Raw genomic sequence first — 54,804 nt, 5'->3', positions numbered from 1 at the left:
CGACTCCATCCCCGACGACGGACACCGGTACGAGCTCATCGACGGCTCGCTCATCGTGACGCCGGCCCCGTCTCCGGAGCACCAGGACGCCGTCCTCGAGCTCACGGTCCTTCTCCGAGCGTCGTGCCCACCGGAGATGAAGGTCTTCGTCTCCCCGCTCGACGTCGTCCTCGCCGAGGACTCGGTGGTGCGACCCGACGTCGTCGTCGCTCATCGCGCCGACGTGGACGGCCGTGTCCTGAACGCGCCACCACTGCTCGCCATCGAGGTGATCTCTCCCAGCACCCGCAGCATCGATCTGCTGCTCAAAAAGTCCCGGTACGAGTTCGCGGGTGCGGCGTCGTACTGGGTGATCGACCCGGAGCCGTACGAGCGGTCGCTGATCTGCTGGGACCTCGTCGACGGCGAGTACGTCGAGGTGGCGCGGGCGGTCGGCGACGAGACCGTCGACCTCACCCGTCCGTTCCCCGTCTCGCTGTCGCCGGCCAGCGTGCTGAGCTGACCCGGCTGACGGTCCGACCTCGCCTACGACGTGAGTGCGGCGGGGTCGGTCACCGGACGCTCGCAGACGAACCCGCGGCACACGTACGCAGCAGGACGTCCGTCGACGAGGTCCTTGGCCTCGAACAGCGGCAGCGGTGTCCCGACCGGAGCGGCGACGACCACCGCGCCGGGCGACGGGAGCGCCAGCGCGGCGCGGTGTAGCGCCGCGGCACCGTCGCCCTCCCCGACCACGGCGATCTCGAGCGGCCCCGCGAGCAGCGCCTCGGCGACGGCGAGCGTCCATCCGGCGAATCGCGGCGACCCGGTGGCCAGCGCGGACGCCGAGCGCACCGCCTCCTCGGCCGCGGACCGATAGCGGCCCTCCCCCGTGATCGCCCCCGCCGACACGAACGCGGCAGCGACCGCCGACGTCCCCGAAGGCGTGGCGTTGTCGGCGAGGTCGCGGGGCCGTACGACCAAGGCCTGCGCATCATCGGCGGTGTCGTAGAAGCCCCTCCCCTCGGCCGGGTCAGCGTCAGGTGCGACCCGGAAGTGCGCGAGCACGACGTCGAGCAGCGCGCGCGCCCGCGTGAGCCACACCGCGTCACCGGTCACCCCGAGGACCGCGAGGTATGCCTCGGCGACACAGCCGTAGTCCTCGAGGACCCCCGCGTTGGCCGACGGGACGCCGTCGCGCGAGGTCCGGACGAGGCGGCCGTCGTCGCCCGTGTGCAAGGTCGCGAGCAGCGTCGCCGCGACGACGGCCGCGTCGGCGTACTCCGGCTCGCCGAGCAGCACCCCCGCCTCGGCGAGGGCGGTGACGGCGAGCCCGTTCCATGCGGCGACGACCTTGTCGTCACGAGCAGGCGCTGTCCGCTCGGCGCGGCGGGCGGTCGCGAGCCGCCCCCGGACATCGGCCCAGCGCGCGAGGTCGTCAGGGTCCTCACGCAGCTGTGCCGTCGACGTCCCGTGCTCGAAGGTCCCGTCCGCCGTGATGCTCAGCAGCTGCGCGGCCCAGGCGCCGTCCGCCTCGCCGACCACGTCGACGAGCTGCGCCGGGGTCCAGACGTAGAACGCCCCTTCGACGCCGTCGGTGTCGGCGTCCAGCGCGGATGCGAACCCGCCCTCGGCCGTCGCGAGGTCGGTGAGGAGGAAGTCAGCTGTCTCCCGCACCACGCGCAGCGCCAGGTCCGAACCGGTCTGGCGCCACAGGTGGAGAGAGACGCGCAGCAGGAGCGCGTTGTCGTACAGCATCTTCTCGAAGTGCGGCACCACCCAACCGGCGTCGACCGAGTAACGCGCGAACCCGCCGCCGAGCTGGTCGTACATCCCGCCGCGCGCCATCGCCTCGACCGTGTGCTCGACCATCGCGAGCGCGTCTGCGGAGCCTGTGCGGGCCGCGTAGCGCAGCAGAAGCTCCAGGCACATCGACGGCGGGAACTTCGGCGCGCCCCCGAAGCCGCCGTTCGCCGCGTCGTACTGGGCGGCGAGACCACGGACGGCGGTGTCCAGGGCGTCGGCGTCGAGCGCGGGCCCGGTGGCATCCTCGAGCGCGCCGAGGTGCCCGACGACGTCGGCACTGATCCGGTCGACGTCGCCGCGCCGTGTCTGCCACACGTCGGCGACGGCCTCGAGCACCTGCCGGAACGCCGGCATCCCGTGCCTCGGCTCGGGTGGGAAGTAGGTGCCGGCGAAGAACGGGTCGCCGGTCGGCGTGAGCACGACCGTCATCGGCCACCCGCCCTGGCCGGTCATCGCGGTGGTCGCCCGCATGTAGACCGCATCGACGTCGGGACGCTCCTCGCGGTCGACCTTGACCGGAACGAAGTGCGCGTTGAGATACGCCGCCGTGTCCACGTCCTCGAACGACTCGTGCGCCATCACGTGACACCAGTGGCACGCGGCGTATCCGACGCTCAGCAGCACCGGGACGTCGCGCTCGGCGGCGAGCGCCAACGCCTCCTCGCCCCACTCGTGCCAGTCGACGGGGTTGTCGGCGTGCTGCAGGAGGTACGGAGACGTGGCGCGGCTGAGTCGGTTGGCCATGCCTCCACCGTAGGACCAGCCCGCTCCTGCACCCCACCCCGGCGAAACGGAGAGAAAAGCCTCCATTTCGGTCATCACACCCATCTCGGATAAATCGTTACGCTCACAGGGAGCGTGTGGCAGTTCGGCCACGCGGTCTCCGCAACCAGAGGAGAACGACATGGCACTCGACACGCTGATCGTCTTCGGCGCCAGCTATGACAACGAGGACGACGCCGTTGCCGACTACGACGCGGTGAAGGCGCTGTACAAAGACGCCGACCTGCTGGACACCTACGACGCGGCGGTGATCTCCAAGCACGAGGACGGCAAGGTCAAGATCGTCAAGAAGCACGAGCAGCCGACTCGCCACGGAGCGTGGGGCGGCCTCGGCATCGGCCTGGTGGGCGGCGCGCTGGTCGCGCTCTTCCCGGCGATCACGATCGGCGGCGCTCTCATCGTCGGGGGCGTGGGCGGAGGCGCTCTCGGCGCGCTCGCCGGCCACGTGACGCGAGGGATGAGCCGCCACGACCTGAAGGAGCTCGGCGAGCTGCTGGACGACGGTCAGAGTGGTCTGGTCGTGGTCGCGGCGACCGACATGGAGTCACGGGTCGAAGGGACCCTGCGTCGCGCCGCCAAGGTCACCAAGAAAGAGCTGCGCGCCGACGAGAAGGCACTCGAGGCAGAGATCGACGAGGCCTCAAAGTCCTGACGATCAGTCCGCGAACGCGAGCCCGCGCGCGCTGAGCTCCTCACCGAGGATGCGCACGGCCTTCGGTCCGACGCCATGGATCGCCAGGAGGTCCTTCGGCGTGACGTCGGTGAGCTGCGCGTACGTGGTGTAGCCGTGCCGCGCCAGCTCACGCCGGGCGGTGCGACCGAGCGCCGTCGGGTACTCGGTCGGGACGGGCGAGTCCTCGGGTGGCATGGATCCTCCTGCGGTCGAAGAACGAGAAGCGTAGCCGGGTCGCGGTCCTGACCGGGCGGGGTGACACCATGCCCGGATGACGAACGTGAAGGGCAAGGGCAAGGGCAAGGGCAAGCAGGCCGGCCGTGAGGTCCGCGACAGCAAGGCGCTCGAGGTCGGGGCGCGCGTGGGGCTCGTCGCGTACGGCATCGTCCATCTCCTGGTCGCGTGGATCGCGCTGCAGGTCGCGTGGGGCGGCACCCAGGAGGATGCGAGCCAATCGGGTGCGCTGGCGATGGTCTCCGAGAGCGGGCCCGGCAAGGCGCTGCTCTGGGTGACCGCTGTCGGCTTCGTGGCCCTGGTGCTGTGGCAGCTGGCGGACGCCGTGTGGGGGTTCCGCGACAAGGACGGCGCCAAGCGCACGTTCAAGCGGGTCTCGGCGGCGGGCAAGGCCGTCCTGTACGGCGCTCTCGCCGTGCTCGCGGCCCGCCAGGCGTCCGGTACGTCGGGTGGCGGCGGCTCGGGTGGCTCGGGCGGCAGCGAGGAGACGCTGACTGCTCGCGTCATGGGAGCACCCGGCGGTCCCTGGATCGTGGCGCTCGTCGGGCTCGCGACGCTCGCTCTCGCCGGCTACCAGGGCTATCGCGGTGTGACGCGGTCGTTCGAGCACGACCTCGACCCGTCGGCGTCGAGCGGGACGAGCGGGTCGGCGATCGTCCGGCTCGGCCAGGTCGGCTACGTCGCCAAGGGGATCGCGCTCGCGATCATCGGGGTGCTCTTCATCCTCGCCGCGATCGACCACGACCCGGACCGTGCAGGTGGCCTCGACGACGCGCTCCGGACCCTGCGCGAGCAGCCGTTCGGGCCGTACCTGCTGACCCTTGTCGCCTTGGGGCTCGCGGCCTTCGGCGCGTACTGCTTCGGCTGGGCGCGCCACGTCAAGCGCCGCTGACCCTAGGCTGCGGGCATGGACTCCAGCGACTGGGACCGCCGCTACGCAGAGCAGCCCCGCCCGTTCGGCGCCGTCCCCAACGCGACGCTCGTCGCTGAGCTCGTCGCGCTGTCGCCAGGGCGAGCCGTGGACCTCGCATGCGGGGACGGCCGGCACGCCGCTTGGCTCGCCACCCGCGGCTGGCAGGTGGAGGCCATCGACTTCTCGCCGGTCGCGATCGCGGACGCCGAGCGTGAGTGGGACGCGACGGGTGACACGGTGCGCTGGCTGGTCGGTGACGCCCTCACGTGGGAGCCGAAAGAACGCGTCGACCTCGTGCTGATCGCCTACCTCCAGACCGATCAGCTGCCGCTGGTGCTCGAGCGTGCACGCACGTGGCTGCGTCCGGCCGGCAGGGTCGTCTACCTCGGCCATGCGCGGGACAACCTCGCGTACGGCGTCGGCGGTCCGCGCTCTCCCGAGGTCCTGCCGACCGTGGCGTCCCTGGCGACCGCGCTCGACGGCATGGAGATGCTGTCGCTGCGTCACGTCGTGCGCGCGACGCCCGCCGGCGACGCATACGACGTCCTCGCGGTCGCGCGCGAGCTGCCCGCCTAGGTCGGACGCTGGACGAGCGCGACCAGCCTGGCCGGCGCCTGGATGCAGTAGGCGTCGACGAGGAGCTCGGAGAGCTCGTCCCAGTCGGTGTCGTCGTCGAGCAGCATCCCCACGACGTTGTCGCCCCACTCCCCGCGGAAGTACGGCGGACCCAGCCGCTCGAACGCCATCAGCTCGCCCGCATCGGCGCGGAAGGTGATGCGGAACAGCCCGTCCTCGCCGCCGAACACATGGGCCACCGTCGCCGAGCCCACGCGCCAGCGCACGCCGACCCACGCGTCCTCCTCGTCGCACGACGGGAGGACGAGGAGGACGGCACGGAGCCGGTCGAGCATCTCGAGAGGAACATCAGGTCTCGCCACGGCACCAGCCTCGCTCACGGCACTGACACGCGCCCGAGCGCGCCGGGCGCACGACCGCAGGGGTCCAGCTAGATTGAGCGCGTGCACGACACTGCGGCCCGCACCGGCGGGATGAGCGTCCGGGTCTGGTTCGGCGTCCTGGCAGTGCTGGGGACATGGGCGACGGTCGGGCAGGCCGTCACCGTCGTCACCGAGGGACGCAGCCTCGTCAACTTCTTCTCGTACTTCACGATCGAGTCGAACATCCTCGTCCTCGTCGCCGCCGTCGTCATCGCCCTGCGGGGCAAGATCGCCGGCTGGTGGCAGCCGGTCTACCTCGCGGGCCTCGTCGGCATCGTCATCACGGGCGCCGTCTACCACCTGCTGCTCGCGGGCCAGCAGACGCTGCACGGGGTCGAGGCGTGGTACGACCTCGTGCTCCACACCCTGGTGCCGGTCGGCTCGGTGGTCGGGTTCTTCCTGCTGAGGCCCCGCCTCGAGCGGCGTGCGTGGTGGTTCCTGGCCTGGCCGGTCGCATGGGTCGTCTACACGCTGGTACGCGGCGCCGTCTCGGACCCGCGCTTCGTCGGGCCGGAGGGCGAGCCACCGCTCCCCGTCCCGTACGACTTCCTCGACGCGGCTGCCGTCGGGTGGGGCCAGGTGGCCGTGACGCTCTCGCTCATCGCGGTGCTCGCGGTCGTGATCGCCGCGGCGGCGATGGCGGTCGGACGCCGGCTCGGGCGCTGAGCCCGTCGCTCAGGCGTCGTCGTTCGGCGGCTGCGCCGACCGACGGGGCCGCTCGGTGGCCTTCTCGTCGAAGTCGACCTTCTTCATCTGATGCGCCATGCTGCGCATCAGGAAGAAGAGCCCCACGCACAGCCCGAGGATGATCAGGAGCGCGACCCAGCCTGCGGGCTTGAAGTTGATCTGCTCGGCGGCGGCGAGCACGGCAGTGGACATATCACCAGCGTACGCCCGCCTCGCCGCCGCCCGGTCAGCGCAGTCCGGCGAACAGGTCGTCCTCGGGGGTCGTGGTCTCGACGAACGAGCGCACCAGCTGGTAGTCCTCGGTGGGCCAGGCCTCGGCGCGCACCTCCAGCGGAACGGCGAACCAGTGCCCGTCGGGGTCGATCTGGGTCGCGTGGGCGCGCAGGGCGTCGTCGGCGACGCCGAAGTAGTCGGCGCACGGCACCCGCGTGGTGAGCATGGCCTCCTCCTCGGCGGGGTCGACCTTCCAGTCCTTCATGCGCTCCGCGTAGATCGGCTCGAGACCGTGCCGTACCAGCGCGCTATCGACGGCCTCGGCACGCACACGCGTGAAGCCGCGGTGGTAATAGAGCTTCTGGGGCTGCCACGGCTCGCCGAGCTCCGGGTACGCGTCCGGATCACCGGCCTTCTCGAACGCGTAGACGCTGACCTTGTGGCACATGATGTGGTCGGGGTGAGGGTAGCCGCCGTTCTCGTCGTACGTGGTGACGACGTGCGGGCGGAACGAGCGCATCAGCGCGATCAGCGGCTTCGCGGCCTCCTCGACCGGGACCAGCGCGAAGCAGCCCTCGGGCAGCGGCGGCGGCGGATCGCCCTCGGGCCAGCCCGAGTCGACGAACCCGAGCCAGTCCTGCTTGATCCCGAGGATCTCGCGGGCGCGGTCCATCTCCTCGCGACGGATCTCACCGATCAGCTCGGGGTTGTCGATGATCCCGGGGTGGTCGAAGCTCGGGTTGAGGATCGACCCGCGCTCACCCCCCGTACAAGTCGCGACGTGGACGTCGACCCCCTCTGCGACGTACTTCGCCGTCGATGCGGCGCCTTTGCTCGACTCGTCGTCGGGATGCGCGTGCACGTGCATCAGGCGCAGCTTCTCCGCCACAGCAGGACTCCTCCGGTCGATCGCGTGGTCCACTCGGTCACAATGGTGTCATGCCCACCACCCAGCCCGACCTGACCGCCAGCCGGTACGGACGTCGCAGCAAGGGTCTGAGTCGCCGGACGTGGACGGTGATCGCCGTCGTCGGCGTCACGCTCGGCGTGATCGCGGCATGGTTCGTCGCGCAGTACCAGACCGAGGACAGCTTCCAGGCCGACGTGGTGGCCTTCGACGTGCTCTCCGACCACGAGACGTCGGTGACCCTCCGGGTGTTCCACTCCTCGGGCAAGCCGGCCGAGTGCGACGTCGCCGCCCAGGCGCAGGACAAGTCGTACGTCGGCGAGAAGACGATCACGATCCCCCGTACCACGACCGGCAACACCGCCACCACCGACGTGGTCAGCACGGAGCGGCGTGCCGTCACCGTCGTCATCCAGGAGTGCCGCCTCACCTCCTGAGGCACGTCACGCCTTGGCCCAGGGCCGCAGAATTGCTAGGCTCGTGGTTTCCGGCCCCAGGCGTGATGTCTGGGGTTTGTTACATCCGAGGAGCTATCCCCATGACGACGAGCAACGAAGAGAACACGATCTGGCTGACCCAGGAGGCGTACGACCGTCTGCGGGCCGAGCTGGACCATCTTCGCGGACCTGCTCGTGCGGAGATCGCCACCAAGATCGCCGAGGCGCGCGACGAGGGCGACCTCCGTGAGAACGGGGGCTACCACGCCGCTCGCGAGGAGCAGGGCAAGTCCGAGGCCCGCATCCGCCAGCTCGAGGACATGCTGCGCCGCGCCGAGGTGGGCGAGCAGCCCGCCGACGACGGGCTGGTCGAGCCCGGGATGGTCGTGACCATCATGTTCGCCGGCGACGACGACACCGAGACTTTCTTGCTCGGCTCGCGCGAGATGCTCGGCCTGGACGCGTCGGTCGACATCGAGGTCTACTCCCCGCAGTCGCCGCTGGGCGCCGCGATCAACGGCAAGAAGGCCGGTGACACCGCCACGTACGCCGCACCCAACGGGCGCGACGTGACCGTCAAGATCGTCGACGCCAAGCCGTACGTCGCCTGACAAGGCGCTGTTGGTCGAGCCAACGCCGCCGTTGGTCGAGCCTGTCGAGACCTGTGCCCGTCGCCCTCCGGGGCGGCGGGCGCTGGCATGTCCGGGACGTCACGTGTAGGTGATGACGTACCCGTGGTCGCGCAGCATCTGCTCCACCGCGAACCGGTGCTCCGGACCGCGTGTCTCCACGCTCAGCGTCACCTCGACCTCGTCGATGGCGAGGGTCGAGCCGGTGCGCTCATGGACGACGTCGAGGACGCTGACCTGCATCTCGGCGAGGATCCTCAGGAGCTCGTCGAGGGAACCCGGGCGGTCGGAGATCCGGACCCGGAAAGACAGGAAGCGGCCGGCTGCCGCCAGGCCGTGGCGGACGACGTTCATGAGGAGCAGCGGATCGATGTTGCCGCCGCTGAGGACGCTGACGACGGGACCGGGGTCGTCGGCGAAGACGTCGGGATGCTCCAGCAGCGCGGCGACGCCGGCGGCACCTGCCGGCTCCACGACGAGCTTGGCGCGCTCAAGGAGCATGAGGAGCGCCTGGCTGAGCGACTCCTCGGTGACGGTGACGACGCGGTCCACGTAGCGGGCGATCTCCTCGTACGGGACGTCGCCGGGCCGCGACACCGCGATGCCGTCGGCCATCGTGCGCTGTGCGTCCACGGACATCGGTCGGCCCGCGCGCAACGACTGCGGGTATGGCGCGACCCGCTCGGACTGCACCCCGATGACCCGGATGCTCGGGTTGATCGCCCGTGCGGCGAGCGCGACCCCCGCGACGAGCCCACCCCCACCCACCGGGATGACAATCGTCGTGGCGTCGGGGACCTGCTCGAGGACCTCGAGTCCCAGCGTCCCCTGTCCAGCGACGATGTCGGGATGGTCGAACGGGTGGATGAGCACGGCACCGACGCGCTCGGCATAGGCGTGCGCCGCCACGAGCGCGGACTCGACCGACGTGCCGGCGAGCTCGATCCTCGCCCCGTACTCGCGGGTCGCCGCAAGCTTGGGCAACGGCGCGCCTTCGGGCATGAAGACGGTCGCGGTGGTCCCGAGCAGCGAGGCGGCGAGGGCGACACCTTGCGCATGGTTGCCGGCGCTGGCCGCGACGACGCCGTGTACCCGCTCCTCGGCGGAGAGCCGTGCGATGCGGACGTAGGCACCGCGGATCTTGAACGACCCGGCGCGTTGGAGGTTCTCGCACTTGAGCACCACCTGTCGACCGATCAGCGCACTGAGCGCACGCGAAGGCTCGACGGGGGTGCGGACAGCGACGCCGGCGAGCAGCTTCTCGGCAGCGCGCACGTCGTCCAGGGTGACCGGCATGCCACCAGCCTAAGCATGAAAGCCGCAGCGAGGTGGCCCGCACTCGACCTAGCGTCGAGAGGATGGTGAGGGGGACACCACGATGACACGAGCAGGACCGACAACCACCGAGAGACTTCACCGAGGGACGGGCGCTGCCGCCGCCGTCGTTCTCGCCGCCGGGGCGCTGACCGCCGCGAGTGCGACGCCCGCCGCCGCCGACGACCTCGACCACAGCCCGCTCCGCACGCTGGCGGGCGCGCGTACGGGCCTGAGCGAGGCGATGGGGGTCGCCAGGGACGGCGCAGGCAACCTGTACGTCGCGAACCAGGTCGGCTGGGTCACCGTCTACGGCCCGAACGGCAACGGCGACGTGGCCCCGACACGGAGGATCCAGGGCTCCGCGACGGGGCTCGGGGCGCCGTGCGGGGTGACGGTCGACGCGGCGGGGCAGATCTACGTGAGCGATCGTGGCGCCAGCCCCGCGATCAGGGTCTTTGCCCCTGATGCCAACGGCAACGTCACCCCGGCCCGTACGATCACGTCGCCCGCGCTGACACAGCCGTGCGACCTCGAGCTCGGGCCTGGCGGCACGCTGTACGTCGCCAACGAGCACGCCCCGGACGCCGTCCTCGTGTTCGCCGCGAGCGCGAACGACAAGACCACTCCCACCCGTGTGATCCAGGGAAATCTCACCAAGCTCGACAGTCCTGTCGGCCTCGCGTTCGACGCGCGGGGCGACCTGCTCGTGGCGAACTTCTCGGGCGACAGCGTGACGGCGTACGCCGCGACCGCCAACGGCAACGCGGCGCCTCGGCGGACGCTGACCGGGGCGACGACGCGACTGGACGGCCCCTCGGACCTCGAGGTCGACCGGCGCGGATTCGTCTACGTCGCGAACCAGCTCAGCCCCGCGGTGCAGGTCTTCGCAGCCGGGGCCGACGCGAGCACGGCGCCTGCGCGGTCGCTCCAGGGTGCGAACACCGGCCTCGGAACCGCGCCGCCGCGGGGACTAGCCGTCGCGAGCGACCACTCGATCGCCGTCGGCCAGTGGGTCGCGAACAAGGTGTCGGTCTATCGCGCGGTGATCGCGCCGCCCGCGGCACCCAAGCCGCCCGCCACACCGAAGCCACGGATCACCGTGCCGGGCAAGGTCCGCGCGCTCACCGTCACTGGCGCCCGCAAGGCGAAGAAGCGCACGATCCGGTGGAAGGCCCCGGCGTCGAACGGTGGTGCCGCGATCACGCGCTACCGGCTCGTCATCAAGAAGGGCAGCCGCACGCTGGTGACGAAGGCTCCGGGCGCGGGCAAGCGCTCGTACACCGTCAAGCGCTCCAAGCTGCGCAACGGCAAGAACAAGGTGTCCGTCCGCGCAGTGAACGCCAAGGGGTCGAGTGCCTGGGCGCACAAGACGTTCGTCGTACGGAAGTAGCTAGTCGGGCGTCGGTGGCGCGAGACCAGCCTCTCGCGCCTCGCGGGCTGCCTCCGCACGCTCGGCGAGGTGGCGCACGATCGCGTTGACACAGGCGACGATCGGCACGGCGAGGAGCGCGCCGACGATCCCGGCGACGGTGACGCCGGCGGCGATCGCGAGGATGATCGCCAGCGGGTGGAGCTGGACGAGGTGGCCCATCAAGAAGGGCTGCAGGATGTGCGCCTCGATCTGCTGCACGGCGACGACGCCGGCGAGCATGAACAGCGCCACCCACGGGCCCTGAGCCACCAGCGCGACGAGGACGGCGACGAGCCCCGAGACAAAAGCGCCGACGATCGGGATGAACGCGCCGAGGAACACCAGCGTCGCGATCGCCAGCACCAGCGGCACCCCCAGCAGCCACGCGACGAGCGCGATGCCGACGGCGTCGACGAGCGCGACCAGCACGGTCGCGCGGACGAACGCGGTGAGCGACCACCAGGCGACCCGGCCGGAGCGGTCGGCGTGCTCGCGGGCGTTGCGCGGGAAGAGCCGGACGACCCAGTCCCAGATGCGCCCACCCTGGTAGAGGAAGAAGTACGTCGCGAAGAGCACGATGAAGAACCCAGCGAGCACGTGCGTCACGGTGGTTCCGAGCTGGGTGACCCGGTCGACGATCCCCGTCCCGCTGCTCCCCCACTCCTCGATGGTCTTGGTGGCCCGGTCGATCCAGGAGTTGAGCTGCGCGTCGCTGAGCCCGAGTGGACCGGTGCGGGCCCAGTCCTGGATCTCCTGCAGCCCGTCGACGACCTTCGTCCGCAGGTCGTCGAACTGCGTGGAGACCTGCTGACCGACGAGGGTGAGCATGCCGACGACGGCGCCGATCCCGAAGATCATCACCATCAACGTCGCGAGCGCCCGAGGAAGGTGCAGGGCCTCGATCCGGTCGACGAACGGACGGACCAGGGCAGAGACGAGGATCGCGATGGCGATCGGCACGGTGAGGCTGGAGAAGTAGCCCAGCAGCCACATCACGCCCAGACCCGCCGCGGCGATGACGATGAGCCGCCACCCCCAGGAAGCCGCCAGCGAGATCCCGTACGGGACGTTGGGCGGGGTCCCGTCCCCCGGGGAGGGCGGCGCCGGGGCGGCGTACGGGCTGAGGGTCGGGACGGGATCTCCGAGGACGCCGGTGCGTTCGTCGAGGAGCGTGAGGTCGCGGCGTGCGGTCGCGCGCATGCGCTCGACGAGCTCGTCCAGACGCTGGCGTCGCGACCTCGCGCGCTCCGCTGCCTCCTCGGTCACTCCCTCGTCAGGCGCGGCGTCGCCGGGAGCCGCGTCCTCGGGAGCCGCGCCCTCGGGCGCCCCGTCCTCGCTCATCGGCCGAGCCGCTCGAATGCGCGCTCGAGGTCGGCGACCAGGTCGTCGGCACTCTCGATGCCGACGCTGACGCGGACGAGGTCGGCCGGCACCTCGAGCGGAGAGCCTGCCGCAGAAGCGTGGGTCATGCGGCCGGGATGCTCGATCAGCGACTCGACACCGCCGAGCGATTCAGCGAGCGTGAAGAGCTCGGTGTGCTCGACGACGTCGAGGGCTGCCCGCTCACCGGCGGCCATCTGGAAGGACACCATCCCGCCGAACCGCTTCATCTGACGTGCGGCGACGGCGTGACCCGGGTGCTCCGCGAGGCCCGGGTAGATCACGTGCGAGACCTCCGGACGGCTCTGCAGGAAGGCGACGATCCGCTCGGCGTTGTCGCTGTGACGCTCCATCCGCAGCGCGAGGGTCTTGAGCCCCCGCAGCACGAGCCACGAGTCGAACGGGCCCGCAACGGCGCCCATGGAGTTCTGGTGGAAGGCGATCGGCTCCGCGAGCGTCTCGTCGCGGGCGATCAGGGCGCCGCCGACGACGTCGGAGTGGCCGCCCGCGTACTTGGTCGTCGAGTGCACCACGAGGTCGGCGCCGTGGGCGAGAGGCTGCTGCAGGTACGAGGAGGCGAAGGTGTTGTCGACGACCAGCAGCGCGCCGGCCTCGTGCGCGACCTCGGCGAGCGCCTCGATGTCGGCGATCCCGAGCAGCGGGTTGGTCGGCGTCTCGACCCACACGATGCGTGTCTCGCCGGGCGTGACCGCCGCACGGACCGCCTCGACGTCGGCGATCGGCACCGGGTCGTACCGCAGGCCCCAGCGCGACTCGACCTTGTCGAACAGCCGGTACGTCCCGCCGTATGCGTCATCGGGGATCACCACGTGGTCGCCGGGTTTGGTGAGCGCCCGCAGGAGGGTGTCCTCGGCGGCGAGCCCGCTCGCGAACGCGAACCCGCGGGCGCCTCCCTCGAGCGAGGCGAGGCACTCCTCGAGCGCCGTCCTCGTAGGGTTCGCGCTCCGCGAGTACTCATAGCCTTCGCGGAGCCCGCCGACCCCGTCCTGCTTGTAGGTGCTGGTCGCGTAGATGGCCGGCACGACCGCCCCAGTGCGGGGGTCAGGCTCCTGACCTGCGTGGATCGCACGCGTCTCGAATCCGAAGTCACTCACACCCGCGAGCGTAACGGTCGCGCCCTCAGCCTGCCTTCACGGAGGCGGGCCGACGCGCGGCAACCGCCAGATCAGGGAAGTCGGAGAACACACCGTCAAGCCCGAGCCGGTAGAACGTCCGCAGCTCAGCGTCGAGGTCGCCGTGCGCGTTCGGGTCGGTGCCGTCGCGGTGATCGGCGGGAAGGAACTGGTTCTCCGCGCGGAACGTCCACGCATAGACGTCGAGCCCCGCCCGATGCGCGTCGCGGACAACGGTCGTCGGGGTAGTCAGCGCCCCGGTCGCGTCGCGCGGGATGAGGACGGTCTTCTCCGCGCTGAGGACGTCGGCGTACCCTGCCATCGCCTTGAGACCTGCTGGGGTCACCATGTCCACGTACGTCGTCGGGTCACCACTGACGACGTGGTCGTACGGACGCCCGCTCGGGTTGACGTTCTGGGCGAGCGGGACGCGCACCCGCTTGGCGAGGGTCATGAGGTTCGCGGTCTCGAACGACTGGACGGTGACCGGCGACCAGCGGTGGTCGAGCCCACGGCGCTTCAGCGTGCGGACGAGCGGATCCTCGAGGTTCTTGCCGATCGACTGGAAGTACGTGGGGTGCTTGGTCTCAGGTGCGACGCCGATGACCCGTCCGCGGCGGATGCTCTCGCGCTTCGCCAGGTCGAGAACCTCTTCGAAGGTTGGCACCTCGAAGCGGCCGTCGTACGCGGTGTTGCCGGGGCGCACGAGCGGGAGGCGCTCCTTGGCCCTCAGGGTCTTGAGCTCGGCCAGCGTGAGGTCCTCGGTGAACCACCCCGTCACCGCGCGTCCGTCGATCGTCTTGGTCGTCCGGCGGTCGGCGAACTCCGGGTGCTGGGCGACGTCGGTGGTGCCGCCGATCTCGTTCTCGTGGCGGGCGACGAGGACCTTGTCCTGGGTGATGACGAGGTCCGGCTCGATCACGTCCGCGCCCTGGCGGATCGCCAGCGCGTAGGCAGCGAGCGTGTGCTCCGGGCGATAGCCGGAGGCGCCGCGGTGCGCGATGACGATCGGGTCGGCGGGTCTGTGGCGCGCCGAGTTCGAGGTGGCGTGTCCGTCGGCGGACGCCGCGGGTGCGGCGGACACGAACAACGGCCCCGCCACCGCAGCGGTGAGGGCGGTGATGAGGATGCTGCGCAAAGGGTTCATATGACGATCGCAGCGGTGGCAGGTGGCCGGAGGCCGTCAGCCGGAAGTGGGGCATGTGAACGGTGCGCGAACCTCCGTGGGCGGACCACGTGGAGCCCCGCCGCTCGAGCGTGTCGAGACCCCCGTCCCCTCACCGCTGCCCGGCGAACTGCTGGTCCAGGTCGAGGCGTGCGGGGTGTGCCGGACGGATCTGCACGTCACCGAAGGCGACCTTCCGGTCCATCGTGACCATGTCGTCCCGGGTCACGAGGTCGTCGGCCGGTGGTCGCGGACGGTACCCGTACCCGCTCGACCGCGCGCTCGAGGCCCTTCGGGATCTGAAGGCCGGACGGTTCGACGGCGCGGCGGTGCTCGTGCCGTAGCGCGACGACTCAGGTGCGCGAGACCTCGAGGAGTCGTCTCAGGTGGTTCTCGAGCACCGACGGAGGAGCGGCGCCTGGCGGGGGCGATGAGACGTACTGGTGGCCGGTCGGTGTCGTCCACGTGCGGACGCCGTCGTGATCGGTGTCGACGCGCCACCGGCGGGTCTGCTTGAGGAGGTTGTCCGAGCGGCAGAGCCCTTGGGCGTTGGCTCGCGTCGTCGCGCCCCCCGCGGCGTACGGGGTGACGTGGTCGATCTCGCGGGTGCGGCACTCGCACCACGGGCGGGCGCAGTAGTCGGCCGCGCGCACCATCCGCGCGACCACCTCGGGGAAGCGGCGCCGCCGCGGGTCGACGTCGGTGATCTGGTGGCCGTCGTCAGCGGTGAAGAACCGGCGTACCCACGAGCGCCCCGACGTCGCCAACCCCCGCGCCAGCTCGCCCGGGACCGGCCCATAGCCCTGCAGCACCGCCGAAGCGTCGTCGGCGCCGAACAGCGTCTCGGGCCGCATCAGGACACCGACCTCGACGTCCACCGCGGCGCCGCCCGACGTCACGCCATTGCCGCTGAGCGCCTCGAGCGCCAGATCGCACGCAAGCTGCGCGATCGTCCGCGGGTCGCCGTCGCTGCGACGAGCGGAGGCCCCGGCGTCGAGCAGGTGCCACACCCCCCACCAGCTGCTCGGCGGGCGCGTAGATCGACAGCGTCGCCATCGCATCCAGCTCGGGCCGCAGGTGCACGTGGCGCTCCTCGCGAGCCCGTACCGTGCGCTCGTACGCCGCGTGCGGCTCGTGGTCGAGGACCAGCCGGCGCGCAGCGGCCGCGGCACGCTTGGGCCCCAGCTCGCGCAGCTGCGGCGCGAGCTCACGGTCGACCTCCGCACGCGTCGACGGATCGAGAGAGACCGTCTCGCGACACACGGCCGCGACCACCGCCTGGTTGACCTCGCCGTCACGCAGGAGCGCGTGCGCCTCGGGGTGGTCCTCGAGGTCACGGGCGAGCCGGTAGGTGGTCTCGCCGGCGGTCGCCGACGCCTGACGCGCCATCGCGATCTCGGCGAACAACGACCGGCACAGGTCGTGCTCGGTCATCGACGAGCCGACCACCTCACGCCGGCGACGATCGAGCGCCGTCATGGCGTCGGCCTGCATGCCCTGGCCGATGCGGACGACCGCCTCGCACAACGCCACAGCCACGATCTCCCCCGCACCTGCCGCGACGACCTCGTCATCGAGCCCGTCCAACGTCGAGGCAGCATCGCTCACCGCCTCTCCCACCCGCTCAAGGAGAGCCGCGAGCAAACCGTGCGTCGCGCTATCGCTCATGAGTTCGATTATACTGTGGTGCGGGTGTGGCGCGCCACGACTTTCCCCAGCTTTCGCCGGGAACACCGACAGGGGCGCCATGGTTGTACGTGGCGGACCCGAGGAGGAATCTGATGTTCTCGTTCAAGACGCACCTCATCTCCGCCGACCAGGCACTGCCCGGTCGCGAGACCCGCCCCTTCACCGTCGGTGACCAGCACCTCGTGCTGGGCACCCCGATCGTCACCGATCCACCCGAGGGCTTCGAGGTCGCGGTGTTCGGGCTGGGCTGCTTCTGGGGTGAGGAGCAGACGTTCTGGCAGGTGCCCGGCGTGTGGTCGACGTCGGTCGGCTACGCAGGCGGCTTCACCCAGAACCCCACGTACGAGGAGGTGTGCAGCGGGCGCACCGGCCATGCCGAGGTGGTCCGCGTGATCTACGACCCCGCCAAGGTCTCGTACGACGACCTGCTCAAGGTCTTCTGGGAGAACCACGACCCGACCCAGGGCATGCGCCAGGGCAACGACCGTGGCACCCAGTACCGGTCGGTGATCTTCACGACGACGCCGCAGCAGCAGGAGCAGGCCGAGGCGTCGCGCGCCGCATACCAGAAGCGCATGAGCGCCCGCGGCTACGGCGAGATCACCACGGCGATCGCTCCGCTCGGCGACTACTGGTACGCCGAGGACTACCACCAGCAGTACCTCGTGAAGAACCCGTTCGGCTACTGCCCGAACCACTCCACGGGCGTCTCGTACGCGACGAGCTGACACCCCGCTGCTGAACGCCTAACGCTCGGGGCCTCGCACGCCACGGTCATCCAGGCTCCGGAGGAACCTCCGGATCTCGTGGGTGACGGCGTCCGGGGCCTCGACCATGCTCACGTGCCCGACCCCCGGCAGCACGACCAGCTGCGAGCCGGGGATCCCTGCATGCAGGGCGTCCGCAACGGCGCGTGGAGCTCGGACGTCCTGCTCCCCGTGCAGCAGCAGCGTCGGGACGTCGACCCGCGGCAGCACGTCACGCAGGTCCGCCTCGGCCGATGCCAGCGACATCGCCCTGAACCCGTCAGGGCTGAACGCCCGCACGCTCGCGGTGAACTCCGCGACGGCGTCCGGAGGCGCGGATCGGGAGAACATCGACCCCGTCATCGCGTCAGCGAAGTCCTCCGGAGAACGCTCCGCGAGCTCCAGACACGTGCGCAGCCTCGCCTCGACCTCCTCCGCCGGCAGCGATCCCGTCCATCCTGCGTACCCACCGGCCATCACGAGCGACCGCACGATGCCTGGGTGGCGCTGGAAGGCCGACAGCTCGAGGATCGCGCCGAACGAGATCCCGCCGAGATGCGCTCGCTCGATGCCGAGCACCCGGAGGAACGCGGCCAGGCAGTCGGCGTAGTCGGTGATGCGGAACCACTCCGGCGGGTCCGACGACCGGCCCGCGCCGGGGGCGTCCCAGAGGATCACCGTGCACTCGTCGGCGAGGGCGTCGGCCTGCCTGCCCCAGGTCGAGCGGCCGTCGCCGACGAACCCCTGCGTCAGGACCAGCTCCGGCCCACGACCCACCCTCTCGTAGGCGATCCGTAGTCCCTCGACCTCGACCTGCGCCATGACTGCCCACCCCAACACTGCTCTCCGTACCCCTCCAGAGTCGCACGAGGCACACTGGAGCCATGCGGATCACGCCCGTACGGACGGTCGTCGCCGCGCTCGCCCTGACGGCGACCGCGGCCTGCACCGCGGAGCGTACGGACAACGAGGCGGACCAGTCCCCCGCGACGTCGGCGGGCACCTCGTCACCGACCACGCCGCCCGCGACCAGCCCGCCGACCACGGCCTCCCCGACGCCGACCGCAACCAGTCCCGTCTCCCTCCCCGCCCTGATGGCCAAGGAGTACGACGGCCGTGCCCTGCGCCTGCGCCGCGTGCTCGCCCGCACAGACGCGTACGTCCGCCACGCCGTCACCTACCGCAGCGGCGACCTGCGGATCTCCGGCATCCTCAACGTCCCTCGCGGCAAGGGCCCGTTCCCGGTGGCGATCCTGGCCCACGGCTACATCGACCCCGCGATCTACACGACCGGGCGCGGGATGATGCGCGAGCAGGACTACCTGGCGCGTGAAGGATTCGCGGTGCTGCACGTGGACTACCGCAACCACGCCGGCTCCGACGACGACCCGGAGGCCGAGCGCGACCTGCGGCTGGGCTACACCGAGGACGTGATCAACGCCGTCCTCGCCGTGCGTCGCTCCGACGACCCGCGCCTCGACGGCGACCGCGTCGGGCTCGTCGGGCGGTCGATGGGCGGCGGCGTCGTCCAGAACGTGCTCGTGACGCAGCCCGGGCTGGTCGACGGGGGCGTCGTGTTCGCGTCGGTCAGCAGCAGCACGGTCGACAACTACGAGCGGTGGATCGAGAACGACCGGCCCGAGGTCGCCCAGTCGATCGTCCGCGCCCACGGGTCGCCCGAGGACAACCCGGAGCTCTGGGCGCAGGCCTCACCTCGGACGTACGTCGGCCGCGCGACCGAGCCGCTGCTCATGCTCCACGGCACCGTCGACGACACCTGCCCCCCGCGATGGGCCCGGCGGACGGCGGCGGCGTTCGAGGAGGCGGGCAAGGACGTCCGGCTCGTCTGGTACGAGGGTGAGGGCCACACGTTCGGTCCGCAGTGGCCCGCGTCGATGCGCGAGACCGTACGGTTCCTGCGGCGCCAGCTGTGAGCGCTCAGCCGGCCATCGAGGCGTAGCGCTTCGCCGCGCGCGCCTTGGCCTTCTCGGCCTCGACCTCGCGGTCCTTGGGAGGCGCGTTGGCAACCAGGTCGTCGAGCAGGTGCTGGGTGAGATGGGCGATCTCGTGCACGGCACGGTCGAACGCCTCGGCGTTGGCCTGGGACGGCTTGGTCATCCCGCTGACCTTGCGCACGTACTGGAGGGCTGCCGCCTCGATCTCTTCGTCGGTCGCGTGCGGCTCAAAGTTGTGAAGGGTCCTGATGTTGCGGCACATGCCTTCACGCTACGCCCTCCGGCGGGTCGTTTCAGGGGCTAGAGTCGGCGCCCATGACACAGACGCCGGGTACGCGGTCGTGGTGGGGCTGGGGCATGCAGGAGGAGGCGCTCGACGCCCGCGAGACCGAGGCGCTGGTCCGGCGGATCGCGCGCCTTCTCCCTGACGCCGACCCCACCCCGCACCTCGCGCCCACGCTCACGGCCGACGACCTGCCGGCGATCAGGGTCGAGCCACCTGCCTCGCTCAGCGCCTTGTGCAGCACCGACACGGTCGACCGCGCGGCGCACACCCACGGCAAGGCGTTCCGTGACGTCGTGCGCAACCTGCGCGGCGACCTCGCCCACGCGCCCGACCTCGTTGTACGCCCACACACCGAGCGCGACGTCGTCGACGTGCTCGACTGGGCCTCGTCCGCGAACGTCGCGGTCATTCCGTACGGCGGCGGCACCTCGGTCGTCGGCGGCGTCGAGCCGCGTCTCGACGGCGACTACGCCGGAGCGGTGTCGCTCGACGTGACCGCGATGGACCAGGTCCTCGAGGTCGACCGCACCAGTCGCGCGGCGCGGATCCAGGCGGGCGTCCTCGGACCGCATCTCGAGGACCAGCTGCGCCCGTACGGCCTCACGCTGAGGCACTTCCCGCAGTCGTTCGCGTTCTCGACGCTGGGCGGCTGGCTCGCGACGAGGGCGGGCGGGCACTTCGCCACGCTCGCCACCCACATCGACGACCTGACGGAGTCGATGCGTGTCGTCTCCCCGTACGGGGTGGGCGAGTCGCGTCGCCTCCCCGGCTCGGGCGCCGGCCCGTCCCCCGACCGGATGTTCCTCGGGTCGGAGGGGACGCTCGGCGTGATCACCGAGGCCTGGATGCGGCTCCAGGACCGGCCTCGCTGGCGCGCCGGAGCGTCGGTGCACTTCACGGACTGGGACGGTGCCGTCGACGCGACACGTGCCGTTGCCCAGTCCGGGCTCCACCCGGCGAATTGCCGTCTCCTCGATGCCGGCGAGGCGTTCCTCAACGCCGGTGCAGCGGTCGGCGGCGGCGTGCTCGTGCTCGGCTTCGAGTCGGCCGACCATCCTGTCGACGCCGCCCTCGCACGGGCGGTCGAGCTGTGCCTCGACCACGGCGGGACGCTGCCCGAGGATGCGGACCGCGGCGCCGACACGGCGCGGGACGCCGCGGCGTCCACGTGGCGCTCGTCGTTCCTCCGCATGCCGTACCAGCGCGACGCCCTGGCCCAGCGCTCGGTCATCGCCGAGACGTTCGAAACGGCGACGACGTGGGACCGCTTCCCCGCGCTGCACGCCGCGATCACGGCCGCGGCGACCGAGGCGATCCGCGAGGTCTGCGGCATCGGTGTCGTCACCTGCCGGTTCACCCACGTCTATCCCGACGGCCCGGCTCCGTACTACGGCGTCTACGCACCCGGCCGCTGGGCGAGCATCGTCGAGCAGTGGGACGCCATCAAGACCGCGGTGTCTGAGGCGATCCTTGACAACGGCGGCACGATCACGCACCACCACGCGGTCGGTCGCGACCACAGGCCGTACGCCGCGCAGCAGCGCCCTGCGCCGTTCGCCGCCGCGCTCACCGCCGCCAAGGACACCCTCGATCCGGCCGGGATCCTCAACCCGGGCGTGCTGCTCTGAGCCGTGCCCGCGTCAGCGCTTCGACCACGCGAGCAGATCATCGAGCGGCCAGGTGTCGACGACGCGCTCGGCCGTGACGCCGGCGGCCTCGGCCCGCGCGCACGCCAACCCCTGCCACGCCAGCTGCCCCGGCGCATGGGCGTCGGTGTCGATCGAGAACAGGCATCCGCGTTCGAGTGCCACCTCGATCAGCCGGCTCGGGGGGTCACGGCGCTCGGGTCGGCTGTTGATCTCGACCGCCGTGTCGAACTGCTTGCACGCCTCGAAGACCATCTCCGCGTGGAACGCCGACTCAGGCCGCGTTCCTCGGCCGCCCTCGACCAGCCGCCCGGTGACATGGCCGAGCACGTCCGTGTGCGGGTTGGCGACGGCGGCGACCATCCGGCGCGTCATCGTGTCGGCCTCGTCGCGCAGGCGCGAGTGGATGCTCGCCACCACCACGTCGAGCCGCTCGAGAAGCTCAGGCTCCTGGTCGAGGCTTCCGTCGTCGAGGATGTCGACCTCGATGCCGGTGAGGATCCGAAAGGGTGCGAGCTCGTCGTTGAGAGCAGCAACCACGTCGAGCTGCTCACGCAGGCGATCCGGCGACAGCCCCCGTGCGACGGTCAACCGCGGCGAGTGGTCGGTCAGCGCGCAGTACTCGTGGCCGAGCGACTTGGCAGTCCTCATCATCTCGTCGATCGAGGCCCCGCCGTCGGACCAGGTGGAGTGCGTGTGGAGGTCGCCACGCAGCGCCTGCCGCAGCGGTGTGTCGTCGCCGGGGATCGGTGCGGCGTCCGTACGGAGCCTGGCGAGGGTGTCGGGGACCTTCCCGGCCCGGGCCTGCGCGATCACCGCTGAAGTCTTGGCCCCGATCCCGCTGAGCTCCGTCCAGGTGTCGCGTGCAGCCAGCCGGTCGAGGTCGGCGTCCCCGAGATCGTCATAGACGTCGGCCGCCTTCCGGTACGCCATGGGCCGGCGGGGCTCGGCCCGGGCGCGTTCGAGGAGGTACGCGATCTCACGGAGGGCAGCCGACGGCCCGGGGGCCGGGGCATTCATCCCGGCCTCCGGGCCGTCCGCGTGCCTGCGTCGCGCGGGGACGGGTCAGATCCGCATCTGGTAGGTGAGGCAGTCTGCCTTGTCCTTGCCGGGTCCGACCCGGATCGCGTCGGCGGTGCACTCAAGCTCGGAGTTGTGGACACAGTCCGAACGGTGGCACGCACCGACGCGCGCCACCACCTTGGCGAGGCCACCGCTGGGCCCCAGGTCGATGAAGGTGCCGCACGCGGCGTCGTTGGTCGAGCCGGCGATCGTGATCGCTCCGGCGTGGCATGCGTGCTCGTGGTTGTACGAACAGCCGGCGACTACGCACTCGCCGACCTCGGGAAGTTCCGTGACGGTCATGCCCTACCCCCTGTGCGATGGCCTAGAACCTCAGGCTAGAGCGCCGGTCCCGGCATTAGGCAAGACTCAGCGGGGCCAGGGTAAGGCAAGGCTCTCCGTGCCTGGGCATCCCCCGAGCAAGCCGCTGGGTCCGGTGCCGTCCCTCCCGAACACCGGACCCAGCGGGTCTGGCGGGCGCCGATCGCGCAATCCCTCCCAGTCACACGACCGGCACCCGGTCTCAGCGCTCAGAACTGGATCGGACCTGCCTTGAGCGACATCTGGTTGCCGCTGCCCGAGAGCAGCTGCGTGAGGAGGAAGTCGCGCCCACTCGTGGGACCGACCTTGAACCCGCAGCCCTGGAAGCCGGGGATCGTGAACTCGCCGACAAGGTTCGCCGGCTCGGTCAGCGAGAACGGCTCGGTCGACCGGAGCGTGGTCGTGACCTCGCCGGTACGGCAGCCGCTGCGCACGATGTTCAGGAACGGCAGGAGATCGGACGACACCCGCGGGACCTCGAGGCGGAACGCCACGTCGACGACGACGATGCCATCGTTGCCGACGGTCGCCGCGGCATTGCGGGTCTGCACGATCTTGACCGTCGAGGTCGTGTCACCGAGGCCGGGGATACCCAGCAGACGGATGTGGGCGTCGATCGTCGGGATGGACAGGTCGCCGACCACCGAGATCGGCGGTCCGAAGTCGAAGTCACCGGTCAGCTTGGCGCCTTCGGGGATCTCGAGCGTGGCGTTCTGCTTGGCCACCGTGGTCGTGCCGCTGATCGGCAAGGTGACCGGGACGGCGCTGGCTGGTGCCGCTGTGGCGACCAGGCTCCCGATCAGCAGTGCGCCGACAGCCGACGCTGCGCCGATTGACGGCAATCTGGCGAGTCGTGTGCGAATGGACATGGGTCTCCCTCACGGTCGGACGGCGCACCCACGGCGATGATCCTCCGGGGGCAGGAGCCGTACCTGTGTTGTGGCTCACGACACTACTCACAGGTAACCTAGCCCTGCAACCATCGGTTACACTGCGCAACTACCTGTCTGTGACGTCGATCCGGAGACCCTCGCCGCCCTCAGACGACGAGACGCTCGCGCAGCCCGTCGATGACCACGGCCTCTGCTCCAGCGTCGTAAAGCCAGCCCGCCGTCCCTCCGGGATGGCTGTCCCAGACGTCGAGGACGGCGTCGATCGCGTCCTGCGGGATCGCGAGGTACGAGGTGGGCGCGGGCCGTGCCGGATCGATCGGCGCCGACATGTGGAGGCGGCGCAGCACCGCGTCCATCGAAGCCCCGGTGGCCAGGTAGTCCTTGACGACCGCGTCGCGCGACACCCCGGCCGTACGGAGGATCATCGCGACCGCGACACCCGTACGGTCCTTGCCCGCCGCGCAGTGCAGGAGGGTCGGGCCGTCATGGGCGGCGACCTCACGGGCGACCTCGACCAGCTCGGCACGCGCGATCTCGAGCATGCCGAGATAAAGCGCCTGCAGACCACCGGTCGCCATCCGCGCGACGACCTCCGGGTTGGCCGACTGCGGGCCGTCGGGGCGCAGCGCCTCGAGCAGCGAGATCCGGCGCACCGTCGCGCCCGCTCCCGCCAGCGGGTGGCGAGGTCCGGCCTCGGCGCTCGAGCGAAGGTCGAGGACCAGGCTCGGCGGCCAGTGCACCCCGTCCGGGCCGCGGTCGTCGGCGCTGGGCATCGCGCTGCGCAGCAGCACCCCGTGGGTGGTCGTGGCACCGTCCTCGGTCGGGAGTCCGCCGAGGTCGCGAAGGTTGGGGACCGTCTCAGGCATCGGTCACCACCGGGAGGACCTCCTCGCCCAGCAGCGCGACGTGCTCGAGGTCGGCCAGATCGAGCACCTGCAGGTAGATCCGCTGCGAACCCTGCGCGGCGTACTCGGCGATCCGCTCGGCCACCTGGGCCGGCGTCCCGCAGAGGCCGTTCTCGGCGAGCTCGTCGACCTCGCGACCGATCGCGGCCGCCCGGTGAGCAATCTCGGCGTCGTCGCGACCGCAGCAGACGACGAGCGCGCTGGAGTACGTGAGCTCCTCGGGGTCGCGCCCGATCTCCTCGCACGCGGCGCGCACCCGGTCGTACTTCGCACGGTGCTCGGTGACAGGGGTGAACGGCAGGTTGAACTCCTGCGCGAAGCGCGCCGCGAGCGCCGGGGTCCTCCGTGCGCCCTGACCACCGATGAGGACCGGCGGGCGGGGTGACTGCACGGGCTTGGGCAGCGCCGGGGAGTCGGTCAGGGTGTAGTGCTTGCCCCCGTACGAGAAGAGCTCGCCGACCGGCGCCTCCCACAGGCCGGTGACGACCTCGAGCTGCTCCTCGAGGCGGTCGAAGCGCTCCCCCGTCGCGGGGAACGGGATCCCGTACGCCTCGTGCTCGGCAGCGAACCAGCCGGCGCCGAGGCCCAGCTCGACGCGACCGCCGCTCATCTGGTCGACCTGGGCGACCTGGATCGCGAGCACACCCGGATGGCGGAACGTCGCCGACGTCATCAGCGTCCCGAGCCGGATGCGGGACGTGTCGCGGGCGAGCGCCGCGAGCGTCGTCCAGGCATCGGTCGGACCAGGCAGTCCTTCGGCATTCATCGCGAGGTAGTGGTCGGACCGGAAGAACGCTCCGAAAGCGTGCTCCTCGGCAGCGACCGCGACGGCGAGAAGATCGTCGTACGTGGCACCCTGTTGTGGCTCGGTGAAGATGCGCAGCTCCATGATGACCACTCTGCCACGCACCGCTGAGGCGCCCCTGAACCACTGAGATGGCGAGGCGCATCGAGGCCTGGTAGAGGAGGACCGCGATGCACTAGGGTTGGGCGACCGCGCCTGGAATCCTTCCAGTTTCCGGGTGCGCCCCCACCCCCGGACGACTGCTGCCACCCCGCCTGCCGGCAGCCGTCGAGAGAGAAGTCATATCAACGTGCGCACAGTCACGAAGCTCGTTGCGGCAGTCGGACTGGCCCTGGTGCCCGCCCTCCTCGTCGCCCCCGCGAGCCACGCCACCGGCAACCACAACAAGGTCTGCTCCGGCCTCGACTCCGGCAAGAAGGACGTCCAAGGCAGCAAGAAGTCGCTCACCTTCACCGCCCCCGACGGCAAGCTCATCGACGGTTACTGCGTGAAGGCTGGTTCGACGCAGCAGGGCAACGGCCCCGTCTACATCGCGGTCGACCCGGCCAAGGCGTCCATCACCATCGAGCACCCGTCCGGCAAGGACATCAGCCACTACTCCGTCTCCTACGCGACGGACGGTGAGCCCTGCGTCGGCACCAGCACCAAGACCGGCGGCGGCCACAAGCCCAAGCCGGACCCGTGCGAGCCCACAGCGACGGCGACCTACACCCCGCCGACCTCGTCGCCCACGAGCCCGCCGACCGAGACCACGCCTCCCACCACCGAGCCGACGACGCCTCCGACCACGGAGCCGCCGACGGAGACCACTCCTCCCACCGAGCCGCCGACGGAGACCACTCCGCCGAGCCCGACCGAGAGCGTCGCGTCTGAGACCGAGACGGCACCGCCGGCCGACGGTGACGACGACGAGGACCAGGGCGTCGCGGGCAGCGACGAGAACGCGCCGACCGCGGTCGACGCCGGCCTGGTCGGCAACACCACCAACACGTCCACGACATCGATCGCCACGATCGTCGGTCTGACGGGAGGAGCGCTCCTCCTCGCGTCGGCAGTCATGATGTGGATGCGCAAGCGCGGTGACCACCGAGCCTGATCTCGTCACCGTCCGCCGTGAGGCGCGTGCCCGTCGCCGGGCACGCGCCCGCGTGCGTGCGGCCATCGGAGCCGTCGTGGGTGTCGTCGGTGTGGCCTGTGTCGCGTGGGCGATCATGGGCGCACCGGCGCCTGCGACGGCTCCGAGCTCGGCGAGCGTGACACCCACGCCGCAGGTGACGACACCGACCGAAGCGGCGGGCGGCACCGTCGCCCTCCCCAAGGGACGCGCGCGTCCACGACTCGTCGTCATCCCCGCGCTCGGCGTCAAGGCCCCCGTCGAGCCGATGCCGGTGATCGACGGTGTGCTCACTCCCCCGAGTCCCGCGACGACGGTCGGATGGTGGGACCGCAGCGCCCGACCCGGATCGTCACGGGGCACGGTCGTCGTCGCAGGGCACAAGGTCCAGGCAGGTGGCGGCGCCTTCGACACGCTCGGCACCCTGAACCCCGGCGATCGCGCGACCCTGCGGACGATGCGTGGCCGCGTCCACTACGTCGTGAAGCGGGTCGTCACGTACGACCGCGCGACGCTCGCGCAGAAGTCGAAGAGCATCTTCCGCCAGGGCGGCAGGCCTCGCCTCATCCTCATCACGTGCGAGGACTGGGACGGGCAGGCGTACCGCTCAAACACCGTCGTCTACGCCACGCCCGTCAGCTGACGACGCGGCGGTCGTCCTGGGCAGCCGCGCGCGCCTCGGGGCTCGCTCAGAGCGTGGCGACGTACCCCAAGAGATCGTGGCGCGTCAGCACGCCCACCGGGTCGCCGTCCTCGTGGACGACCACGGCATCCGCGTTCCCGAGCGCGGCGACAGCCTCCTCCACGGGCTCACCGGCGCCGATGCTCGGCAGCGAGGGCGCCATGTGCTCCTCGACGGTGTCGGCGAGCGACGCCTCGCCGTGGAAGAGCTTGTCGAGCAGGTCGCGCTCGCTCACCGCACCCGCGACCTCCGCAGCGCGCACGGGCGGCTCGGCCCGCAGCACCGGCATCTGCGAGACGCCGTACTCGCGGAGGATCTTCACCGCCTCGGCGACGGACTCGTGGGGGTGGGTGTGGACGAGGTCAGGGAGACGCCCCTCCTTGCCGCGGAGCAGGTCGCCGACCGTCTGCTCGCCGCGCGGCGGAGTGAGGAAGCCGTAGCGGGCGAGCCACTCGTCGTCAAAGACCTTCGTGAGATAGCCGCGTCCACCGTCGGGCAGCAGCACGACGATGACGGCGTCGGGGTCGTCGATCTCCTGCGCGAGGCGGACTGCCGCGGCCGCGGCCATGCCGGCGGAGCCGCCGACGAGCATCGCCTCCTCGCGTGCGAGACGCCGCGTCATCGCGAACGAGTCCGTGTCGCTGACCTCGATGATCCGGTCGCAGACGTCACGGTCGTACGTGTCGGGCCAGAAGTCCTCGCCGACACCCTCGACCAGGTACGGCCGCCCCGTGCCGCCGGAGTAGACCGAGCCGTGCGGGTCGGCGCCGACGATCTGGACCCGTCCCTCGCTGACCTCCTTGAGGTAGCGACCGGTGCCCGAGATCGTGCCGCCGGTGCCGATGCCGGCCACGAAGTGCGTGATGCGGCCGTCGGTCTGCTGCCAGATCTCCGGGCCCGTCGTCTCGTAGTGGGCACGCGGGTTGTTCACGTTCGCGTACTGGTTGGGCTTCCAGGCACCGTCGATCTCGCGCACCAGACGGTCGGAGACCTCGTAGTAGGAGTCGGGGTGCTCCGGCGGGACCGCGGTCGGGCACACGACGACCTCTGCCCCGTACGCCTTGAGGACGTTCCGCTTGTCCTCACTGACCTTGTCCGGGCACACGAAGACGCAGTGGTAGCCCTTCTCCTGGGCGACCATCGCGAGCCCGACACCAGTGTTGCCGCTGGTCGGCTCGACGATGGTGCCACCCGGCTTCAGCTCGCCGGACTCCTCGGCGGCCTCGACCATCCGGGTGGCGATGCGGTCCTTCACGCTCCCCCCGGGATTGAGGTACTCGACCTTGGCGAGCACCAACGGCGAGGCGCCGTCCGTCACTCGGCGAAGGCGTACGAGCGGAGTGTCTCCGACCAGATCAAGCAGCGCGTTAGCGTAGTCCACACTCGCAGTCTAGAGAGCGACCAAGGATGGTGGTGGGGCGGCAATGACTCGGGCACGTGCAGCACGCAGGCTCGCGACCGCGGCGCTCTTCGGCGGGGGCGGGCTCGGCCTGCTCGGCGGCGGAGCGGTCGGGCTCCTCAAGCTGCAGGCGGGGCGCGCGCGCGACAAGATCGGCGTGAGCGACGACCGGCCGCCTACGCCCGACGGGGTGTACGGCGCGGAGCTGCCGGGCGAGCCGATCCGCTTCGTCATGCTCGGCGACTCCACCGGCGTCGGGTACGGCATGCTGCGGGCCGAGGACACGCCGCCCGCACTGTTCGGCGAAGGGCTCTCGCAGATCGCAGGGCGTCCCGTCGAGGTCTCCAGCCGCGCGATCGTCGGTGCGGTGTCGACCGACCTCGCCGCGCAGATCGCACTCGTGCTGCCATCCCACCCGCAGGTCGCCGCGCTCGTCATCGGCGCCAACGACGTCACGCACGTGAAGAACGTCTCCGGAGCCGTCGCCGCGCTCGGCGAGGCCGTCCGCACGCTGCGCGAGAACGGCTGCGAGGTCGTCGTCGGGACCTGCCCCGACCTCGGTACCGTACGCCCACTCCCCCAGCCGCTGCGGATGCTCGCCCGAACGATCAGCCGACGCCTCGCCGCCGCGCAGGTGATCAGCGTCGTCGAGGCCGGAGGGCGGGCGGTCTCACTGAGCAACCTGCTCCAGCGCGACTTCTGGACCGCCCCCTCGGAGCTGTTCGGCGACGACAAGTTCCACCCATCGGCCGCGGGCTACGCGAGCATGGTCGCCGCGATGCTGCCGTCGGTGGCGGTCGCAGTGGGCGCCTGGGACGACGACGAGGAGTCGGCCGCGTTCCCGGAGGGCATCGTCCTGCCGGTCTCGTTCGCGGCCGCAGAGGCGGTTGACACGGGCGGCACCGAGGTCTCGCGCTCCGAGGTCGCCGGAGCCGCCCGGGGCCCGCGCGGACGCTGGGCCGCCCTCCGCGTCCGCCGCTGACGCCCGCGGGTCACTTTCTGCGGGCGCCGGGTCGCTCTCTGCGCTTCCCGGGTCACTCCGCCGTACGGTGACCGCATGATCCTGAACCGTGCAACGCTCGACGGGATCGTCGCCGGACGCGTCGACCGGGCGTACCGGCGATGGGCTCGACCCCGCGTACGGCCCGGCACCCGGATGCGCACGGCCGTGGGCGTCCTCGCAGTCGAGGAGGTCGTACGGGTGGACCCGACGACGCTCGGCGACGCCGAGGCACGATGTGCGGGTCTGGCCGACGCCGACGCGCTTCGGCGCGCTCTCGCACGTCGCACGGACGGCGACGTCTATCTCGTACGACTCCGGTACGACGGCGCGGACCCGCGTGTGGCGCTCCGTGAGGACGACGCGATGTCAGCAGAGGTCCGTGCCGACCTCGACCGGCGGCTCGCGCGGATGGACGCCTCCGCCGACGCGCCCTGGACCCGGCGCGCGCTCACGATCATCAAGGAGCAGCCGGCCGTTGTGTCGACCGAGCTCGCCGCCGGTCTCGGCATGGAACGGATGCACTTCAAGCGGCGGGTCCGGCGACTCAAGGAGCTCGGCCTGACCGAGAGCCTCGAGGTCGGCTACCGGCTCTCGCCACGGGGCGCTGCGTACCTCCGCAGAGAGTGACCCGGGGAGCGCAGAGAGGGACCCGGGGAGCGCAGAGAGTGACCCGGGAACGGAGACGGGCGCCCCGACGTCCACCCAGCCGCGAGGCCGAGAACGTCGAGACGCCCGTCTCGAGGGGGCGGCCCGGATCTAGTTGTCGCCGCGCAGGATCGCGAGAATACGCAAGATCTCGATGTAGAGCCAGATCAGCGTGACGGTGAGTCCGAAGGCGGCGCGCCAGGACTCGCGCTCGGGCAGCCCCTCGCGCACACCGGTCTCGACGTAGTCGAAGTCGAGGATGAGGCACAGCACACCCAGGACGACCGCGATGCAGCTGACGATCAGGCCGAGCATCGAGAAGTCACGCAGACCGAAGTCGGCGCCGAAGAAGCTCAGCACGAAGTTGAGCAGCACGACGGCCATGAAGCCGAACAGCGCCGCCGTCACGCCGCGGCGGAACTTGTCGGTGACCTGGATGTTGAAGAAGCGGTAGACGAACAACGTGCCGGCGAACGCGGCGATCGTGCCGAGCACGGCCTGCGCGACGATGCCGGAATCACCGACGTAGGAGGCGACGACCTTGGAGAGGGCACCGACGAAGACGCCCTCGACGACCGCGTACGCGAGAACCAGCGCCGGGCTGATGATCTTCTTGAAGGAGTTCACCAAGGCCAGCACGAAGCCGATGATCGCGCCGCCGGTCGCGAACGCGAACGCCGTGTTGAGCGCCGACTGGTCGACGGTGACGTCGCCGAGGTAGAACCAGACCAGCGCGGCGGAGACCGCGGTGAGCCCGATCGTCAGCGCGGTCTTCTGGACGACCGAGTCGACGGTCATCCGGTCGACGACGGCCGTGTCGTACGGGCCCTGGCCGCCACCGTCACCGGCGTCGCCGGGCGCCCCGACCTGCCAGGTGCTCGGATCGGAGTATCCAGTCTGGCTGGCGCGTCCGTTGAACTCGTCACTGCGGGAGAAGACGGGGTTGTGGCTCTTCATCAATCCTCCGTACGGGGGGCGGGCTCCGACCTGAGCCCGTCCTTTGGCCAAACCCTACCGGAGCACCCCGCCCCCACCGCCAGCCTCGGCGAGTCGGATGGTTTTACGTTCACTTTCTTCCCGCCGTACGTCTTCCCACCGTGCGAGTCATCGCCGGCTCCTCCGGTATCCGGAGCGTAACTTTGTTGGACAGGGTGATTACAGGTCGGTTACAGGCGTTCCGTACGGCGGCACCTGTACGGCACGATCAACACAGCCTCCGCGCGCCGACCAGGGGGCGATCACGTTGGGAGACAGATAGTGAAGATTGCTCAACTGGCCGCGGGTCTGACCGCCGCGGCTCTGGTGCTGACGGGCTGCGGAGGCGGGGACGACGAAGGCGACGGTGAGACTACCGTCCGGCTGAGCATCGAGCAGGATGTCGACACGCTCCTGCCGATGGACTCCAACGTCAACGACAACATCAGCGTGCTCGACGTCGTCTACGACGGGCTCGTCCGCTACGACCCCAAGACGACGAAGCCCTACAACTACGTCGCGGAGGACGTCAGCACCACCGACAACACGGTGTGGACGATCAAGATCAAGGACGGCTTCGAGTTCCAGAACGGCGAGCCCGTCGACGCCGCAGCGTTCGCCCGCGCATGGAACTACGCCGCGTACGGGCCGAACGCGATGGGCAACAACTACTTCTTCGAGCGCTTCACCGGCTACGACGAGATGCAGGGCGAGTACGAGGAGGACGACGAGGGCAACGTCACCGTCACGACGGAGCCGACTGCCAAGGAGCTCACCGGCGTCAAGGTCGTCGATCCTCAGACCCTCGAGATCACCCTTAACGGCCCGTTCGCCGGCTTCTCCACGATGCTCGGCTACACCGGCTTCTTCCCGGTGGCGCAGGAGTGCATCGACGACGTCGATGCGTGCGCCGTCAAGCCGATCGGCAACGGTCCGTTCGAGGTCGAGGAGTGGGAGCAGGGCCAGCGCCTCACCGCCGCGAAGTGGAGCGACTACAAGGGTGAAGAGACGCCCGACTTCGACCGCATCGAGTGGACCGAGTACTCCGGCGACTCCGACTGGGCCGACTTCGAGGCCGGCGACGTCGACGCCACGGGCGACGTCCCGCCGGCGGAGTGGGAGCGTGCGACGAGCGACCCCGACCTCTCCTCACGGATGATCGAGGGCCCGGGCGCGGCACTGTCGTACCTCGGCTTCCCGATGTATCTCGGCAAGCCCTTCGACGACGTCGAGTTCCGCAAGGCGATCTCGCTGGCGATCGACCGCAAGACCATCGTCGACAAGGTCGTCCCCGGCCAGTACGTCGCCGCCGACAGCTGGGTCATCCCCGACGGTGTCCCGGGTGGCGTCGCCGGGACCTGCGAGTTCTGCACGTTCGACCCGGCCGCGGCCAAGGCGGCGCTGGCGAAGGCCGGCGGCTGGCCCAAGGGCAAGAAGCTCACGATCCACCTCGGCGAGGACGAGACGCAGGAGGCGATCTTCAAGGCCGTCGGCGACTCGATCCAGCTCAACCTCGGCATCCCGTACGTGCTGGACCCGACGCCGGACTTCTTCGACCGCCGCTCGGCTCGCGACTTCGACGGCATCATGCGCAGCAACTGGTTCCCGGACTACCCGCTCAACGAGAACTACCTCGCGCCCGTCTACGCCAGCGGAGACGCCAAGAAGGGCAACGAGAACTTCGGCTACTACAACGCCGAGTTCGAGAAGCTCATCAAGGAGGGTGACGCGGCGCCGGACCTCGAGGCGGCTGTCTCGAAGTACCAGGAGGCCGAGAAGGTCATCGCGACCGACCTGGCCGGCGTTCCGGTCATGTTCGCCCAGAACGTGATGTTCTACAGCGACCGTCTCGACGACGTGGTGCTCGACCCGTTCAGCGGGGAGATCAAGCTGCGTCTGCTCAAGGTGAGCTGACGTCGGTCCGGTGGCCGGCGCCCGTGGGGCGTCGGCCGCCGGCCGCACCATGTCGCCGTACGGCCGCACCGGTCGTACGGCCTCGAGACGGAGGGAGATGAACGCGGGTTGGGTCGATACATCACGCGTCGTGTGCTGCAGGGTGTCCTCACCCTGTTCCTCGTGATCCTGCTGCTGCACCTGCTCACGACGCTCGCCATCCAGCTGAACGGCAACCCAGCGCAGGCGTTCTTCGGTGACCGCCCGCCGAGCCCGTCGCAGCTGGCCGCGGTCGAGAAGCGCTACGGCCTCGACGACTCCTGCTACGACCAGCTCGGCAACCCCTGCCTCGGGCCGTTCGTCGACCGCCTGGGGGCGTACGCGTCCGGCGACTTCGGCGAGAGCCTTCGCGGCCGCGAGGTCACCGACATCGTCAGCGCCGCCGCCCCCAACACCCTGCGCCTGTTCGCGGTGGTGGCCGTGACGTGGGCGCTGATCGGCATGACCCTCGGCTCGATCGCGGCGCGTCGCCGCGGCAAGCCGTCGGACCAGGGCATCCGCGGGCTATCCGTCCTCATCGACGCGCTGCCGATCTTCGTGCTGCTGCTGATCTACAAGTACGTCTTCTCCGTCCCGCTGAGCAAATGGGCCAAGGAGACGTTCGGCAGCGACAGCCTCCCTGCGCTGCTGTTCAAGCCGTCGTTCTCCCTCGACCACCCGTGGGCGACGCTGATCGTCCCTGGCATCCTGCTCGGGCTCGCGGGCTCGGCGGCGTTCATCCGGCTGGTCCGCGCAGCGCAGCTGGAGAGCTACAACGCCGACCACGTGCGCGCGGCCCGCTCCAAGGGGTTGTCCGAGCGGCACGTCGCGGTCCACCACGTGGTCCGCAACTCCTCGATCCCGGTCGCCACCGCGGTCGGCATCATCTTCACCGAGGCGCTCGCCGGTGCGGTGATCACCGAGGGGATGATGAACATCTACGGGATGGGCGGCGTGCTCTGGAAGGCCGTCCAGGACAGTGACGTGTCGGTCGTGATCGGCATCGTCACGCTCCTCGCGGTGGTGACCGTCGTCGTGATGATCGTCGTCGACGTCGTCTATGCCGCACTCGACCCGAGGATCCGCTATGACTGACCCCAGCGTCTCCGCGCTGATCGCGGAGGAGACCGAGGGCGGCGCACCCAACCGCTCCTTCTGGTCGGACGCCTTCCGTACGCTGCGCCGCCGCCCCACGGTCATCGCGGCCACGGCGGTCGCACTGTTCTTCCTGGTCGTGGCTGTCTTTCCGTGGCTGTTCACCGACAAGGACCCGCAGCGCTGCGACATCGCCGACTCGCGCATCCCGCCGCAGTGGTTCGGCGGGGACCACCCCTTCGGCACGAACGTGCACGGCTGCGACGTGCTCGCGGAGCTCGTCTACGGCTCCCGCCCGTCGCTGCTGCTCGCCTTCATCGTCGTGGGGGTTTCGGTGCTCATCGGCATCGTGCTCGGCACCCTGTCGGGCTACTACCTCGGCATCGTCGACGCCGTGATCTCGCGGACGGTCGAGGTGTTCCTCGTCGTCCCGCTGCTGCTGGCCGCGCTGCTGCTCCTGTCGCTGTTCCGTACGGTCGATCTCGGCGACGGGCTGCTCGCCACCATCATCCAACCGGCGATCGTGCTCACGATGTTCGGCTGGATGGGCTACACCCGGTACGTACGGGCGAGCGTCCTCGAGACGAAGAACCTCGACTACGTCACGGCCGCGCGGGTGCTCGGCGCCTCCGACCTGCGCATCATGTTCCGCCACATCCTCCCCAACGCGATCGGCACGGTGACCGCGCTCGTCCCGACCGCCATCGCGGCGGTGGTCGGGACAGAAGCCGTGCTGGCGTTCCTCGGCATCGGCGTACGCCCGCCCGCCGTGAGCTGGGGGATCATGATCACGGAGGGCTCGGAGTGGTTCACGGGTGGCTCGCAGTACCTGCTCCTCTTCCCGCTCGGATGCCTGCTGGCCACGGTGCTCGCCTTCGTGGTGATCGGCGACAACCTCCGCGACGCCCTCGATCCGAAGCTGAGGTGACCCAGTCGTGACCGAACAGACCACTCCCCTCCTCGAGGTCGAGGACCTCGCCATCGAGTTCGCGACGCCGGACGGTGTCGTACGCGCGGTCGACGGACTCTCGTACTCCGTCAGCGCCGGGAGGACGCTCGCGATCGTAGGCGAGTCCGGCAGCGGCAAGAGCGTGAGCTCGCTCGCGGTGATGGGCCTGCTGCAGATACCTCCCGCACGGATCGTCCGCGGTTCCATCCGCTTCAAGGGCGAAAACCTGCTGGCACTCGGCCCCAAGCAGCACCGGGCCTTCTGCGGGGCGCACGTCGCGATGGTTTTCCAGGACGCGCTCGCCGCGCTCAACCCGGTCCACACCGTCGGGTGGCAACTGACGGAGGCGCTGCGCGCACGCCAGAAGCTGTCGCGCCGCGATGCCGACAAGCGTGCAATCGAGCTGCTGGACATGGTCAAGGTCCCGAATGCCAAGCAACGGATCAAGGACTACCCGCACCAGTTCTCCGGCGGCATGCGCCAGCGGGTGATGATCGCCTCCGCGCTCGCGATGGATCCCGAGGTCCTGATCGCCGACGAGCCCACGACGGCGCTCGACGTGACCGTGCAGGCCCAGATCATGACGCTGCTGAGCGAGATCCAGGCTGAGCGCGACATGGGCCTGGTCCTCATCACCCACGACATGGGCGTGGTCGCGAACGTCGCCGACGACGTCACCGTGATGTACGCGGGCCGCGCGGTCGAGCAGGCCTCCGTCTTCGACGTGTTCTCTTCCGCCGCGCACCCGTACACGCGGGCGCTGCTGCGCTCCATCCCCCGGCTCGACCAGAAGGGTGGGGGGCTGGAGGTCATCCCGGGACGCCCGCCGGACCCGACCGCGGTTCCTGCCGGGTGCGCGTTCCACCCGCGATGCGGGTACGCCGAGGACGTCTGCCGGAGCGACCCGCCGCCCCCGCAGCACGCGCTGCGCTACGACCGGACGAGCGCGTGCCACTTCGCGGAGCGCGTCATGCAGCAAGGAGGTGAGCGATGACGGACACGGACGTGGTCCTCGAGGTGCGTGATCTCGCGAAGTCGTACCCGGTGCGCCGTGGCATCGTCCTCAAGCGCGAGGTCGGTACGGTGAAGGCCGTCGACGGCGTGTCGTTGACGCTGCACCGGGGCAAGACCCTCGGCCTGGTCGGCGAGTCCGGCTCGGGCAAGTCGACTCTCGCCAAGCTGCTCGTCGGGGTCGAGAAGCCGACCCGTGGCCAGATCCTCGTCGACGGCGTCGACGTGTCCGACCTCGGGCGTGCCGCCCGCCGGCGGCTGCGCGGCACCATCCAGATGGTGTTCCAGGACCCGTACACGTCGCTGAACCCGCGGATGTCGGTCGGCGAGATCGTCGGCGAGGCGTTCGCGATCCACCCGGAGGCGACCCCGGACGGCGGTCGCGACAAGGCGGTCCGCGAGCTCCTCGACCGGGTCGGGCTCAACCCCGACCACGTGCACCGCTATCCGCACCAGTTCTCCGGCGGCCAGCGACAGCGCATCGGCATCGCCCGCGCGCTCGCCGTACGGCCGCGCATCCTCATCTGCGACGAGCCGGTCTCGGCGCTCGACGTGTCGATCCAGGGGCAGGTCATCAACCTCCTGGAGGAGCTCCAGGACGACCTCGGTCTGTCGTACCTGTTCATCGCGCACGACCTGTCGGTGGTCCGCCACATCGCCGACGAGGTCGCCGTGATGTATCTCGGGCGGATGGTCGAGACCGGGCGCGACGCCGAGGTGTACGAGCACACGGGCCACCCGTACACGCGTGCGCTCATGTCGGCCGTGCCCGTGCCTGACCCGACGCTGCGCGACCGCCGCGAGATCGTGCTCGAAGGTGACATGCCCTCGCCCAGTGACCCTCCGTCCGGCTGCCACTTCCACACCCGCTGCTGGCTCGCCCCCACACTCGCGGACCCCGCCTCGGACGAGGTCCGTGCCGACGGTGCACACATCCCCTCCGTGTGCCGTCACGACAGCCCCAAGCTCGCACCCCAGGAGTCCCCCGATCATCTCGCCGCTTGCCACTTCGCTCTCGACACTGCCCGCCGGTGACACCGTGACCACGCGACGTCCCGAGGTCCTCGTCGTCCAGAACTCCCCCACGAGCGGAGGCGGGCGTCTCCCCGACTGGCTCGAAGCCGAGGGCGTCTCGCCGAACCGCATCGCCGGCGAGGATCTCGCGCCGACGCTCACCGGTGTCGACGGGATCGTCCTGCTCGGTGGCGGGTTCATGCCCGACGACGACGAGCGCTCGCCGTGGCTCGCCCAGGAGCGGCGGCTGGTCGTCCAGGCGCTCCAGGCCGAGGTGCCGCTGCTCGGGATCTGCCTCGGCGCGCAGCTCCTCGCGATCTGCGCCGGCGGCGAGGTGACCGAGAAGTCGGGTGAGACCGAGCGCGGCTCGTGCGGCGTGACGCTGCTCCCGGCGGCCGCCGACGACGCCGTGTTCGCCGAGCTTGCGGCGTACGGTGAGCTGCGCATGATCCAGAACCACGAGGACAGCGTCACCGCGCTGCCGCCGGGCGCGGACCTCCTCGCGACCAGCGACGAGTGCAGGGTCGAGGCGTTCAGGGTGGGCATGTCGGCGTGGGGCGTGCAGTTCCACCCGGAGGTCGGCGCCGAGCGGCTGCGGTCGTGGGACGAGGCCGCGCTGCAGGCAGACGGGTACGACCGCGCGGCGCTCATCGCGGGAGCCGAGGCCGACGCGTCGCGCAACGAAGAGCAGTCGCGGGCACTGATCGCCGCGTTCGCCCGCGTCGTCCACGAGTCGGCCGCGCGTGCGGACGCGGACGAGGCAGCGGCCGAGCCGGCGAACGGCGACGAGCCCGACGGGACGGAGGGCTGATGTCGGCGCGCGGCACGTACAGCGACGGCGTCCCCGTCATCGCGTACCAGGTGGCCACCGCTGCGGGCGAGGTGCTCGCGGCGCGGGGGGCCTCGACCCCGTTCTACGCGGCCAGCACGATCAAGGTCGCTCCCCTCGTCGCGGCGCTGCGGATGGTCGAGGCCGGGACGCTCACGCTCGACGACACGCTCGTCAGCCGAGACACCTTCGAGAGTCAGGTTCCGGAGGCTCCCGACTACCGGCTGGTCCCCGACGACGTCGACCACGGCATGCCTCCGGCTGGCGCGCCGATGCCGCTCCGCGACGCGCTCGAGCGGATGATCGTCGTCTCCTCGAACGAGGCCACGAACATCATCGTCGAGTGCGTCGGCCTCGACGCCATCGCGCAGGTCCTGTCCGACGCGGGCGCCCACGACAGCCGGATGTTCCGGCAGTTCGGCGACCAGGCGGCCGCCGAGACGTACGGGAAGAGCAACGTCGTGACCGCTGCGGACCTGGCGACGCTGATGGGCACACTCGTCGCCGGGAAGCTCGCCGGACCGTGGGCGACCACGTACATGACCGACCTCCTGGCCCGCCAGACCGATCCGCTCGTCGCGGCCCACGCGCCGTCGGACCTGCCATGGGGAAGCAAGGGCGGGTCCGTCGACGCGATCCGGCACGACGTGGCGTACCTGGGCGCGCCAGGCCCCGACGCGATCGTGATGGCGGTGTGCACACGCGGCTATCCCGAGGAGGACGCGGACGAGGCGATCAAGGCGCTCGGCAACCTTGCGATCACGCTCGCCGGCCGCGCGCGGCGCTGACACGTCTGCTGACGCGCGGGCTCAGCGCCACAGGCGGAGCTTGTCAGGGTTGCGCACCGCCCACGCGTGCACGACCCGGCCGTCACGGACGTCGACGGCCATGACCGTCACCAGCATGTCGCCATCCCAGACGAGCACCCCGGGCCGACCGTTGACCTCGTCCTCGGTGAAGACCAGGCTCGGCGCCTTGACGAGGACGTCGGCAAAGAAGCGAGCGACCGCCGCCGCACCGTCGATCGGCTCGAGCGCCGCGGCGACCTTGCCCCCGCCGTCGGCGATCACGGTCGCCTCGGGATCGAGGACGCCGAGGAGTCCGTCCAGGTCGCCCGTCTCCCAGGCGCGCCGGAACGCCGCCACCACCTCGGCCTCGGCGGAGGCGGCCCCGGCGGCCGCTAGCGACGCCTCCGCGCCCTCGGCGTCGCGGACCCGCCGGCGCGCGGACGACGCCAGCTGTCGGCAGGCGGCCGGGCTGCGACCGAGGGCGGCGGCGATCTCGTCGAACGGGAACGCGAAGACGTCCTTGAGGACGAACGCCACACGCTCGGCCGGAGTCATGGTCTCGAGGACGATGAGGAACGCCATGCCGACCGTCTCGTCCGACGTGACACGCTCGGCGGGGTCGGTCGAGCCGGACGCCTGGCTCGACCAGCGCGCCGGGCTCGGCACCGGCTCCGGGAGCCACTCGCCGACGTACTTCTCGCGGCGCGCGCGGGCCGACCCGAGCACATCGAGGCAGACGCGGCTCGCGACACGGACGAGCCAGCCGGTCGGGCGTGCGATCGCGCCGCGCTCAGCAGGGCTGAGGGCGTACCAGCGGGCGTACGTCTCCTGCACGGCGTCCTCGGCCTCCGCGAAGGAGCCGAGCATCCGGTAGGTCACGTCGAGAAGCACGCCACGGGCCCCGGCGGGCTCGAGATCCGCGAGCGTCTCGTGCTGGGCGAGAGTCATGCCTTCGATCCTGCCTCGAAGCACTGACACGCGTCATTTCTCGGACGACCTCACATTCCAGCGCGCTGCGTCGTCATCACAGAGAGACCATCGAGAACGATGAAGGAGTCACCGATGACCGACTACGCCGCACTCCAGGATCAGCTGGACGGGTCGCTCCGCGCCCGGGGCGAGGACGACTACACCGCAGGCGCGACGGCATTCAACCTCACGATCCAGCACAGCCCCGACGTCGTCGTCCGTGCCACGAACGAGAACGACGTCGTCGAGACCGTCCGGTTCGCCCGGGCGGCCGGCGTCCCCGTACACCTGCACACGACGGGCCACGGCGCCCACGCCTCGTACGACACGGGGATCCTGCTCGACCTCGGCGCACTGAGCTCCGTGACCGTCGACCCGCAGGCCCGTACGGCCACGATCGGCGGTGGCACCCGGTGGGCGCCGGTCGTGACCGCCGCTGCCGAGCACGGCCTCGCTCCGGTCACCGGCTCCTCGACCAACGTCGGAGTCGTCGGGTTCCTCCTCGGCGGCGGGCTCAGCCCGCTCGCGCGCAGCCACGGCTTCGCCTCCGACCGCCTCGTGTCCGCACGCGTCGTCACCGGCGCGGGCGAGGTCGTCGACGCCTCCGACGCGGGTGACGCCGAGCTCCTGTGGGCGCTGCGCGGCGGCAAGACCGGCCTCGGTGTGGTCACCGAGATCACTGTCTCGCTGGTCCCGATGCCGGGTTTGTACGCTGGGACCCTGTTCTTCGACCTGGCCGAGAGCACGGATCCGTACACGCGCTGGTTGGAGTGGACGAAGACGGCGCCGGCCGACGTCACGACGAGCGGCATGATCATCCGCTTCCCCGACCTGGACTTCATCCCGGACCCGATGCGCGGTCGACACCTGCTCGCGCTTCACGTCGCGTACCCGGGAACGGCCGACGAGGGCGAGCAGCTCACCAAGCCGCTGCGCGAGCTGGGCACCGTCTACCTCGACGACCTCGGGCCGCTGGCGCTCGCCGACGTCGCGCGGATCACCAACGACCCGACTGAGCCCGGCCCCGGATTCGTACGCGGGACGACCTTGACCCACGTCGACGCCGACCTCGCCGACGCGGTGCTCGCCCTCGTCGGACCCGGCGCGGAGCTGCCGATCATGGGACTCGAGGTGCGGCACCTCGGCGGCGCGATGCGCGACGAGAAGGACGACACGACGGCGGTCGGCTACCGCGACTTCGACTACACGCTGTCGATGCTCGGTGCTCCCGACCCGACGCTGTTCCCCGAGGTCCTGCCGGGCGTGTTCGCGCAGCTCGAGGACGCGCTCGCCCCGTGGCGTTCAGAGCACCTGACACCCAACTGGATGTCGGACCCGCGCGACCCCGGCCAGGCGGCGCGCACCTGGCCGCAGGCGACGCGGGAGAGGCTCACCGCGGTGCGTCAGGCGCATGACCCGGACGGTGTCTTCGCCCCCCGCTGACGTCTGCGCGTCGTACGGTGACGCATGGCGACCGACCCCTCCGTCCCACGTCTCGCGACCACCGACGACGCCACACAGATCGCGGGCCTCCTTGACGACTTCAACACCGAGTACGGCTGGCCGTCCCCGGGCGTCGACGTGCTCGCACCGCGCCTGCGTACGCTGCTCGGCGACCCGGCGGTGATCGCGATCGCCGCCGGCTCGCCGCTCGACGCAGTCGCGCTGGTGACGTTGCGGCCGAACGTCTGGGTCGACGGCAGCGTGGCGGTGCTCGACGAGCTGTACGTGGTGCCCCATCTGCGAGGGCGCGGGATCGGCTCGGCCGTGGTCGACCTGCTCCTCGCGTACGCGCGCGACCACGGCATCGACCTGATCGAGATCAACGTCGACGAGGCCGACCTCGACGCCCAGCGGTTCTACGAGCGCCACGGATTCTCCGGAATCGTCGAGGAGACCGGCGAGCGGGCGTACTACTTCGCGCAGGAGATCGCCCGCTGAACGACGCGGCGCCGTGCTCCCGGCGGGATTCGAACCCGCACTGAGACGGGTTTAAGCCGTCTGCCTCTGCCGGTTGGGCTACAGGAGCGTGGCGCCATTGTCCCGTACCGGGTGGGCGCGCGTGCAGTGACCCGGGGGCGCTAGAAACCGACCCGGGAGCGGGCAGAACCGACCCGGGGGCTCAGGGGGCGGAGGTGCCGGCGATCTCGTACGCGCGGATCGTCCGCCTCTCAAGGTTGTCCCGGACGAGGACCAGCGAGAGCCGCCACATCCGCGCGTGCTGCGCTCCGACGGCCTCGACCACGGCGTCCCAGTGCGCGACGAGACGCCCGCCGATGCGTGCGAGACGCTCACGCTCCTCGGCAACCACCTCGCGTACGGCGTCGACGACGAGACCGTCGCCCTCCCACCGAGCGATCGTGGCGCTCAGTGGCTCGGGGTCGGTGTAGACGACCTCCGTACGGGCGTCGCCGCCGCGCTGCGTGTCGCCGAGGACCGCGTCGGCCAACTCCGGGGGCAGCTCGTCGCGCAGCTGCGCAGGGACGTCCAGATAGCCCGTGACCGCGTCGACCGGCTCGTTCGGCCCACGCGGCGCAGGCCCGACCGCCCCGAGCTGCACGGTCAGCCGCAGCACCTCGCGCCGGTCGGCGGCCTCGAGCGCACGCTTGGCCGACGCGTGCTCCACGTAGTCGCGCATCAGCCGTACCGCCGTCTCGAGGTCGCCCTCGACGGTGAGCTCGCCGGCGATGTAGGCGCGCGCGATGCCGGTCTGCCCCGGAGACCACACCAGGCGTCTGACCGTACGGCGGGACTCGATGTGGGCCTCGATCGCCCGGTCTCCGACCTCCGGCTCGACCCGGGACCCGTCCCAGGCGGTGAGCGTGACGGGCGGCGCCTCTCCGTAGACCTGGACGAGCAGGTCGACCAAGCGGCCCGCCACTCCCGCGTGGGTCTGGGTGGTGGTCTCCTCAGGCATCGCTGACCTCCTTTGCGCGTGCCATGACGGTGTCGAGCATGGGCTCGGTGAGCCGTCCTGTGAACGTGTTCTGCTGGCTGGGGTGGAAACAGCCCAGGAGGTGGACCGTACCGCCCGAAGGTTTCGGGAGTGTGGCGTCGACACCATGCCCGAACTTCGGCCGTGGCCTCGGCACCTTCGCCCCGAGCGCCGCGAAGGTCCGCAGCGTCGCATCCCATCCGTACAACCCGAGCGCGACGATCGCGCGGACCGACGGGAGGACGAGACGCAGCTCCTCCTCCAGCCAGGGTGCACACGTGTCGCGCTCCTCCGTGGTGGGTTTGTTCGCGGGCGGTGCGCAGCGGACGGCAGCGACCATGCGGCCACCGATCAGCCGCTGGCCGTCGCCGGCGTGGACGCTGGTCGCCTGCGCGGCGAGCCCGACCCGGTGGAGGGACGCGAAGAGCCAGTCGCCCGAGCGGTCGCCGGTGAAGATCCGCCCCGTACGGTTGCCGCCGTGCGCGGCCGGCGCGAGGCCGACGATCAGCACCCGTGGGTCAGGGTCGCCCCAGCCGGGGATCGGGCGGCCCCAGTATGGCTCGTCGGCGAACGCGCGCCGCTTCGTGACGGCGACCTCCTCGCGCCACTCGACCAGCCGCGGGCACGCCCGGCAGACAGAGACGCGGGCGTCGAGCTCGTGCAGCGGAGCCGCGGACGCCGCCAGCTCGCGTACCTGCTCGGCGTCGTGCGCGACCGGCGTCGTGGGCGTCGCCCGATCGTCGGGCCACCCCGTCCCCGGGGTGACCGGTGAGGTGAAGTCGGTGGACGTCAGAGCGACACCGCCCGGTCGCGCGTGAGCGCCGCGTCGGCGGCGTCGAGGATCTCGTCCCAATGCTCGTCGGCCCACGAGCACACCGCGTCGAGCGGTGTCAGGAGGCTGCGTCCGAGGTCGGTGAGCGCGTAGTCGACACGGCGCTCACGGCCGGCCACCTCCGTACGGAGGACGTAGCCTTCGCGCTCCAGCGTCCGCAGCGACGACGTCAGCACCTTGGCGGTGATGCCCCGCAGCGGGACCCTCAGCTCACCGAAACGGCGCGGCCCCTCGGCGAGGCAGCGCACGATCAGCGCACCCCACTTGTCGCCCACCCGGACCGGCGACAGCGAGGACGGGCACGCGGGATCGAACATGTCGGGATCGAGAGGCGCGAGCACCTGACCACCCTAGTCACGAGGCACGACGGTTTCCGAACGGAAACCAGCCCTCTCGCTAGCGTCCGGGCTCCGGCAGGGCGCCGGTGACACCACGCAGGAGGTATGGGGATGGGCAAGATCATGGTCGTCGGGGCCGGAGGGCGGGCAGGTCGCGCTGCGACCGCAGAGGCCGTACGGCGCGGGCACGAGGTGACGGCGGTGGTCCGAGATCCCGGACGGTACGGGGACCTCGCCGGGCCGGGCGTCACGCTCGTCGCGGGCGACGTCACAGACGCGGACACGCTCGGCACGCTTGCGGCGGGGCACGACGCGGTGGTCGCGGCGGTGTACGACACGTCCTCGACGGACCCGCGGGGGTTCTTCGTCGCCACCGCGCACGCCTTGACCACCGGGCTCGCGCACGCCGGGGTGACGCGGCTGGTGTGGGTGGGGCTCGCGTCGCTGCTGCCGACGGCGGACGGCACACCGCTGATGGACACCGGCGGCTATCCGAACGAGCACCGCGACTTCTTCCTTGCGCACGCCGCCGCGACCGACGCGTTCGCGGAGGCCGGCGACGGGCTGGACTGGGTGTCGCTGTCGCCCTCCGGGGACTTCGACCACGGCGGGACGTCGACCGGCGGGTACGCGGTGGCGCCGGCCGACGCGGACAGCCGCATCACGTACGAGGACTTCGCGCGCGCTCTGCTCGACGAGGTCGACGCGCCGAGCGTGTCGCGGACGCACGTGGGGGTGGAGCGCCACACCTCGTAGGGCGCAGGCGGAGCGGGCCGCTCAGAGTGCGAGCGCCGACGGAATGTCGGTGTGGAGGAAGTCGTCGCCGACGGACAGCAGCGGCTCGCGCTCCGCCGAAGCGAGTGCATAGGCGAAGCAGTCACCGAGGTTGAGCTGTGCGGGGTGGCCGCTCCCGCACCCGAAGTCGCGGTATGCGTCGCGCGCGATCGCCGCATGCGCGGCGGTGAACGCGACGGGGACGACCCCGAAGGCCTCGAGCAGCCGGTCGACACGACGGCGCTGCTGCGGGGCCGACCGGCTGTCGACCACCGCGTACAGCTCGACGAGCGTCGCGGTCGAGATCCTCGGCTCGGGGTCCGCAAGGAGTGCTGCGGTCAGGGCCTCGGCCTCCGGCTCGCCCAGCAGGATCGCGACGAGCGCCGACGTATCGACGATCACCGCGGGAGCCCGTGCTCGTCGTACACAGCGTCGTCAGCGAGGCTCATCGTGCGTCGGTCCTCGTCGGTGAGGTCGCGTCGGAACTCGACGAGCAGTCGCTCGACGCGCTGGTGGTCGGCCGCCTGCACCACCGACGCGCCTTCGGCCTCCAGCTCGGCCAGCCGCCGTCGTACCGCATCTTCGACGGCGCTGGTCTGGCTCGTGCCCGTGACCTCGGCGAGCCGGCGGACGAGGGCGTGGGTGCCCGTCAGGCAACCGTCACCGTGGCGAAACGCCGCCGCGGACACCCCGCGGAACGAGCGTTTGCGCTACGTACGGGGAGGACTACCTGCTGCGCGGGGTGGCGCAACACGTTCGACCCCACGACCGGGCTGCTGCTGGACTCGACCTTCTACGAGGGCGGGAAGGGGAACTATTTGTTCCGGCTGGTCCACGACATGGCGAATCGCCGCGCCACGGCGACGGGGTCCGGCGCGCGGAGGCCGCACGCGCGTGGGCGCTGCAGTTCGACCGTGCGCACGTGCTCGACGGCATCCTCCAGAAGGTCTGGGGCGCCCGGTCCGTCACTGCGATCGGCGCCTGAGCCGCGCTCAGACCAGCGACCAGGCGATGCCGTCGAGGATGTCGTGCTCGGAGACGACGAGCGCGTCGGGTGTCGTACGAGCGAGGAGGCGCGACAGGATCACCGCTCCCCCACCGATCACATCCGCGCGCCCAGGATGCATGAACGACCACGACCGGCGCTCCTCGACCGACGCAGCGAGGATCGCGTCGCACGAGGCGAGGACGTCCGCGACGGGCAGCTGCGCGTGGTGGATGCGGGTGGAGTCGTACTCCTCGAGGCCGAGCACGTGCGCGGCCACCGTCGTGATCGTGCCCGCGACACCCACGACCGTACGGGCCTGCGCGACGTCCACCGTGCTCGCGTCAAGGACCGCGTCGACGTCCGCTGCGCACTCCACGATCTCCGCCGCGGTCGGCGGGTCGCTGCGCAGGTGGCGCTCGGTCATCCGTACGGAGCCGATGTCGAGCGACTGCTCGGCCCCCGCGACACCGTCCTCGCCCAGGATCAGCTCCGTCGAGCCTCCACCCAGGTCGACGACGAGGATGGGCTGCGCGACACCGGGCAGGTCGCGCGCCGCCCCCGCGAACGACAGCGCGGCCTCCTCCGAGCCGGTGACGACGTCGGGGCCGACTCCGAGGCGCTCGCGCACTCCGTCCGCAAACACGTCGGCGTTGTCGGCGTCGCGGGTCGCCGACGTCGCGACGAACCGGACCCGCTCCGCGCCGAGCTCGGCGATCACCCGCGCGTAGTCCTCGCAGGCCGCGAACGTCCGCTCCAACGCGCGGTCGTCGAGCCTGCCCGTACGGTCGACGCCGTAGCCGAGCCGCACGATCTCCATCCGTCGGACCTGGTCATCAGCCGTACCGGCGTCGGCGTCGAGGTCTGTGACGAGCAGCCGGATCGAGTTCGTGCCGCAGTCGATCGCGGCGACTCGCGTCACGGCGTGTCGCTCTGGAGCTGCGCCGGCGGGGCGCCGGGACCGTCGCAGGTGGTCCCTGTCCACCAGTCGCCGAGCACGCGGATCGTCTCGTCGCCGAGCGGATTGACGCCCGGCCCCTTCGCCAGCGCGTGGCCGGCAAGCACGTGCAGGCACTTCACGCGGGTCGGCATACCGCCGGCCGACACCCCGTCGATCTCGGGCACGTCGGCGATCTCCCGCCGCTCGGCGAGGTACGACTCGTGCGCGCGCTGATATGCGGCCGCGAGCTCGGGATCCTCGGCGAGCCGTTCACTCATCTCGCGCATCAGCCCGGATGCCTCGAGCGTGCCGAGCATGCCGTTGATCCGCGCGCACGTGACGTAGTACAGCGTCGGGAACGGCGTACCGTCCGGCAGGCGGGGCTCGGTCTTGACGACGTTGGGGTGCCCGGACGGGCAGCGGCTCGCGATCTCGACCACGCCCCGCGGCGTACGGCCGAGCTGCTCGCGGATCGCGTCGAGGTCGGCCTGGGTCGGGGGAATCGGGTCGGTCACTGTCCTTCGTCCTGCTTCTTCGGCGTCACGACGACGTCGGGCGACGTCGCAGGGGTCGTGGGGTCGGGCACTCCGCCGGCGCGCTCCACCGACGTCCACAGCGTGGAGTACCACTCGGTTTGCGCAGCGCTGGTCGGGGACGCGTCGGGCAGCTCGGGGCCCTTGCCGACGGGCTTGCCGTCAGGGCCAAGCACGGTGAACCCGACCTCGCCCGGCATCAGCCAGCCGAAGCGCGAGCGCGCCTGCTGCTCGACGTACTCGGGATCGTCGAAGCGAGCCTTCTGCTTCTCAAGATCGTCGAGCGCCTGCGTGGACTCGGCGATCTGCGCACGCGCCGTCGCGAGGGCGTCGCGCTGCTGGAGGAAGGCCTTCAGGCTCGACGCGTACGAGATGGCGAGCACCAGAAGCACCAGCAGCAGCACCGCCATGCGGCGGGTCAGGCGCGGGCGTCCGTACGTGGTGACGGCCTCGGCGGCCGGTGTCGCGCCACGACCACGACGAGGCGCACCCGGCCGGCCGGCGGGGCTCCTCCTCGGGTCGCGGCGCGACGGGGACGGCACGCGTCAGGCCTTCAGCCGGGGGAACGCCGCGCGTCCGGCGTAGGTGCCGGCGTCGTCGAGCAGCTCCTCGATGCGGAGCAGTTGGTTGTACTTCGCGACCCGCTCGGACCGCGCCGGGGCACCGGTCTTGATCTGGCCGCAGTTGGTCGCGACGGCGAGGTCGGCGATCGTGGTGTCCTCGGTCTCGCCTGAGCGGTGGCTCATCATGCAGCGGTAGCCGTTGCGGTGCGCGAGGTCGACGGCCTCGAGCGTCTCGGTGAGCGTGCCGATCTGGTTGACCTTGACGAGCAGCGCGTTGCCCGCGTGCTCGTCGATGCCGCGCTGGAGGCGCTCGGAGTTGGTGACGAACAGGTCGTCGCCGACGAGCTGGACCTTGTCGCCGAGCTCGCTCGTGATGGCCTTCCAGCCGTCCCAGTCGTCCTCGTCGAGCGGGTCCTCGATCGAGACGATCGGGTACGAGGCGACGAGGTCGGCGTAGTAGGCGGTCATCTCGGCGGCCGACTTCGGCGCACCCTCGAAGCGGTACGCGCCATCACCGTAGAACTCCGACGCGGCGACGTCGAGCGCGAGCGCGATGTCGGTGCCGAGCTTGAGGCCGGTGGTCTCGACGGCCTTCGCGATGAGGTCGAGAGCAGCGCGGTTGGAGCTGAGGTTGGGAGCGAAGCCGCCCTCGTCGCCAAGGCCGGTCGCGAGTCCGTCGGACTTCAGGACCGACTTGAGCGCGTGATAGACCTCGACGCCCTGGCGAAGCGCGTCGGCGAAACTCGAGGCGCCGATCGGCGCGATCATGAACTCCTGGATGTCCACGTCGGTGTCGGCGTGGGCGCCGCCGTTGAGGATGTTCATCATCGGGACCGGGAGCACGTGGGCGTTGGCTCCGCCGACGTACTGGAACAGCGGGAGACCCGCCGACTGCGCGGCCGCACGAGCGACTGCGAGCGAGACGCCGAGGATCGCGTTGGCACCGAACTGCGCCTTGTTGGGGGTGCCGTCCAGGCGCAGCAGCGTCGCGTCGATGTAGCGCTGCTCGTCGGCGTCGAGGCCCAGGATCTCCGGGTGGATCACCTCGTTGACGGCATCGACGGCCTTCTGGACGCCTTTGCCGCCGTACCGCTCGCCGCCGTCACGCAGCTCGACGGCCTCGAACTTGCCGGTCGACGCGCCGGACGGGACGTCGGCCCGACCGATCGTGCCGTCGTCGAGGGCCACCTCGACCTCGACCGTGGGGTTGCCGCGCGAGTCGAGGATCTCTCGGGCTCCGACAGCTTCGATGCTTGCCACTACGGACTCCTAGTGCAGGACGGTGGGGTTCGTACACATCCTAAGAGGCACACCCGTCGGGGTCGTCCTCGTCCGTGCCGTGGCGCGCCGACGGCCGGGCAACCCGAGCCCCCGATCTTCCGCTGGTCGAGGAGTCCGAGCCCCCAAGGGCGCGGACGTACGAGACCACTCGGCGCCACTTCGACACACTCAGCGACCGACTCGACACGTCGCCGAGCACCCCGCCCGTGGCCTCGAAACGGTCTCCGCCAGCGCTCGCCTACTCGACCGACGGCACCAGGGCGTTGACCGTACGGCGCAGCGCAGCCTCCGGGTCCTGACCCGCCGCCCGCGCCTCGATCACCAGGGCGAGCAGGCGCTCTCCGAGCGAGTCACCCGCTGGCGCCGCCACCTCGCCTGCGCGCTGCAGCCGCCCCACGACCTTGTCAGCGTACGCCAGCGCGGGCAGCGTCGGGGGCACACCGTCGAGCACCGAGGTCCGCCGCTTCTCGGTCGCCTTGAGCCGCTGCCACGCGGCATCGACCTCGTCGGCCGTGGCCGCGTCGCCGTCGCCGAAGACGTGGGGGTTGCGGCGGACGAGCTTCTCGACGATCCCGGCGGCGACGTCGTCGATGTCCCAGCCGTCGTCGCTCACGCCGTCGACCGGTCGTGCGGCGACCGCCGCGTGGAACACGACCTGCATGAGGAGGTCGCCGAGCTCCTCGCGCAGCTCGTCGGTGTCGCCGCGGTCGAGCGCGTCGAGCACCTCGTACGACTCCTCGAGCAGGTACTGCTGGAGCGAGGCGTGCGTCTGCTCGCGCGTCCAGGGGCACTCGACGCGCAGCTGGTCCATCACCGCCACGAGGTCGAGCAGCCGCGCGCCCGGGAGGTCGTACGACCCGAAGACGATCTCGACCTCACCGACGGGTTCGGTGCCGCTCTCGGAGCGGGCCAGAAGCGTGTCGGCCAGGGCGTGGGCCCACTCCACATCGCCGGTCGGGGCGATCCAGACGGTGTCGGCGGACACGTCGTCCAGTCGGCCGAGCGGCTCGACGCGCACGTCGACGCCTGCTGCGCGCACGGCCTCGACAGTCGGATCGTCCTCAGGGGCGAGGACGAGCGAGGCTTCACGGAGCGCGTCCCACCCCGCTGCCGTCAGCAGGCCGGGAGCGACACGCGGGCTGGTGACGAGGATCCTCACTCGCTCGACTCTACGCCGCGGCACTGCTGGTTGGCCGGGAGCGTCGTGGGGTCGATCTGGTCGAGCTGCTCGCGCGAGACCGACAGCTGCAGCGCCGGGTCGGGCTGCCCGTCGTTGGAGATCCCGAAGCGCGGATCGACCGCGGCGTCGACGCGTACGAGCTCCTCGGAGACGACCTCGGTGCCGGCCCCCATCAGCTGCTCGGCGTTCTCCTGGGTCGGAGCGGTCCCGGTGTCGTCTGCACCGATCGCGGTCCGCAGCGCCTGGCTCTCGAAGTCGCGCTCGAGGATCTCGACGATGTCGTCGAACTGGTCGCCACCGAACATCGTCTCCAACTGCTCGAGGTCGGCCGGCTGCAGCGCGTACTGCGACGGCGGCACCTCGATGCCGCGGTCGTCGGCGACCTTGCGCGCGCCGGCGAGCTGGAGCTGCTGGGTCGCGATCACCTGACGGACCTGGCCCTGCGCGGGAGCCTGACCGCCCTGCGAGGTCGCGACCGTCGCCAGATAGGTGCATCCGGCGTCGGCGAGCGTGTCGAAGCGGTCCATCGACAGGGTCGACGAACCCACCACCACCGCGTCGCCCGGGAAGGTCGACCCGCAGCCGGCGAGCATCAGCGAGGCCGCAGCGGCGGCGAGGAGCGGGCGCAGAGCGGGACGGTGGGGCATGCGGGAACGGTCCTCTCGTACGGGTGACGTGACGCGGGACTCAGCCTAACCACACGTCCTTGCACCGACCACGCCGGACCAGCAACCCTAGAGCGTGCCCATCTCCTTCTGGACCGCGGTCGCGAGGTCGACGTCGACGTTGCCGAGATAGACCCATACCCGCTGCAGCACCTCGTCCGTCACGCCGTCCGCGAGGTGCCCCGCGATGTTGTGGGCGAGGCGGGCGTGCCGCGGCGTCGTCGAGCACCTCGCGGTAGAGCGTGCCCGGCTGCCCGAAGTCGTCGTCCTCGGGGTGCAGGTCGTACGGAGCACGGATCTGCTCGCCGGACGCGGCCCAGCCCTTGCCGTCGGTGAGGCGCTGCGTGTCCGCCGCGGGGCCCCCGTACGAGTTGGGCGCGTAGACCGGGAGCGACGGGTCGTTCCACGCGTATCGCATCGCCCCCTCCTTGGAGTAGGTGTGCACCGGCGACTTCGGTGCGTTCACCGGCAGCTGCGTGTAGTTGGTGCCGATCCGGTAGCGGTGCGTGTCGGCGTACGAGAACACGCGGCCGAGCAGCATCTTGTCCGGGCTGATGAACACGCCGGGGACGAGGTTGCTGGGCTCGAAGGCTGCCTGCTCGATCTGTGCGAAGAAGTTCTGCGGGTTCTCGTTGAGCGTCATCGTCCCGACCGGGATCCGCGGGTAGTCCTTCTGCGAGATCGTCTTGGTGAGGTCGAAGATGTTGAACCGGTACGACTCCGCCTCGTCGAACGGCACGATCTGCACCTCGAGCGACCAGCTCGGGAAGTTGCCGTCGGCGATCGCGTCGAAGAGGTCCTTGCGGTGCAGGTCAGGGTCGCTCCCGGCGAGCCGGTCGGCGTCCTCCTGCGTCAGGAAGTCGATGCCCTGCTTGGTCTTGAAGTGGTAGCGCACCCAGAAGCGGTCGCCGGCCTCGTTGATCCACTGGTACGTGTGGGAGCTGAAGCCGTCCATGTTCCGGTACGACCTCGGGATGCCCCGGTCGCCCATCAGCCAGATCACCTGGTGCGCCGACTCCGGGGACAGGCTCCAGAAGTCCCACTGCATGTTGTGGTCGCGCAGGCCGGAGTCGGGCATTCGCTTCTGCGAGCGGATGAAGTCCTGGAACTTCATCGGGTCGCGGACGAAGAAGACCGGCGTGTTGTTGCCGACCATGTCGTAGTTGCCCTCGTCGGTGTAGAACTTCAGCGCGAAGCCACGGGGGTCGCGCCACGTGTCGGGGCTCCCCTGCTCCCCCGCGACGGTCGAGAAGCGCGCCACCATCGGGGTCTTCTTGCCCGGCTGGAAGAGCGAGGCCTTCGTGTAGGCACTCACGTCACCGGTGATCTCGAGCTCACCGAACGCGCCCGAACCCTTCGCGTGCACGACCCGCTCGGGCACCCGTTCGCGGTTGAACTGCGCCATCTTCTCGATCAGGTAGTGGTCGTGCAGCACGATCGATCCGAGGTCTCCCTGCGTCAGCGAGAGCTCGTCGCTCTCGACCGGGATCCCCGCGTTCGTGGTGGTCGGATCAGTCATCGTTCACTCCCCTGTCGCTGGTGGCACCGACGATCGCCGGCTCACGGGAGCCGCACGGGGCGCACGTCCCCCAGAACACGACCTCGGCGGCCGCGATGTCGTACCCGTGCGTGTCGCTCGGTACGAGGCACGGCGCGGACCCGACCGCGCAGTCGACGTCGTCGATACGCCCGCAGACCTCGCACACGAGGTGGTGGTGGTTGTCGGCTGTCCGGGTCTCGAACAGCGCCGGGGACCCCGCCGGCTGGATCCGCCGTACGAGGCCGCGCTCCGTGCACGCGGCCAGCACGTCGTACACCGCCTGGACGGACACCGAGCCGAGCGCGTCGCGGGTCATCGCGATGAGGGTCTCGGCGCTCGCGTGCGGGCGCTCGCGCAGGGCGCTCAGGACGGCGATCCGCTGGCGCGTCACCCTCATCCCAGCGCCGCGCAGCTCCGACTCGGCATCCCAGATCTTGGTCCCCGGCACCTCTCCACCGTGCGTCGGGATCTGGTGCGCTGCAAGCCGGGCGGCTGCCGCGGCGGACAGAGCCGCGTCCTACGCTCGGCGCATGGAGATCTGGGTGAACCCCGCCTGCAGCAAGTGCCGCACCGCCGTGGCCGCCCTCGACGAGGCCGGTGCGGACTACACCGTACGGCGCTATCTCGAGGAGCCGCCGACGGTCGACGAGCTCGCCGCCGTGGTGCAGCGGCTCGGGCTCGAGCCGTGGGACGTCGCCCGCCCGAAGGAGGCCCGCGACGCCGGGCTGACCGCGATCCCGAAGGACGCCGAGCACCGTGCGGAGTGGCTGGCGGGCCTCGTCGCGCACCCGTCGGCGATCCAGCGCCCGATCATTACCACCGACGACGGCACGACGGTGATCGCGCGCGATCCCGAGACGCTGGCGCGGGTCGTCGGGAACTGACCCGGGACCCGGCAGGAACCGACCCGAGAGCCGGCAGAGACCGACCCGGGGTCAGGGGGCGGAGGGAGCGATGACGGTGTCGATCAGCGTGCGGCACCAGTCCATCAGCTCGGCGTCACGCAGCGGCTGACCCGCGACCTTCGCGGTCTTGGGCCGCGGCACGAGCAGGAGCTGCGCCGTGGCCTTGACCACCGAGCCCGGATAGACACGCTTGAGCCGCATCTGGCGCGACTCCGGCAGGTCGACTCCGGAGATCCGGATGTTGTTGCCCGCCACCGTGAGCTCGGAGATGCCGACGTCGCGGGCCCGCACCCGCAGCCGGGCGACACCGAGCAGCGCGTCGACCGCAGCGGGCGGCTCGCCGTACCGGTCGACGAGCTCGTCGCGCACCTCGGCGACCTCCTCGTCGGTACGGACGTCGGCGAGGCGCTTGTACATCTCGAGGCGCAGCCGCTCACTCGGCACGTAGTCGTGCGGCAGGTGCGCGTCGACGGGGAGCTCGAGCTTGACCTCGTGCACGTCCTCACCCTGGTCGCCGCGGTACTCCGCGACGGCCTCGCCGACCAGCCGGACGTACAGGTCGAACCCGACGTCGGCGATGTGGCCCGACTGCTCCCCGCCGAGCAGGTTGCCGGCACCGCGGATCTCGAGGTCCTTCATCGCAATCGCCATGCCGCCGCCGAGCTCGGAGTGCTGCGCGATCGTCGAGAGCCGCTCGTGCGCGGTCTCGGTGAGGGGCTTCTCCGGCGGGTAGAGGAAGTAGGCGTAGGCCCGCTCGCGCGAACGCCCGACGCGTCCACGGAGCTGGTGCAGCTGCGAGAGACCGAGCATGTCGGCCCGCTCCACGATCATCGTGTTGGCGTTGGAGACGTCCAGGCCCGACTCCACGATCGTCGAGCAGACCAGCACGTCGTACTTCTTCTCCCAGAAGTCGAGCATGATCTGCTCGAGCTGGTGCTCGCCCATCTGCCCGTGCGCCATCGCGATGCGGGCCTCGGGCACGAGGTCGTGGAGCCGTTTGACGGCCTTGTCCATCGAGTTGACCCGGTTGTGGATGTAGAACGCCTGCCCGTCGCGCAGCAGCTCGCGCCGGATCGCCGCCACGACCTGCCGGTCCTCGTACGGGCCGACGAAGCTGAGCACCGGGTGCCGCTCCTCCGGCGGGGTCTGGATCGTCGACATCTCGCGGATGCCTGTCACGGCCATCTCGAGCGTGCGCGGGATCGGAGTCGCCGACATCGACAAGACGTCCACCGCGGCGCGCAGCGTCTTGAGCGCCTCCTTGTGCTCGACGCCGAAGCGCTGCTCCTCGTCGACGACGACGAGCCCGAGCTTGGGGATCTTGACGCCCTTCTGGAGCAGGCGGTGCGTGCCGATGACGAGGTCGACCGAGCCGTTGGCCAGCCCGTCGAGGACCTCCTTGGACTCCTTCTCGGTTTGGAACCGCGACAGCGCCTTGAGAACGACCGGGAACTGGGCGTAGCGCTCGGAGAACGTCGCGAAGTGCTGCTGCACGAGCAGCGTCGTCGGCACCAGGACGATGACCTGCATGCCGTCCTGGATCGCCTTGAACGCCGCACGCACCGCGATCTCGGTCTTGCCGTAGCCGACGTCGCCGCAGACCAGCCGGTCCATCGGGACGGGCCGCTCCATGTCGCGCTTGACCTCGTCGATCGTCGCGAGCTGGTCGGGCGTCTCGTGGTACGGGAAGGCGTCCTCGAGCTCGCGCTGCCACGGGGTGTCCGCGCCGAACGTGTGGCCCTGCGTCGCCTGCCGCGCGGCGTACAGCTTGATGAGCTCGCCGGCGATCTGCTTGACCGCCTTGCGCGCACGCGACTTGCGCTTGTTCCAGTCGGCGCCGCCGAGCCGGTCGAGGCTCGGCTGCTCGCCGCCGACGTAGCGGGTGACCTGGTCGAGCTGGTCGGTCGGCACGAAGAGCCGGTCCGCCGGCTGGCCGCGCTTGGAGGCGGCGTACT

At 70.8% G+C, this 54,804-nt stretch carries 60 protein-coding genes, 1 tRNA gene and 1 pseudogene (2 of these 62 only partly in view); 26 read left to right on the top strand and 36 right to left on the bottom strand.

Going from position 1 to position 54,804, the window contains the following annotated elements; translation table 11 throughout:
• Positions 1-502: the 3' portion of a Uma2 family endonuclease gene (locus HCT63_RS05485; protein ID WP_167001812.1), read on the top strand. 53 nt of this gene lie to the left of the window's left edge; the window shows 502 of its 555 coding nt (coding positions 54-555); its start codon lies beyond the left edge, outside the window; its stop codon occupies positions 500-502.
• A 23-nt stretch (positions 503-525) separates the two neighbouring features.
• Here the strand turns inward: HCT63_RS05485 and HCT63_RS05480 are convergent, their stop codons facing one another.
• On the bottom strand, positions 526-2,529 hold the full coding sequence (locus HCT63_RS05480) for a thioredoxin domain-containing protein (protein ID WP_167001810.1): 2,004 nt from the start codon (positions 2,527-2,529) through the stop codon (positions 526-528).
• A 160-nt stretch (positions 2,530-2,689) separates the two neighbouring features.
• On the opposite strand from HCT63_RS05480, the gene HCT63_RS05475 reads away from it, so the two are divergent.
• The gene (locus tag HCT63_RS05475) at positions 2,690-3,220 is read left to right on the top strand and encodes a DUF1269 domain-containing protein (RefSeq protein WP_167001808.1); all 531 of its coding nucleotides are present in this window, start codon (positions 2,690-2,692) and stop codon (positions 3,218-3,220) included.
• A 3-nt stretch (positions 3,221-3,223) separates the two neighbouring features.
• On the opposite strand, the gene HCT63_RS05470 is transcribed toward HCT63_RS05475, so the two are convergent.
• Positions 3,224-3,436, bottom strand: a complete 213-nt coding sequence (locus HCT63_RS05470) for a hypothetical protein (RefSeq protein ID WP_167001806.1) — start codon at positions 3,434-3,436, stop codon at positions 3,224-3,226.
• Positions 3,437-3,512: 76 nt separating this feature from the next.
• On the opposite strand from HCT63_RS05470, the gene HCT63_RS05465 reads away from it, so the two are divergent.
• Positions 3,513-4,367 (top strand): DUF1206 domain-containing protein, encoded by an 855-nt coding sequence (locus HCT63_RS05465; protein ID WP_167001804.1) that lies wholly within the window; start codon positions 3,513-3,515, stop codon positions 4,365-4,367.
• 15 nt (positions 4,368-4,382) lie between these two features.
• On the top strand, positions 4,383-4,964 hold the full coding sequence (locus tag HCT63_RS05460) for a class I SAM-dependent methyltransferase (RefSeq protein ID WP_167001802.1): 582 nt from the start codon (positions 4,383-4,385) through the stop codon (positions 4,962-4,964).
• On the opposite strand, the gene HCT63_RS05455 is transcribed toward HCT63_RS05460, so the two are convergent.
• On the bottom strand, positions 4,961-5,326 hold the full coding sequence (locus HCT63_RS05455) for an MmcQ/YjbR family DNA-binding protein (RefSeq protein WP_243842893.1): 366 nt from the start codon (positions 5,324-5,326) through the stop codon (positions 4,961-4,963). The two genes, HCT63_RS05460 and HCT63_RS05455, sit on opposite strands and share 4 nt — an antisense overlap.
• 81 nt (positions 5,327-5,407) lie before the next feature.
• Between HCT63_RS05455 and HCT63_RS05450 the strand changes: the two genes are divergently transcribed.
• Positions 5,408-6,052 (top strand): Pr6Pr family membrane protein, encoded by a 645-nt coding sequence (locus HCT63_RS05450; protein WP_167001800.1) that lies wholly within the window; start codon positions 5,408-5,410, stop codon positions 6,050-6,052.
• Positions 6,053-6,061: 9 nt separating this feature from the next.
• On the opposite strand, the gene HCT63_RS05445 is transcribed toward HCT63_RS05450, so the two are convergent.
• Both HCT63_RS05445 and mca read right to left on the bottom strand, forming a co-directional pair.
• The gene (locus tag HCT63_RS05445) at positions 6,062-6,265 is read right to left on the bottom strand and encodes a hypothetical protein (RefSeq protein WP_167001798.1); all 204 of its coding nucleotides are present in this window, start codon (positions 6,263-6,265) and stop codon (positions 6,062-6,064) included.
• Between the two features lie 34 nt (positions 6,266-6,299).
• Positions 6,300-7,154 (bottom strand): mycothiol conjugate amidase Mca, encoded by an 855-nt coding sequence (gene mca, locus HCT63_RS05440; RefSeq protein ID WP_182397179.1) that lies wholly within the window; start codon positions 7,152-7,154, stop codon positions 6,300-6,302.
• A 71-nt stretch (positions 7,155-7,225) separates the two neighbouring features.
• Here mca and HCT63_RS05435 point away from each other — a divergent pair, with 71 nt between their 5' ends.
• Positions 7,226-7,630 carry a DUF4307 domain-containing protein gene (locus HCT63_RS05435; protein WP_167001794.1) on the top strand — a complete coding sequence of 135 codons (405 nt, stop codon included), beginning with the start codon at positions 7,226-7,228 and terminating at the stop codon, positions 7,628-7,630.
• A 101-nt stretch (positions 7,631-7,731) separates the two neighbouring features.
• The gene (greA, locus tag HCT63_RS05430) at positions 7,732-8,241 is read left to right on the top strand and encodes a transcription elongation factor GreA (protein WP_167001793.1); all 510 of its coding nucleotides are present in this window, start codon (positions 7,732-7,734) and stop codon (positions 8,239-8,241) included.
• A 99-nt stretch (positions 8,242-8,340) separates the two neighbouring features.
• Here greA and ilvA read toward each other — a convergent pair whose 3' ends face one another.
• Complete coding sequence (ilvA, locus tag HCT63_RS05425; RefSeq protein ID WP_167001791.1) at positions 8,341-9,555, bottom strand: threonine ammonia-lyase; 1,215 nt, start codon at positions 9,553-9,555, stop codon at positions 8,341-8,343.
• Between the two features lie 82 nt (positions 9,556-9,637).
• Here ilvA and HCT63_RS05420 point away from each other — a divergent pair, with 82 nt between their 5' ends.
• On the top strand, positions 9,638-10,966 hold the full coding sequence (locus tag HCT63_RS05420; RefSeq protein ID WP_167001789.1) for a beta-propeller fold lactonase family protein: 1,329 nt from the start codon (positions 9,638-9,640) through the stop codon (positions 10,964-10,966).
• On the opposite strand, the gene HCT63_RS05415 is transcribed toward HCT63_RS05420, so the two are convergent.
• From HCT63_RS05415 to HCT63_RS05390, 5 genes are all read right to left on the bottom strand, one after another.
• Complete coding sequence (locus tag HCT63_RS05415; RefSeq protein ID WP_243842892.1) at positions 10,967-12,328, bottom strand: AI-2E family transporter; 1,362 nt, start codon at positions 12,326-12,328, stop codon at positions 10,967-10,969.
• Complete coding sequence (locus tag HCT63_RS05410) at positions 12,325-13,482, bottom strand: cystathionine gamma-synthase (protein ID WP_167001787.1); 1,158 nt, start codon at positions 13,480-13,482, stop codon at positions 12,325-12,327. The genes HCT63_RS05415 and HCT63_RS05410 overlap by 4 nt, the downstream gene beginning before the upstream one ends.
• A gap of 25 nt (positions 13,483-13,507) precedes the next feature.
• Positions 13,508-14,647 (bottom strand): glycerophosphodiester phosphodiesterase, encoded by a 1,140-nt coding sequence (locus HCT63_RS05405; protein ID WP_167001785.1) that lies wholly within the window; start codon positions 14,645-14,647, stop codon positions 13,508-13,510.
• A 371-nt stretch (positions 14,648-15,018) separates the two neighbouring features.
• Positions 15,019-15,432, bottom strand: a complete 414-nt coding sequence (locus tag HCT63_RS20395; protein ID WP_167001783.1) for an HNH endonuclease signature motif containing protein — start codon at positions 15,430-15,432, stop codon at positions 15,019-15,021.
• Positions 15,386-16,333: a hypothetical protein gene (locus tag HCT63_RS05390; RefSeq protein WP_167001781.1), complete on the bottom strand. Its 948-nt coding sequence runs from the start codon at positions 16,331-16,333 to the stop codon at positions 15,386-15,388. The genes HCT63_RS20395 and HCT63_RS05390 overlap by 47 nt, the downstream gene beginning before the upstream one ends.
• A 113-nt stretch (positions 16,334-16,446) precedes the next feature.
• On the opposite strand from HCT63_RS05390, the gene msrA reads away from it, so the two are divergent.
• Positions 16,447-17,082, top strand: a complete 636-nt coding sequence (gene msrA / locus HCT63_RS05385) for a peptide-methionine (S)-S-oxide reductase MsrA (RefSeq protein WP_167001779.1) — start codon at positions 16,447-16,449, stop codon at positions 17,080-17,082.
• Positions 17,083-17,100: 18 nt separating this feature from the next.
• On the opposite strand, the gene HCT63_RS05380 is transcribed toward msrA, so the two are convergent.
• Entirely contained in the window at positions 17,101-17,922 is an 822-nt protein-coding gene (locus HCT63_RS05380) for an alpha/beta hydrolase (RefSeq protein ID WP_167001777.1), read from the bottom strand.
• Between the two features lie 62 nt (positions 17,923-17,984).
• Here HCT63_RS05380 and HCT63_RS05375 point away from each other — a divergent pair, with 62 nt between their 5' ends.
• Complete coding sequence (locus HCT63_RS05375) at positions 17,985-19,034, top strand: alpha/beta fold hydrolase (RefSeq protein WP_243842891.1); 1,050 nt, start codon at positions 17,985-17,987, stop codon at positions 19,032-19,034.
• Between the two features lie 4 nt (positions 19,035-19,038).
• Here the strand turns inward: HCT63_RS05375 and HCT63_RS05370 are convergent, their stop codons facing one another.
• The gene (locus tag HCT63_RS05370) at positions 19,039-19,317 is read right to left on the bottom strand and encodes a DUF2277 domain-containing protein (protein WP_167001775.1); all 279 of its coding nucleotides are present in this window, start codon (positions 19,315-19,317) and stop codon (positions 19,039-19,041) included.
• Between the two features lie 53 nt (positions 19,318-19,370).
• On the opposite strand from HCT63_RS05370, the gene HCT63_RS05365 reads away from it, so the two are divergent.
• Entirely contained in the window at positions 19,371-20,969 is a 1,599-nt protein-coding gene (locus HCT63_RS05365; RefSeq protein WP_167001773.1) for an FAD-binding oxidoreductase, read from the top strand.
• Between the two features lie 12 nt (positions 20,970-20,981).
• Here the strand turns inward: HCT63_RS05365 and HCT63_RS05360 are convergent, their stop codons facing one another.
• From HCT63_RS05360 to HCT63_RS05340, 5 genes are all read right to left on the bottom strand, one after another.
• Positions 20,982-22,007 (bottom strand): PHP domain-containing protein, encoded by a 1,026-nt coding sequence (locus HCT63_RS05360; RefSeq protein WP_167001771.1) that lies wholly within the window; start codon positions 22,005-22,007, stop codon positions 20,982-20,984.
• 45 nt (positions 22,008-22,052) lie between these two features.
• On the bottom strand, positions 22,053-22,352 hold the full coding sequence (locus HCT63_RS05355) for a DUF1540 domain-containing protein (RefSeq protein WP_167001770.1): 300 nt from the start codon (positions 22,350-22,352) through the stop codon (positions 22,053-22,055).
• A 227-nt stretch (positions 22,353-22,579) separates the two neighbouring features.
• On the bottom strand, positions 22,580-23,239 hold the full coding sequence (locus HCT63_RS05350; protein WP_167001768.1) for a hypothetical protein: 660 nt from the start codon (positions 23,237-23,239) through the stop codon (positions 22,580-22,582).
• Between the two features lie 170 nt (positions 23,240-23,409).
• The gene (locus HCT63_RS05345) at positions 23,410-24,129 is read right to left on the bottom strand and encodes a tyrosine-protein phosphatase (RefSeq protein WP_167001766.1); all 720 of its coding nucleotides are present in this window, start codon (positions 24,127-24,129) and stop codon (positions 23,410-23,412) included.
• Positions 24,122-25,057, bottom strand: a complete 936-nt coding sequence (locus HCT63_RS05340) for an LLM class F420-dependent oxidoreductase (protein ID WP_167001764.1) — start codon at positions 25,055-25,057, stop codon at positions 24,122-24,124. Before HCT63_RS05340 ends, HCT63_RS05345 begins: the two co-directional genes overlap by 8 nt.
• Before the next feature lie 205 nt (positions 25,058-25,262).
• Here HCT63_RS05340 and HCT63_RS05335 point away from each other — a divergent pair, with 205 nt between their 5' ends.
• Both HCT63_RS05335 and HCT63_RS05330 read left to right on the top strand, forming a co-directional pair.
• Positions 25,263-26,069 carry a hypothetical protein gene (locus HCT63_RS05335; protein ID WP_167000413.1) on the top strand — a complete coding sequence of 269 codons (807 nt, stop codon included), beginning with the start codon at positions 25,263-25,265 and terminating at the stop codon, positions 26,067-26,069.
• Positions 26,053-26,730, top strand: a complete 678-nt coding sequence (locus HCT63_RS05330) for a class F sortase (RefSeq protein WP_167001762.1) — start codon at positions 26,053-26,055, stop codon at positions 26,728-26,730. The genes HCT63_RS05335 and HCT63_RS05330 overlap by 17 nt, the downstream gene beginning before the upstream one ends.
• Positions 26,731-26,776: 46 nt before the next feature.
• Here HCT63_RS05330 and HCT63_RS05325 read toward each other — a convergent pair whose 3' ends face one another.
• On the bottom strand, positions 26,777-28,150 hold the full coding sequence (locus tag HCT63_RS05325) for a cystathionine beta-synthase (RefSeq protein ID WP_167001760.1): 1,374 nt from the start codon (positions 28,148-28,150) through the stop codon (positions 26,777-26,779).
• 43 nt (positions 28,151-28,193) lie between these two features.
• On the opposite strand from HCT63_RS05325, the gene HCT63_RS05320 reads away from it, so the two are divergent.
• The gene (locus tag HCT63_RS05320; protein WP_167001758.1) at positions 28,194-29,150 is read left to right on the top strand and encodes an SGNH/GDSL hydrolase family protein; all 957 of its coding nucleotides are present in this window, start codon (positions 28,194-28,196) and stop codon (positions 29,148-29,150) included.
• A gap of 75 nt (positions 29,151-29,225) precedes the next feature.
• Positions 29,226-29,798 (top strand): hypothetical protein, encoded by a 573-nt coding sequence (locus HCT63_RS05315; RefSeq protein WP_167001756.1) that lies wholly within the window; start codon positions 29,226-29,228, stop codon positions 29,796-29,798.
• A 129-nt stretch (positions 29,799-29,927) separates the two neighbouring features.
• Here HCT63_RS05315 and HCT63_RS05310 read toward each other — a convergent pair whose 3' ends face one another.
• A complete protein-coding gene (locus tag HCT63_RS05310) occupies positions 29,928-30,773 on the bottom strand; it encodes a Bax inhibitor-1/YccA family protein (RefSeq protein WP_167001754.1) in 846 nt (281 codons plus the stop codon).
• Positions 30,774-31,073: 300 nt separating this feature from the next.
• On the opposite strand from HCT63_RS05310, the gene HCT63_RS05305 reads away from it, so the two are divergent.
• From HCT63_RS05305 to HCT63_RS05275, 7 genes are all read left to right on the top strand, one after another.
• Entirely contained in the window at positions 31,074-32,705 is a 1,632-nt protein-coding gene (locus HCT63_RS05305) for an ABC transporter substrate-binding protein (RefSeq protein ID WP_167001752.1), read from the top strand.
• A gap of 108 nt (positions 32,706-32,813) precedes the next feature.
• On the top strand, positions 32,814-33,818 hold the full coding sequence (locus HCT63_RS05300; protein ID WP_167001750.1) for an ABC transporter permease: 1,005 nt from the start codon (positions 32,814-32,816) through the stop codon (positions 33,816-33,818).
• Positions 33,811-34,746, top strand: a complete 936-nt coding sequence (locus HCT63_RS05295; RefSeq protein WP_167001748.1) for an ABC transporter permease — start codon at positions 33,811-33,813, stop codon at positions 34,744-34,746. Before HCT63_RS05300 ends, HCT63_RS05295 begins: the two co-directional genes overlap by 8 nt.
• A gap of 7 nt (positions 34,747-34,753) precedes the next feature.
• On the top strand, positions 34,754-35,761 hold the full coding sequence (locus tag HCT63_RS05290) for an ABC transporter ATP-binding protein (protein WP_167001746.1): 1,008 nt from the start codon (positions 34,754-34,756) through the stop codon (positions 35,759-35,761).
• Positions 35,758-36,813 (top strand): oligopeptide/dipeptide ABC transporter ATP-binding protein, encoded by a 1,056-nt coding sequence (locus tag HCT63_RS05285; protein ID WP_167001744.1) that lies wholly within the window; start codon positions 35,758-35,760, stop codon positions 36,811-36,813. The genes HCT63_RS05290 and HCT63_RS05285 overlap by 4 nt, the downstream gene beginning before the upstream one ends.
• Positions 36,814-36,817: 4 nt before the next feature.
• The gene (locus HCT63_RS05280) at positions 36,818-37,603 is read left to right on the top strand and encodes a type 1 glutamine amidotransferase (protein WP_167001743.1); all 786 of its coding nucleotides are present in this window, start codon (positions 36,818-36,820) and stop codon (positions 37,601-37,603) included.
• Positions 37,603-38,409, top strand: a complete 807-nt coding sequence (locus HCT63_RS05275; RefSeq protein WP_167001741.1) for a serine hydrolase — start codon at positions 37,603-37,605, stop codon at positions 38,407-38,409. Before HCT63_RS05280 ends, HCT63_RS05275 begins: the two co-directional genes overlap by 1 nt.
• Positions 38,410-38,430: 21 nt before the next feature.
• On the opposite strand, the gene sigJ is transcribed toward HCT63_RS05275, so the two are convergent.
• A complete protein-coding gene (gene sigJ, locus HCT63_RS05270; protein ID WP_167001739.1) occupies positions 38,431-39,357 on the bottom strand; it encodes an RNA polymerase sigma factor SigJ in 927 nt (308 codons plus the stop codon).
• Between the two features lie 114 nt (positions 39,358-39,471).
• Here sigJ and HCT63_RS05265 point away from each other — a divergent pair, with 114 nt between their 5' ends.
• Positions 39,472-40,821 (top strand): FAD-binding oxidoreductase, encoded by a 1,350-nt coding sequence (locus tag HCT63_RS05265; RefSeq protein WP_167001737.1) that lies wholly within the window; start codon positions 39,472-39,474, stop codon positions 40,819-40,821.
• Between the two features lie 24 nt (positions 40,822-40,845).
• The gene (locus HCT63_RS05260; RefSeq protein WP_167001735.1) at positions 40,846-41,319 is read left to right on the top strand and encodes a GNAT family N-acetyltransferase; all 474 of its coding nucleotides are present in this window, start codon (positions 40,846-40,848) and stop codon (positions 41,317-41,319) included.
• A 14-nt stretch (positions 41,320-41,333) separates the two neighbouring features.
• On the opposite strand, the gene HCT63_RS05255 is transcribed toward HCT63_RS05260, so the two are convergent.
• The 4 genes from HCT63_RS05255 to HCT63_RS05240 form a co-directional block, all read right to left on the bottom strand.
• Positions 41,334-41,407, bottom strand: a tRNA-Leu gene (locus HCT63_RS05255).
• A 93-nt stretch (positions 41,408-41,500) separates the two neighbouring features.
• On the bottom strand, positions 41,501-42,295 hold the full coding sequence (locus HCT63_RS05250; protein WP_167001733.1) for a hypothetical protein: 795 nt from the start codon (positions 42,293-42,295) through the stop codon (positions 41,501-41,503).
• Positions 42,288-43,106: a uracil-DNA glycosylase gene (locus HCT63_RS05245; RefSeq protein ID WP_167002384.1), complete on the bottom strand. Its 819-nt coding sequence runs from the start codon at positions 43,104-43,106 to the stop codon at positions 42,288-42,290. The genes HCT63_RS05250 and HCT63_RS05245 overlap by 8 nt, the downstream gene beginning before the upstream one ends.
• Positions 43,103-43,486: a helix-turn-helix domain-containing protein gene (locus HCT63_RS05240; protein WP_243842890.1), complete on the bottom strand. Its 384-nt coding sequence runs from the start codon at positions 43,484-43,486 to the stop codon at positions 43,103-43,105. The genes HCT63_RS05245 and HCT63_RS05240 overlap by 4 nt, the downstream gene beginning before the upstream one ends.
• A gap of 108 nt (positions 43,487-43,594) precedes the next feature.
• On the opposite strand from HCT63_RS05240, the gene HCT63_RS05235 reads away from it, so the two are divergent.
• The gene (locus HCT63_RS05235; RefSeq protein ID WP_167001731.1) at positions 43,595-44,239 is read left to right on the top strand and encodes an NAD(P)H-binding protein; all 645 of its coding nucleotides are present in this window, start codon (positions 43,595-43,597) and stop codon (positions 44,237-44,239) included.
• 21 nt (positions 44,240-44,260) lie between these two features.
• On the opposite strand, the gene HCT63_RS05230 is transcribed toward HCT63_RS05235, so the two are convergent.
• The 10 genes and pseudogenes from HCT63_RS05230 to HCT63_RS05190 all read right to left on the bottom strand — a co-directional run bounded on the left by HCT63_RS05230 (position 44,261) and on the right by HCT63_RS05190 (position 52,392).
• Positions 44,261-44,659 (bottom strand): type II toxin-antitoxin system VapC family toxin, encoded by a 399-nt coding sequence (locus HCT63_RS05230; protein WP_167001730.1) that lies wholly within the window; start codon positions 44,657-44,659, stop codon positions 44,261-44,263.
• Entirely contained in the window at positions 44,656-44,946 is a 291-nt protein-coding gene (locus HCT63_RS05225; protein ID WP_167001728.1) for a type II toxin-antitoxin system VapB family antitoxin, read from the bottom strand. The genes HCT63_RS05230 and HCT63_RS05225 overlap by 4 nt, the downstream gene beginning before the upstream one ends.
• Before the next feature lie 303 nt (positions 44,947-45,249).
• Positions 45,250-46,164, bottom strand: coding sequence for a Ppx/GppA phosphatase family protein (locus HCT63_RS05220; RefSeq protein ID WP_167001726.1), 915 nt, complete (start codon positions 46,162-46,164; stop codon positions 45,250-45,252).
• The gene (locus tag HCT63_RS05215; protein WP_167001724.1) at positions 46,161-46,697 is read right to left on the bottom strand and encodes a DUF501 domain-containing protein; all 537 of its coding nucleotides are present in this window, start codon (positions 46,695-46,697) and stop codon (positions 46,161-46,163) included. The genes HCT63_RS05220 and HCT63_RS05215 overlap by 4 nt, the downstream gene beginning before the upstream one ends.
• Positions 46,694-47,257 carry a septum formation initiator family protein gene (locus HCT63_RS05210; protein WP_167001723.1) on the bottom strand — a complete coding sequence of 188 codons (564 nt, stop codon included), beginning with the start codon at positions 47,255-47,257 and terminating at the stop codon, positions 46,694-46,696. The genes HCT63_RS05215 and HCT63_RS05210 overlap by 4 nt, the downstream gene beginning before the upstream one ends.
• Before the next feature lie 3 nt (positions 47,258-47,260).
• Positions 47,261-48,538, bottom strand: coding sequence for a phosphopyruvate hydratase (gene eno / locus HCT63_RS05205; protein ID WP_167001721.1), 1,278 nt, complete (start codon positions 48,536-48,538; stop codon positions 47,261-47,263).
• 259 nt (positions 48,539-48,797) lie between these two features.
• On the bottom strand, positions 48,798-49,718 hold the full coding sequence (locus HCT63_RS20390; protein ID WP_243842889.1) for a MazG family protein: 921 nt from the start codon (positions 49,716-49,718) through the stop codon (positions 48,798-48,800).
• The gene (locus tag HCT63_RS20385; protein ID WP_243842888.1) at positions 49,715-50,386 is read right to left on the bottom strand and encodes a hypothetical protein; all 672 of its coding nucleotides are present in this window, start codon (positions 50,384-50,386) and stop codon (positions 49,715-49,717) included. The genes HCT63_RS20390 and HCT63_RS20385 overlap by 4 nt, the downstream gene beginning before the upstream one ends.
• 87 nt (positions 50,387-50,473) lie before the next feature.
• Positions 50,474-51,923, bottom strand: a pseudogene (locus HCT63_RS05195) (catalase).
• Positions 51,916-52,392 carry a Fur family transcriptional regulator gene (locus HCT63_RS05190; protein WP_347877917.1) on the bottom strand — a complete coding sequence of 159 codons (477 nt, stop codon included), beginning with the start codon at positions 52,390-52,392 and terminating at the stop codon, positions 51,916-51,918. Before HCT63_RS05190 ends, HCT63_RS05195 begins: the two are co-directional and overlap by 8 nt.
• A gap of 82 nt (positions 52,393-52,474) precedes the next feature.
• Here HCT63_RS05190 and HCT63_RS05185 point away from each other — a divergent pair, with 82 nt between their 5' ends.
• The gene (locus tag HCT63_RS05185) at positions 52,475-52,828 is read left to right on the top strand and encodes an ArsC/Spx/MgsR family protein (protein WP_167001717.1); all 354 of its coding nucleotides are present in this window, start codon (positions 52,475-52,477) and stop codon (positions 52,826-52,828) included.
• Between the two features lie 51 nt (positions 52,829-52,879).
• On the opposite strand, the gene mfd is transcribed toward HCT63_RS05185, so the two are convergent.
• On the bottom strand, positions 52,880-54,804 hold the 3' portion of the coding sequence (gene mfd, locus HCT63_RS05180) for a transcription-repair coupling factor (protein WP_167001715.1). 1,663 nt of this gene lie beyond the right edge of the window; the window shows 1,925 of its 3,588 coding nt (coding positions 1,664-3,588); the start codon falls outside the window, past its right edge — the gene reads right to left on this strand; the stop codon is at positions 52,880-52,882.

Origin of the sequence: Mumia sp. ZJ430, from assembly GCF_011751845.1 — a bacterium.
In the GTDB taxonomy this organism is placed as follows: Bacteria; Actinomycetota; Actinomycetes; order Propionibacteriales; family Nocardioidaceae; genus Mumia.
The sequence above is the reverse complement of the archived record's forward strand: the minus strand, read 5'-3'. Positions and strand labels throughout refer to the sequence as shown.

Coding starts and splice junctions, on each gene's coding strand:
- msrA (WP_167001779.1), top strand. CDS start 16,447: ATGTTCTCGTTCAAGACGCACCTCATCTCCGCCGACCAGGCACTGCCC.
- HCT63_RS05235 (WP_167001731.1), top strand. CDS start 43,595: ATGGGCAAGATCATGGTCGTCGGGGCCGGAGGGCGGGCAGGTCGCGCT.
- mca (WP_182397179.1), bottom strand. CDS start 7,154: ATGCACGTGCACGCGCATCCCGACGACGAGTCGAGCAAAGGCGCCGCA.
- ilvA (WP_167001791.1), bottom strand. CDS start 9,555: ATGCCGGTCACCCTGGACGACGTGCGCGCTGCCGAGAAGCTGCTCGCC.
- HCT63_RS05310 (WP_167001754.1), bottom strand. CDS start 30,773: ATGAAGAGCCACAACCCCGTCTTCTCCCGCAGTGACGAGTTCAACGGA.
- HCT63_RS05340 (WP_167001764.1), bottom strand. CDS start 25,057: ATGGAGCTGCGCATCTTCACCGAGCCACAACAGGGTGCCACGTACGAC.
- HCT63_RS05435 (WP_167001794.1), top strand. CDS start 7,226: ATGCCCACCACCCAGCCCGACCTGACCGCCAGCCGGTACGGACGTCGC.
- HCT63_RS05185 (WP_167001717.1), top strand. CDS start 52,475: ATGGAGATCTGGGTGAACCCCGCCTGCAGCAAGTGCCGCACCGCCGTG.
- HCT63_RS05320 (WP_167001758.1), top strand. CDS start 28,194: ATGACTCGGGCACGTGCAGCACGCAGGCTCGCGACCGCGGCGCTCTTC.
- HCT63_RS05355 (WP_167001770.1), bottom strand. CDS start 22,352: ATGACCGTCACGGAACTTCCCGAGGTCGGCGAGTGCGTAGTCGCCGGC.
- HCT63_RS05350 (WP_167001768.1), bottom strand. CDS start 23,239: ATGTCCATTCGCACACGACTCGCCAGATTGCCGTCAATCGGCGCAGCG.
- HCT63_RS05295 (WP_167001748.1), top strand. CDS start 33,811: ATGACTGACCCCAGCGTCTCCGCGCTGATCGCGGAGGAGACCGAGGGC.
- HCT63_RS05375 (WP_243842891.1), top strand. CDS start 17,985: ATGCGGATCACGCCCGTACGGACGGTCGTCGCCGCGCTCGCCCTGACG.
- HCT63_RS05470 (WP_167001806.1), bottom strand. CDS start 3,436: ATGCCACCCGAGGACTCGCCCGTCCCGACCGAGTACCCGACGGCGCTC.
- greA (WP_167001793.1), top strand. CDS start 7,732: ATGACGACGAGCAACGAAGAGAACACGATCTGGCTGACCCAGGAGGCG.
- HCT63_RS20385 (WP_243842888.1), bottom strand. CDS start 50,386: ATGCCCCACCGTCCCGCTCTGCGCCCGCTCCTCGCCGCCGCTGCGGCC.
- HCT63_RS05390 (WP_167001781.1), bottom strand. CDS start 16,333: ATGAGCGATAGCGCGACGCACGGTTTGCTCGCGGCTCTCCTTGAGCGG.
- HCT63_RS05415 (WP_243842892.1), bottom strand. CDS start 12,328: ATGAGCGAGGACGGGGCGCCCGAGGGCGCGGCTCCCGAGGACGCGGCT.
- HCT63_RS05260 (WP_167001735.1), top strand. CDS start 40,846: ATGGCGACCGACCCCTCCGTCCCACGTCTCGCGACCACCGACGACGCC.
- HCT63_RS05275 (WP_167001741.1), top strand. CDS start 37,603: ATGTCGGCGCGCGGCACGTACAGCGACGGCGTCCCCGTCATCGCGTAC.
- sigJ (WP_167001739.1), bottom strand. CDS start 39,357: ATGACTCTCGCCCAGCACGAGACGCTCGCGGATCTCGAGCCCGCCGGG.
- HCT63_RS05445 (WP_167001798.1), bottom strand. CDS start 6,265: ATGTCCACTGCCGTGCTCGCCGCCGCCGAGCAGATCAACTTCAAGCCC.
- HCT63_RS05460 (WP_167001802.1), top strand. CDS start 4,383: ATGGACTCCAGCGACTGGGACCGCCGCTACGCAGAGCAGCCCCGCCCG.
- HCT63_RS05250 (WP_167001733.1), bottom strand. CDS start 42,295: ATGCCTGAGGAGACCACCACCCAGACCCACGCGGGAGTGGCGGGCCGC.
- HCT63_RS05265 (WP_167001737.1), top strand. CDS start 39,472: ATGACCGACTACGCCGCACTCCAGGATCAGCTGGACGGGTCGCTCCGC.
- HCT63_RS05370 (WP_167001775.1), bottom strand. CDS start 19,317: ATGTGCCGCAACATCAGGACCCTTCACAACTTTGAGCCGCACGCGACC.
- HCT63_RS05345 (WP_167001766.1), bottom strand. CDS start 24,129: ATGCCTGAGACGGTCCCCAACCTTCGCGACCTCGGCGGACTCCCGACC.
- HCT63_RS05380 (WP_167001777.1), bottom strand. CDS start 17,922: ATGGCGCAGGTCGAGGTCGAGGGACTACGGATCGCCTACGAGAGGGTG.
- HCT63_RS05365 (WP_167001773.1), top strand. CDS start 19,371: ATGACACAGACGCCGGGTACGCGGTCGTGGTGGGGCTGGGGCATGCAG.
- HCT63_RS05475 (WP_167001808.1), top strand. CDS start 2,690: ATGGCACTCGACACGCTGATCGTCTTCGGCGCCAGCTATGACAACGAG.
- HCT63_RS05480 (WP_167001810.1), bottom strand. CDS start 2,529: ATGGCCAACCGACTCAGCCGCGCCACGTCTCCGTACCTCCTGCAGCAC.
- HCT63_RS05420 (WP_167001789.1), top strand. CDS start 9,638: ATGACACGAGCAGGACCGACAACCACCGAGAGACTTCACCGAGGGACG.
- HCT63_RS05360 (WP_167001771.1), bottom strand. CDS start 22,007: ATGAATGCCCCGGCCCCCGGGCCGTCGGCTGCCCTCCGTGAGATCGCG.
- HCT63_RS05315 (WP_167001756.1), top strand. CDS start 29,226: ATGATCCTGAACCGTGCAACGCTCGACGGGATCGTCGCCGGACGCGTC.
- HCT63_RS05285 (WP_167001744.1), top strand. CDS start 35,758: ATGACGGACACGGACGTGGTCCTCGAGGTGCGTGATCTCGCGAAGTCG.
- HCT63_RS05465 (WP_167001804.1), top strand. CDS start 3,513: ATGACGAACGTGAAGGGCAAGGGCAAGGGCAAGGGCAAGCAGGCCGGC.
- HCT63_RS05405 (WP_167001785.1), bottom strand. CDS start 14,647: ATGAACCCTTTGCGCAGCATCCTCATCACCGCCCTCACCGCTGCGGTG.